Here is a 57190-nt window from a genome sequence, read left to right on the forward strand (position 1 = left end):
GCCATCACCGCCCTCATGGCCGGCTCGCTGGTCCGCCCGCTGCGGCGGCTGCGCGGCGACGCCCTGAAGATCGCCGGGCACACGCTGCCCGACCTGGTGCGCCAGCTCCGCAACACCGACGTCGATCCCGACCAGCTACGGGTCCCGCCCATCGAGATCAACTCCAGGGACGAGATCGGTGAAGTCGCCCGGGCCTTCGACGAGGTCCACCGCGAGGCCGTCCGCCTGGCCGGTGAGGAGTCCAAGCTCCGCAGCAACGTCAACGCGATGTTCGTGAACCTGTCGCGGCGCAGCCAGACGCTGGTGGAGCGGCAGATCACCCTGATCGACGGGCTGGAGCAGGGCGAGCAGGACGAGCAGCGGCTCGGCAACCTGTTCAAGCTGGACCACCTGGCCACCCGCATGCGCCGCAACAGCGAGAACCTGCTGGTCCTGGCCGGCCAGGAGCCGCCGCGCCGCTGGAGCCAGCCGGTCAAGCTGGTGGACGTCGCCCGCGCCTCCCTGTCGGAGGTCGAGAACTACGAGCGGGTCGTGCTGGAGGTGCCGGAAGGCGTCTCCATCGCCGGCCAGGCCGTCAACGACATCATCCACCTGCTCGCCGAGCTGATCGAGAACGCCCTGTCGTTCTCGCCCCGCGAGACCCGCGTCCCCGTCTCCGGCAGCCGCATCGACGGCGGCGGCATCATGCTGTCCATCAGCGACTCCGGCATCGGCATGACCGCGGAGGAGCTGGCTCAGGCCAACGCGCGCCTGACCGACGCGCCCACCGTGGACGTCTCCGTCTCGCGCCGCATGGGCCTGTTCGTGGTCGCCAGGCTGGCGCACCGGCACGGCATCCGCGTGCAGCTGCGCCCGCACGGCTCCGGCGGCCTGACGGCCATGGTCCTCATCCCCGAGTCGCTGCTCGGCGCGCAGACCGCGCCCGCCGGCACCCCGGCCGCGGGCGGCCCGCCCAGGGAGTCCTTCCAGACGCCGCAGCCCGCGGCGGCCAGCCCCTGGCCCGCCTCCTCGTTCCAGCTCGGCCCCGGCCACCCGTCCTACCCTTCGTACCCGTCGGCGGAGCCCGTCCCGCAGGGCGGCGGCTCCTGGGCGTCGGGCCCGGCCTTCCCCGCCGAGGCAGGCGGCTGGATGTCGGCCGACTCCTCCAACGACGTCTGGGTGACCTCGCGCGGCCCCATGACCGGCGACAGCGGGTTGCCGCAGCGGGAGAGCAGCCTGCCCCAGCGTGGCGCGCTGCCCGACGAGACCCGTCCGTGGACGCGCCCCGAGCAGCCGCTGCCGACCAGGGGCGGGTTCAACGGCTTCGCGGAGAGCGACTCGCCCAGAGGCAGCTTCAACAGCTTCCCCGAGACCGAGTCGGCCGCGACCGGCCCGATGCCCGCCGTCAAGCCGGCCTCGGCGGGCGACGAGTACCTGCCGATCTTCGCCTCGGTGGAGTCGGCCTGGTTCGACCACAACGCGGCCGAGGCCAACTCCACGTGGGGCTCGGCCAAGGCCGACGCGGGCTGGAGCGCGGCGGAGGCCGTACGCGAGCCGGTACGCGACGGCGCGACGGCCTCGGGCCTGCCCAAGCGGGTGCCCAAGGCCAACCTGGTGCCCGGCTCGGCCGACACCGTCTCGGCGCCCAAGGGCGTCGCACCGATGCCGGCGGTCTCGCCCGACCGGGTGCGCAGCCGGTTGTCGAGCTTCCAGCAAGGCTTCCGGGCCGCGCGTGACGACATCAGCGAGGGCAGGACGTACGGGTCCGGCCCGAGGAGTGACAGTAGGGATGAGGGCGCGTGAACGAGCGTAACGAGCGGCCAGTCACACACAGCCGACTGTCGTTCATGCGATCGACGAAGGAGAGCGCATGAACGACCTGAGCCACGCGGCACGCGGGGTGGACTGGTTAATCACCGACTTCGTCAGCACCGTTCCGGGCGTCGCGCACGCGGTGGTCGTCTCGTCCGACGGGTTGCCGCTGGCGGCGTCGGCGGGCTTTCCCGCCGACCGCGCCGACCAGTTGGCCGCCATCGCGTCGGGCCTGGTCTCGCTGACCCAGGGCGCTGCCAGGGTGTTCGAGGGTGGCGCGGTCAACCAGACGATCGTGGAGATGCAGCGCGGCCTGATGCTGATCATGTCGATCAGCGACGGCTCGTGCCTGGCCGTACTGGCGGCGCCGGATTGTGACATGGGTCTGGTGGCCTATCAGATGACGCTGATGGTGGACCGCGCCGGCCAGGTGCTGACCCCGGCTGTGCGTGCCGAGCTGCGCGCCAGCCAGACCAGGTGATGTAGGTGACGAATTCGTGGAACAGCGGTGGCTGGGAGCCCCCGCCCCCGCCTCCCAGCCATGACCCCGCCTCCCCGGTGCGGCCGTACGCCGTGACGGGCGGGCGGACCGCGCCCAAGGTCAAGCTGGCGATGGAGGCCCTGGTGTCCTCGGCGACCGCCGAGCACCGGGAGTTCTCCCACATCACGCCCGAGTACAAAGCGATCAGCCAGCTCTGCCTCCAGGTGAGGTCGGTGGCCGAGGTGTCGGCGCTGCTGCGGATCCCGCTCGGCGTGGTGCGTGTTCTGATCGCGGACATGGCGGCGGAGGGTCTGGTTCGGGTGCATCAGCCGCAGCTTGAGGCAGGCAGACCGGACGTCAACCTGCTGGAAAGGGTGCTCAGTGGACTACGCAGGCTCTAGCCCGGGCCTCACCTCGACGAAGATCGTCGTTGCCGGTGGGTTCGGAGTGGGCAAGACGACGTTCGTCGGCGCGGTGTCGGAGATCATGCCGCTGACGACGGAGGCCGTCATGACCGACGCCTCCGCAGGCATCGACGACCTCGGCATGACGCCGCTGAAGTCGACCACGACCGTCGCCATGGACTTCGGCCGCGTGTCGCTGGACCGCGACCTGATCCTGTACCTGTTCGGCACGCCCGGGCAGCACCGGTTCTGGTTCATGTGGGACGACCTCGTGCGGGGCGCGATCGGCGCGGTCGTGCTGGTCGACACCCGGCGGCTGGCCGACAGCTTCCCGGCGATCGACTACTTCGAGGAGGCGCAGCTGCCCTTCGTGGTGGGGATCAACGGCTGGGACGGGTCGTACCCGCACAGCGACACGGAGGTGCGCGACGCGCTCACGCTGTCGCCGCACATCCCGATGGTGCGGCTGGACGCGCGGAAGAAGGATTCGGTGAAAACCGTCCTGATCCAGCTCGTCGAGCACGCGCTGACGGTCCGGATGGCCGTGCCAGGCTGGAGCGGCTAGCGGAGCGGATAGGCTGGAGTCTTAGACGTACATTCGCTTCGAGGACTGGCCAACCACGTGTTCGAGACGCTATCCGACCGGCTGACATCGGTCTTCTCCTCCCTCCGATCCAAGGGGCGGCTGTCCGATGCCGACATCGACGCCACCACCCGTGAGATCCGCATCGCCCTGCTCGAGGCCGATGTCGCGCTGCCGGTGGTCAAGGCGTTCGTCGCCCAGGTCAAGGAGCGCGCCCGCGGTTCCGAGGTCTCCCAGGCGCTGAATCCGGCGCAGCAGGTCGTCAAGATCGTCAATGACGAGCTGATCGGGATCCTCGGCGGCGAGACCCGCAGGCTCCGCTTCGCCAAGACGCCGCCGACCGTCATCATGCTGGCGGGTCTGCAGGGCGCGGGCAAGACGACGCTCGCGGGCAAGCTGGCCCGGTGGCTGCGGGAGCAGGGCCACGCGCCCATGCTCGTCGCCGCCGACCTGCAGCGGCCCAACGCCGTCCAGCAGCTCCAGGTCGTGGGTGAGCGCGCCCAGGTCGCCGTCTTCGCGCCCGAGCCGGGCAGCGGCGTGGGCGACCCGGTCGCGGTCGCCCGCAGGTCGCTCGACGAGGCCAGGCGCCTCAACCACGACATCGTCATCATCGACACCGCCGGCCGCCTGGGCATCGACCAGGAGATGATGCGGCAGGCCGCCGACATCCGCGACGCGGTCTCGCCCGACGAGACCCTGTTCGTGGTCGACGCCATGATCGGCCAGGACGCCGTCACGACGGCGCAGGCGTTCATGGAGGGCGTCGGCTTCGACGGCGTGGTGCTGACCAAGCTCGACGGCGACGCCCGCGGTGGTGCGGCGCTGTCGGTGCGGCACATCACGGGCCGGCCGATCATGTTCGCGTCCACGGGTGAGAAGCTCGAGGACTTCGACGCCTTCCACCCCGACCGGATGGCCTCGCGCATCCTCGACATGGGTGACATCCTCACCCTGATCGAGCAGGCCCAGAAGACGTTCGACGAGGAGCAGGCCGCCAAGATGGCGGGCAAGCTCACCTCGGGCGAGAACTTCACGCTCGAAGACTTCCTCGAGCAGATGATGATGGTCCAGAAGATGGGCCCCATCAAGAACCTGCTCGGCATGATGCCCGGCATGGGGCAGATGCGCGACCAGATCAACTCCATCGACGATCGTGACCTCGACCGCATCGCGGCCATCATCCGCTCGATGACCCCGGCCGAGCGGCAGGACCCCAAGATCATCAATGGTTCGCGCCGCGCGCGCATCGCCGCCGGCTCCGGCGTGTCGGTGAGCGCCGTGAGCAACCTCGTCGTCCGCTTCTTCGACGCCCAGAAGATGATGAAGCGGATGGCCGGCGGCATGGGCATCCCCGGCATGCCCGGCGGCAAGGGCAAGGCCGCCAAGGCGCAGAAGAAGGCCAAGAAGGGGCGGCGCGTCAGCGGCGACCCGCGCAAGGCCGCGCTGGGCAAGGCGTCCTCCGGCGAGCAGGCCCCCGACGCGCCCAAGCAGGGCGGGGTCCTGGGCAACCTCGGCGGGAAGCTGCCGCCGGGGATGGAGCTGCCGCCCGGCTTCGACCCGTCGAAGCTGCGGTTGCCCGGTCAGAAGTAGTCCGGCGGCGGGGTGGGCGAGTCCACCCCTTACCGGACCTTTGCGGTGTGCTGTCGTGACGGGTCGTAGGCAGTGCCGTCGATCTGGCACAATGGCATGTTGGAACACCGTGGCCATGCGGGTGCCCTCTCACCTCCCGCCGGGCACGCCTGTCCCTGGAGCGTCATCCCGTCGTGCCCCACTCGGCGAGGTGCCGTTCACCCACGCTCAAATGCAGGAGAGACCACACCCGTGGCAGTCAAGATCAAGCTCAAGCGGCTCGGCATGATCCGCAACGCTCAGTACCGTATCGTCGTCGCCGACAGCCGCACCAAGCGTGACGGCCGGGCGATCGAGGAGATCGGCCTGTACCACCCGAAGCAGAACCCGTCGCGCATCGAGATCGACGCCGAGCGCGCGGCGTACTGGCTGGGTGTCGGCGCGCAGCCGACCGAGCCGGTGCTCAAGCTGCTCAAGCTCACCGGTGACTGGCAGAAGTTCAAGGGCGAGCCCGCCCCCGCGCCGCTGCAGGTCGCCGAGCCGGCGGCCGACCGCCACGCCCTCTACGAGGCCGCGGCCAAGGAGGCGCTGTCCGGTGGCGACACCGGCACGGCCGCCACCACGCCCAAGAAGAGCAGGAAGAAGGACGAGGCCGAGGCCGCCGCCGAGACCCCGTCCGAGGGCGAGGCCTGACGTGCTCGAGGAGGCTCTCGAGCACCTCGTTAAGGGCATCGTCGAACATCCCGACGATGTCCGGGTCCGCGCACGCCGCATTCGCAGCGGGCGCGTCCTGGAGGTCCGGGTGCACCCCGAGGACCTGGGCAAGGTCATCGGACGCGGCGGGCGCACCGCCAAGGCGCTGCGCACGGTCGTGAACGCCCTGGCCGACGGGAAGTACGTGCGGGTCGATCTGCTCGATCTGCACGAAGCGGTCCGTTAGCGTCAGGTTTGTGCGCCCTCATCGGCTCGTTCCGATGGGGGCGCTCCGCGTTGAGAGAGAAGGCAGGTTCACGTGCAGCTGGTCGTCGGCCGGATAGGCCGCCCGCACGGGGTACGCGGTGACGTGACCGTGGAGGTGCGCACCGACGATCCCGAGCTGCGTTTCGCCGCCGGCACGCCGATCACGACCGACCCCGCCGATCGCGGGCCGCTCGTGGTCGCCGGTCGCCGGTGGCACAAGGGCGTGCTGCTGCTGACGTTCGAGGGGGTCGCCGACCGCGACGCCGCCGAGGAGCTGCGCGGCACCATGCTGGTCATCGACTCCTCCGAGGTGACGCCGTCCGACGACCCCGACGAGTTCCACGACCACCAGCTCATCGGGCTGGCCGTGCAGACCGTCTCAGGCGAGCCGGTCGGCGAGGTGACGGATGTGCTGCACCACGGCCAGGACCTGCTCGTGGTGCGCAGGAAGGGCCAGGAGGAGGCGCTCATCCCGTTCGTCAGGGCGCTGGTGCCCGAGGTGGACGTGGAGGCGGGCCGGCTGGTCGTCGATCCTCCCGAAGGGCTGCTGTGATGCGGCTCGACATCGTCTCGATCTTCCCCGAGTACTTCGCGCCGCTGGACGTCTCGCTGATCGGCAAGGCCCGTGAGCGCGGCACCCTCGACGTACGGCTGCACCAGCTGCGCGACTGGGCCCACGACGTGCACAAGACCGTCGACGACACCCCCTACGGGGGCGGGCCCGGGATGGTCATGAAGCCCGAGGTGTGGGGCGAGGCCATCGACGCCGTCGTCGGCGACGGCTCTGCCCGGCTGATCGTGCCGACCCCGAGCGGGCGGCCGTTCGACCAGGAGCTGGCGCAGGAGCTGGCGCAGGAGCCGTGGCTGCTGTTCGCCTGCGGCCGGTACGAGGGCATCGACTCCAGGGTCATGCAGGAGTATTCCTCGCGGATGCGCGTGGACGAGGTCAGCATCGGCGACTACGTGCTGGCCGGTGGCGAGGTGGCGGTGCTGGTGATGGTGGAGGCCATCGGCAGGCTGCTGCCAGGCGTGCTGGGCAACGCCCAGTCGGCCGTGGACGACTCGTTCGCGCCCGGCTCGATGCGGAACCTGGTGGAGGGGCCCGTCTACACCAAGCCGCCCGTGTGGCGCGGGCACGAGGTGCCGGCGGTGCTGTTGTCCGGGCATCACGGAAATGTCGCCCGGTGGCGGCGCGACGAGGCGATCCGGCGCACCGTACGGAACCGGCCCGAGCTGGCGGCGGCGCTCGACCCCGAGACGCTCGACAAGCACGACAGAAAGCTGCTCGAAGAGCTCTCGTTTCGCCTCCAGCCGGAAGATATGGCAAACTGAATCGCTGCCAACCGTCTATCGGTTGGTCCGTCATGCCCGGGAAACGGTCCCGGGCTCATCAAACCAGCAAGCGTGTCCGCCGCGAGCTCCGGCCGGGTGGACCTCCGCGTGCTCACGAGGACTTGAGGACAGCTCTCATGCACACGAAGATCCAGGAGCTCGAGCAGGCGACCCTGCGCGGCGACGTGCCGGCGTTCCGCCCCGGTGACACGCTCGAGGTCCACGTCCGAGTCGTCGAAGGAAACCGCTCCCGCATCCAGGTCTTCAAGGGCTTCGTGCTGCGCCGCCAGGGCAGCGGTGCCCGCGAGACCTTCACGGTCCGCAAGGTCAGCTACGGTGTCGGCGTCGAGCGCACCTTCCCGGTGCACAGCCCGGTCATCGAGAAGATCGTGCTCGTGACCCGCGGTGACGTGCGTCGCGCCAAGCTCTACTACATGCGCGACCTGCGCGGCAAGGCCGCCCGCATCCGCGAGAAGCGCGAGACCGCGGCCGCCAAGTAAACCCGGTGGTCTTCGTCTTGGGAATGGCCCGCGCGAACGCGCGGGCCATTCGCCTTTACAGGGCCGTTTCCTTTATGTGGAGCGACTCGTGCACGGTGTAACGTCGGTCGAGGCTTGTCGAGCCGAGGCATCATCTAGGCTCGTCAGCGATGACTAACGAAAGCCAGGAGCACGGCGCGGCGCGCCGCCCTGTCGAGGACGAGGTGGACGTGGTCGCCGAAGAGACTCAGAAGCCGGCCAAGGGCGATAAACCAGAGAAGAAGGGGTCGTTCTGGAAAGAGCTTCCCGTTCTCATCGTCGTAGCCCTGGTGCTGGCGCTGATCATCAAGACGTTTGTGGTCCAGGCCTTCTACATCCCGTCGGAGTCGATGGAGAACACCCTCCTGACGAACGACCGGGTCCTGGTCAACAAGCTCGTCTACCACACTCGTGACATCGAGCGCGGCGACGTGGTGGTCTTCTCGGGGGTCGACTCCTGGGACGGTGAGTTCGAGATGGCGGAGCCGTCCAACCCGGTCGAGGGCTTCTTCCGGTGGGTGGGCACGGCGTTCGGCATCATCCCCGGCGAGAAGGACTACATCAAGCGGGTCATCGGCGTCGGCGGCGACCACGTCAAGTGCTGCGACTCCAAGGGGCGCATCACGGTCAACGGCACGCCCATCGACGAGGAGAGCTATCTCTACCCGGGCGACGTGCCCTCCGACGAGTTCTTCGACGTCACGGTGCCGCAGGGGCGGCTGTGGGTCATGGGCGACCACCGCTCGGTCTCGCTCGACTCGCGCTCGCACACCGGCGATCCGGGTGGCGGCTCCATCCCCGAAGGCCAGGTCATCGGGCGGGCCTTCGTGATCGTGTGGCCGTTCAACAGGTTCGACACGATCGACATCCCTGACACGTTCGCACAGCCCGCACTCCAGGCGCTGGGCGGTTCGGCACCGCTGGTCGCCGGGTTCGGCATGGCCGTACCCTTGGTGCTGGTCCGTCGGCGCCTGCGGAGGAGGCGCTGATGGCCGACACCAAGAAGGCGGAGGGCGTGGGGAAAGAGAAGAAGAAGGGCGGCTTTCGCGAGACCGTCCTGCTGCTGGTCATGGGCGTCGGCATCGCGCTGCTGCTTCAGGCGTTCGTGGTCGGGTCGTTCTACATCCCGTCCGTGTCGATGGAGAACACTCTCCTGGTCAACGACCGGGTCTTCGTCAACAAGCTGGCGGGCAAGCCCGAGCGCGGCGACATCGTGGTCTTCAAGGGCTGGAACGGCGAGGACACGATCAAGCGGGTCATCGGCATCGGCGGCGACAAGGTGGTGTGCTGCGACAAGCAGAAGCGCATCACCGTCAACGGTACGCCGCTGGACGAGAAGTCCTACCTCTACCCGGACGATTTCGCTTCTGGCGATGACTTCGACGTCACCGTGCCCGCCGGGAAGCTCTGGCTCATGGGCGACCACCGCAGCGCCTCGGCCGACTCCCGGGCCCATATGGGCGAGCCGGGAGGTGGCTTCATCTCGGAGGACGACGTGATCGGCAAGGCCGTGGTGCGCTACTGGCCGCTGTCGCGGGGCTATCTCTTCTCCCGTCCCGACATTTTCGACAAGGTCAAGTAGAGACGTCTTCCAGTCGCGGTATGCGGCGAATGGGGCGTACGCTGCCTGTGTCATGACAGTTGCGTTCCGCCCTCGTCCGAGCGTCGTCCGGCGCGATTCCGGACTCTACGCCTACGAACGGGCACTGGCCCGCCGCGGCCTGACCCCCATCGCGGGCGTCGACGAGGCCGGCCGCGGCGCGTGCGCCGGGCCCCTGGTGGTCGCGTCCGTCATCCTGCGCAAGCAGCTCGACGGCCTGAGCGACTCGAAACTGCTGAGCCCCGCGGTGCGCGAACGCCTGCACGACCAGATCATGCGGGTCGCGCACGTCGGCATAGTGATCATCCCTCCGGGGGAGATCGACGCCAAAGGTCTGCACAGATGCAACGTCTCGGGAATGCGGCGGGCGGTCGCGCAGTTGCCCTGTGACCCGGAGTACATCCTGACGGACGGTTTCCCGGTCCCGGGGCTCCCGGCGCCGTCCCTGGCCGTGTGGAAGGGGGACCAGGTGGCCGCGTGCGTGGCGGCCGCGTCGATCGTGGCCAAGGTGACCAGGGATCGCTTGATGGTCGCGCTCGACGAGCGCTACCCGCAGTACGGCTTCGCCGAACACAAGGGGTATGTCACACCAGGACACCGGCTCGCGCTGGAAACGCACGGTCCGTGTCCTGATCACCGTTACTCCTTCGTCACGGTGGCGAGGGAGATGGGTGAGAATGAAATGGGGGCCGGGGTTGCCTGACCAGGCGAACCGGGGGACCGGTACGACAGGAGGACCGCGATGAGCGCAGAGGATCTCGAAAAGTACGAAACCGAGATGGAGCTGCAGCTTTACCGCGAATACCGTGATGTCGTCGGTTTGTTCACGTACGTGGTGGAGACTGAGCGGCGCTTCTACCTGACCAACTCGGTCGACCTCGACGTCCGTACCGCCGAGAACGGCGACGTCTTCTTCGATGTGAAGATGCAGGACGCGTGGGTGTGGGACATGTATCGGCCGGCGCGGTTCGTGAAGAACGTGCGGGTGGTGACGTTCAAGGATGTGAACGTGGAGGAGCTGGCCAAGGCGGATCTGGAGATGCCTAAGGAAGGGTTCTCTGCTGGGTAGGCGGGGGGTGTCGGGGGTGGGGCGGTTGTTGGCCTGCTGAGTGCGGGGGCCGCCTGACCGGCGTGAGGATGGTATTCGCCGGTGGGGCGTAGCCTGTCTGGGCTTGCGGTGGGTATGCCTGCCTAGGTTTCAGGCTGTTCTTGGGGGCTGTGCGGGCTTCTGGCTCGGGCTGGGTGTTGGTTTCGGGGTTTGCCGTTCTTGGGGTGTGCCGGTGCGGGCGCGCTCTCATGCCCTGGCCGGGGGGCCGTACTGGTGCCTCGTCCGCGGGATTCACCTCCACCGCCACCCGTTTGCTCCCTCTCCGGGCTACCTGCTTCTCTTTGCCCTTGCGCCCTTGCGCGCCTTGCCTTACGCGCATCCGCGCCCGCCTCACGCGCACCCGCCTCTCACGCGTGCCCATGCCCGCCTCACGTAGCACGCACCACCTCGGACCAGCGCGCGCCCCTCATCCCGCTTCCTTGTCCACCTCGCTCCAGTTCGTCCACTCGACCACTCCTCCACACCGCCAGCTCCAGCGCCCACACCTAATCCAACGCCAAACCCAGCAACTCCCCCACCCAGCCCTCAACCCCGGCCCCCAGCACGCACGAGCGGCCGCCCCAAAGCCAGCCCACTTATCCACAGCTTCACCACCTCCTCGCCGCCCCATCCACAGAACCCCGTTCGGCCCCTCCACCCCCACCCCCCATCCGCCAAGGTCATGCCCAACCCCAACCCCCACGGAGGCGGCACATGGCCAAGGAAACCAAGCTCGAACTAGGCAAACGCGGCGAACAAGCAGCCGTAACCTACCTAGAAGCCAACGGAATGAAGGTCCTGGACCGCAACTGGCGCTGCCGCCACGGCGAAATCGACATCCTCGCGGAAGAAGGCCCCACCCTCGTCGTGGTCGAGGTCAAAACCCGCTCAGGCAGATCCCACGGCACAGCACTGGAATCCGTGAGCCCCACCAAACTGGCCAGACTGCGCATGCTCGCCGCCAAATGGCTCTCCGCACAACCCCGCACGTTCGAAACGGTCCGCGTCGACGTCATAGCCCTGGAACGCTTCGCAGGAGATTTCGCCCTCCACCACGTAAGGGGGGCGATCTAGATGGCGGTGGCCCGCACGCGCAGCGTGGCCCTGGTAGGAGTCGCGGGCCGCACGGTCGAGGTCGAAGCCGACGTGGGCAACGGCCTGGCAGGCATCCATCTCATCGGTCTGCCCGACACCGCGCTGAGCGAGGCCCGCGACCGCGTCAGATCGGCGATGGTCAACAGTAACTACCCCTGGCCCGACGCCCGCATCATCGTCAGCCTCTTCCCGGCCAGCCTGCCGAAGCGGGGCTCCCAGTTCGACCTCGCCATCGCCATGGCCATCCTGGGCGCGGCCGGCGTGGTCCCGGCAGAGCGCATCGCGGAGCCGTTCTTCCTGGGAGAGCTCGGCCTCGACGGCCGCATCAGAGCCGTACGCGGCGTGCTCCCCTCCGTCCTGGGCGCGGCCAAGCACGGTGACGTCACGGTCGTGGTTCCCTCCGCGAACTGCGCCGAGGCCGTCCTCGTCCCCGACGTGAAGGTGATCCCGGTCGCGGACCTGCGCCAGCTCGTGGAGTGGCTGCGCAAGGGCGACGCCCCACCCGAGCCCGAGATCGAGATCGAGGAGTACGCCGACCCGCCCAAGACCACCTGCGCCCCCGGCGTCGACCTGGCGGACGTCGTCGGCCAGCCGGTCGCCCGGCGAGCACTCGAAGTGTGCGCGGCCGGCGGCCACAACCTGTGGATGCTCGGCCCGCCGGGCACCGGCAAGACCATGCTGGCCGAACGCCTCCCCACCCTCCTGCCGGACCTGGAGCTCGATCACGCCCTGGAGGTCACCGCCATCCATTCGGTCGCCGGCGTCCTGCCGCCCAACGCGCCGATGATGAGCCACCCTCCGTTCGTCAGCCCGCACCACACGGCGACCGCCGCCGCGATCATCGGCGGCGGCAGCACGATCGTCCGCCCCGGAGCCGTCTCCCTGGCCCACAGAGGCGTGCTCTTCATGGACGAGGCCCCGGAATTCCCCCGGCATGTCCTGGACGGGCTGAGACAACCCCTGGAGTCCGGCCGGGTGACGGTGTCGAGGTCCGCAGGCTCGGTCACGTTCCCCGCCCGGTTCATGCTCGTCCTGGCGGCCAACCCGTGCCCCTGCTCCCAGGCGGAGGACCAGGGGGAGACCTGCAGATGCTCTCCCACCATCAGACGCCGCTACCTGGGCCGCCTCTCCGGCCCGCTCCTCGACCGCATCGACATGAAGGTCACGGTCGCCCGCTCCTCCCGCCGCGAGCTCCTGGCCGACCGCCAGTTCGTGGAGACGAGCAAGACGGTCGCAGAACGGGTCCTGGTGGCTCGTGAACGAGCCGCCAAGCGCCTGGCGGGCACGCAGTGGCGCTCCAACGCCGAGATCCCCTCCTCCGTCCTCCACGCCGACTACCGCCCTTCGGACGCCGCCATGCAGCCCATGACGGCCTGCCTGGACGCCGGCACCCTCACCGCCCGCGGCCTCGACCGCGTCGTACGAGTGGCCTGGACCCTCGCCGACCTGGCCGGCAAAGACCTCCCAGGACAGGACGAAACCAACGCGGCGCTCAGCTTCTGGCTCGGTGTGCGATGACCCGCCCGCAACCTCAGAGCACCTCCCCAGCCATCACGTCCGAACGGTCCTCCCAAGGCGCCACGTCCTCCTCCTCCTGCTCCTCCCGCCTCGCCCACCGCCCTCCGGGCGAACCGCCATCCCCACACACTTTCGGGAGGACCCGTGACCGCCACACCTTCCACAGCCACAGAGAGCAAGGTCGAGGAGGTGGCCATCGCCACCAGGAGAGCCGAGGACCAAGGGATGGCCAACCCTGTATGGGCGACCCGAGCCGCTTGGCAAGCCGATAAGGAAGGAGGGGTCATGACGGAGAGCGCGACTCAATCCGACAGACAACACGAGACCGCCAGGGGAGTTGAGGCTGTCAGGGGAGTCGAGTCCGAAAGCGAGATCGAGTCCGAGAGCGAGATCGAGTCCGAGAGCGAGATCGAGTCCGAAAGCGAGATCGAGGCGAGAGCCGCTCTCATGCGAGCCGCCGACGTCGGAGACGTCACCATGGGCAGCCTCGTAGCCCAGTACGGCGCCCCACAGGCAGTGGAAGCCATCCGCACCCGCACCCTCCCTCCGGACTTCATCGCCAGACAAGCCCAGCACGAACGCCCACCCAACCTCACGTCCTGCCTGAACGCCTGGTACACCCGCCTGGCAGCCGCCAACCCCGCGGCCGACCTCGAAGCCGGCCGACGATCCGGAGCCAGGCTGATCATCCCCGGCAGCCCGGAATGGCCCACCCAGCTCAACCAACTGGGCCGCAGCCGCCCCCTCGGCCTCTGGGTGCACGGCAACGCCGACCTCCGCTTCTCCTGCCTCAAATCCGTGGCCATCGTCGGAGCCAGGGCCGCCACCTCGTACGGCTCCCACATCGCGGCCGAGTTCGGCGTCGGTCTCAGCGAGTCAGGCTGGACCGTCGTCTCCGGCGGCGCCTTCGGCGTGGACGGTGCGGCCCACAAGGGCGCTCTGGCCGCCGGAGCACCCACAGTCGTGGTCCTGGCCTGCGGCGTCGACGTCTCCTACCCGAGCGCCCACGAGCCCTTGTTCGCCGAGATCAGAGAGAAGGGCGTCCTCATCAGCGAGTGCCCGCCCGGCGTACACCCGACCAGAGCCCGCTTCCTCATCCGCAACCGTCTGATAGCGGCCCTGTCACGAGGAACGGTCGTCGTCGAAGCCGCCATCCGCAGCGGCGCCCTCAACACAGCCACCCACGCCCTGTCCCTCAACAGGCACCTGGGAGCAGTCCCGGGCCCCATCACCTCCGCGATGTCAGCCGGTTGCCACAAACTCCTCCGAGAACGCAAGGCCGTCTGCATCACCTCCCCGGAAGACATGATCGACCTCGTAGGCATGCTCGGCGACGACCTCGCCCCGCAGATCCGCGCCCCCGCCGTTCCCAGAGACAGACTCAACGAGCCGACCAAGAGAGTCCTGGACGCGGTCCCGGCCAGAGGCGGCGCAGGCCCCGCCTCGATCGCGGTGGCAGCCGGCCTGAGCCTCGACACGACCCTGAGCGCCCTCGGCGGCTTGGCAGCCGCCGGCTACATCGAACGCACCCCCAGAGGCTGGCGCCTCCGCAAACAGCCGACCACGTACCGCAAGGCCCCCGACTCCGCAGCCCTCGAACCCCCACCTCTCCCGGAACCAGACCCGACCGACATCCCGCCACCGCACGACCCGCCACCGCACGACCCGCCACCCCATCACCCGCCACCCCACGACGACTTCCGCCCCGCGACGCCGAATCCCCTGACCGAACGGCGGCTGACCCCAGCTCAAGATCGCCCCGAGAGCGACACGCAGCACGACCCCGGTACCTGACGTGTGCGTGACCGCGCATGCCCGGCCGAAGTCCCGGCCAGGCGAGCTGCGACGGTGACGTCATATGGCGGCGACTCGACCCTGTAGGGCCTCCCGCGAGGACCGATCACACCACTCCGCGGTTGCGTCCCGCGAGACATGTCCGCCCATCACGCCGCCCTAGATAAGCAGCACCTTGAACTCGGTAGCGAGAAAGTGGGGGTCACTGGTGCACGATCTGCTTCTCCAGCGCCGCTCACCGGCCAAACTGTTGTCTGCGGCCATCGTTCTGCTCTCCTCGGTTTGAATAGGCCCTCCAAGGATCAAGCGATGGCCGTCACCATACTTACGCCGATTCGGCCCTGACCAAGCCGAACGTCCACCTGCCCTCCAGCGCGACCGCGAGCAGCAAGCCGTCGGCGGCCTCGACCCGAGTTTCACCGGGTCGGTGCCTCTCGTCCTCTAGCTATTTGGTGGCCTTCGGATCCGCTGCTGGCCGGTCGGCGACTTTCGCCCTCGTTTCCGAGGCGGTCGGTGGCCTTCGAAGCGTTCCTGACCGGTCGGCAGCCTCCGCCCTTGTTCCGGGCTTGCGGTGTATTGACTGGCATTAGTGCTGCCAGCACCGCCCCTTGCGCGTGGAGTTCGTGGTGTCGTCCGGTCGGTCAGGCCTGCCCGCCCTTCTTCGCGGCGCACAACCCCGGTCCTTTCCATCCCCAACGCCGGTGGACGTGCGCGGGCTCCCGCGTTGAGGGCGTTTTCGTTGTTGGCTCAACGATCGAGAGCTTCCCCGCTGCCGTCCGGATCAAGGGCTGACGACGGTGACTCGATCGGGAACAGGATCGGGCTGAGCAGGTATTGCGTGCGGTCGGGAGCCGAGGGGTTCGAGAGGCGGGGGGCGATGGCGGCGCGTAGCTCGCTGATCAGTTCGTGCAGTTCGTCGTGGCTGAGCCAGATCGCGTGCTGCCGGTAGCCGACGAGATCGGCGACCGGGTCGGCCTCGTCCCGGTCGAGGTAGGCGTTGAACTCGGCGAGCAGGATGGCCATGGCTGTGGCGAAGCCGCGCCGGTGGTCGTCGGGCGTCAGCGATTCGACCATGGCGGGGTCGATCACCGCGAGGTCCTGGCGTAGGCGGTAGCGGCGCTCGACGGCTCCGCGTACCCGCCGCTCTTCGGCCACCTCCAGGACTCCCTCGAGCGCAAGCAGCTCGATGTGGCGGTAGAGCGTGGCCTTGGAGACGTCGGGGATGCGCGCGCACAGTTGGGACGTCGTGAGCATGCGACCGCCTCGCATCGCGTGGACGATGCGGAGCCGTACCGGGTGGGCCAGAAGTTCCAAGGTGTCCACCGGCATATGGTCTCATATGTGCTACCTTTCTCATAAATGAGAAAGGTTGGGTGGGTGGGCGTGGGAGAAGCCGTCGAGCCGGGTGCGGTTGCCGTCTCTGTTGTGGAGATGGCAGGTGCGGGGCGTTTTGAGGAGATCGAGCAGTTGCTTGCTCCGTCGCTGCGGGCTGTCGTGTCTGCGCGACTGTTGCAGGAGGCGTGGCACGGCGAGGTGGTCGCCAAGCGGGGTGGGGTGGCCGGCGTCGGGCGGCCGGTGAGTGAGGGGGCCGGTGCGGGGTTGGTGCGGGTGAGCGTTCCGATCGACTGCCGGGAGGGTGAGTTCGCCCTCGTTGTGGTGGTCGATGAGGGTGGCAGTCTGCATGGGCTGCAGTTGGCGGCAGCGGGGACGGGGGCGTGGACGATGCCGTCTTATGTTGAGCCTGAGCGCTTCTTCGAGCAGGACGTCACCGTTGCCGCCGGTACTCACGCGGTGCCGGGCACGTTGAGCTTGCCGCATGGTGAGGGGCCGTGGCCTGCTGTCGTGGTGCTCAGTGGAGGGGGGCCGTTCGACCGCGATGAGACGAGCGGGCCCAACAAGCCGCTCAAGGATCTCGCTTGGGGGCTGGCCAGTCGGGGTGTGGCCGTGCTGCGCTTCGACAAGGTGACTTACACGCATCGGGAGATGATGACCGCGTCGGACTTCACGATGACCGGCGAGTACGTCCCGTACGCGGTGGCTGCCGTTCGGTTGCTTCAGGGGCGGCCCGAAGTGGATGCCGGGCGGGTCTTCTTGGTGGGGCACAGCATGGGGGGCAAGGTGGCTCCGCGGGTGGCCGCCGAGGAGAGTTCCGTGGCCGGACTGGTGATCATGGCTGGTGATACGCAGCCCATGCATCGCGCCGCTGTGCGGGTGGTGCGCTACCTCGCCAGAGTGAGTCCGGGCATGGTCCCGGAGGCTGCGGTCGAGGGTCTTGTCGGGCAGGCGGCCGTGGTCGACAGCCCCGACTTCTCGCTCTCCACGCCGGCTACGGAGCTGCCTTTCGGGTTGCCCGCTTCGTATTGGCTGGATCTGCGTGACTATGACCCGGTCGCCACTGCGGCGGGCCTGGACAAGCCGATGTTCATCCTTCAGGGAGGCCGGGATTATCAGGTCACTGTCGCGGACGATCTGTCCGGGTGGCGTGCGGGCCTTGGCCACCGTTCCGATGTGACGATTCGGGTGTACGACGCCGATAACCACCTCTTCTTTCCTGGTGAGGGTGTTTCCACGCCTGAGGAGTACGAGGCTGCGCAACATGTCGATCCGGCTGTGGTCGAGGACGTCGCGGAGTGGGTTGCCGCGGTGCGGGGGGCTGGTGTGCGGTTGTCGTAGCCGCGCACTTGGGGAGGTTGTTTGGGTATGGCGCGTGGGTGGGCGGCTGGCTCGGTGGCTGGGTGGCTGGCTGGGTGGCTGGGTGGCTGGGTGGGTGGCTGGGTGGCTGGGGTCGGGCCTTGGAGAGGGTGAGAGTTGTGGTGTGGTTCGGGCAGTGGTGAGAGGTTGGTGGGGAGGGAGAGACGGGAGGGTTCGGGCGTGGACAGGGACGAGGTTGTGGCGGAGTTCGGGCGGTATCTGCGGCTTGAGCGTGATCTTTCGCCGCATACGGTTCGGGCGTACCTGGCTGATGTGAACTCTCTGCTCGACCACACTGGCGGGGAGGTCGAGGGGCTGGACATCGGGGTGCTCAGGGAGTGGCTGGCGGGGCAGCATGCTGCTGGGAAAGCGCGGGCTACGTTGGCGCGGCGGACTGCGTGCGCTCGTACCTTCACCGCTTACTGCCATCGACGGGGCTGGCTGGTGGCGGATCCCGGGTTGCTGCTGGGCAGCGCGAAGTCGCCTCGGGCGTTGCCTGCCGTGCTTGATCAGCGGCAGGCGGAGGCTGTGCTGGCGGTGCCTTCCGAGGGGGAGCCCAAGGAATTGCGGGATCAGGCGCTGCTGGAGCTGCTGTATGCCACGGGTGTGCGGGTGGGTGAGCTTTGTGCGCTCGATGTGGACGACGTGGATCGTGAGCGGAACGTCATCAGAGTGCTGGGGAAAGGGCGGAAAGAGCGGTCGGTGCCGTTCGGGGCGCCTGCGCTGCGGGCGTTGGATCGGTGGTGCATTCATGGGCGGCCGTTGTTGATGCGGGCCGGATCGGGGGCGGCGCTTTTTCTCGGGGTGCGGGGTGGTCGTATCGATGCGGGGACTGTTCGGCGGGTGGTGCATGCGCGGTTGGCGCAGGTGGAGGGGGCTCCGGATATGGGGCCGCATGGGTTGCGGCATAGTGCGGCGACGCATCTGCTGGAGGGTGGGGCTGATCTTCGGAGTGTTCAGGAGTTGCTCGGGCATGCGTCTTTGAGTACGACGCAGATTTATACGCACGTTTCTATCGAGAGGTTGCGGGCGGCGTATCGGCAGGCGCATCCGAGGGCTTGATGAGCGCTTGATGATGCGTTCGGTGGGTTGGTAGGGGTGGTTATTTGGGGCTGATGCGTTGGTCGGGCGTGAGCTGGTTGACGCAGGCTTGAGGGGGCTTGGGGTGGTGTCCGCGGTTGCTGGGTCTGGGGAGCCGTTGTTTGCGGTGCTGGCCTTTGATGCGACTTTGTGGGTTCGGGGTGGAGCGGGGTGTGCGGCGGCGGCGGCGGAGAAATGCGGCGGTGATGAGGAGGAGGGTTATGGCGGAGGTGGAGAGGCCGATGGCGGTGATGGCGAGGTGAGGGGAGAGGTTGCGGCGTAGCTCTTGGAGCGTTCCAAGCCAGTAAGGGGGCTGAGGGATGGGGACGGTGACGCATGAAGGTCGTGGCAGGGGCGTTAGGCCGCTGTTGGGGCTCGGCTGAGGAGGACTGGGGTGGAGGCTTTTGTCGTCCCTGGGGCTTGGAGCGCCGGTTGTGCTTGGGCTGCGGTGGAAATGCGAAATGAGCGCGGCAATCGGTGGTGAGGTGCTGGGGGAGTTGGCGTTGGGATTGGTGCTGACGATGGTGGCGGACATGGGGGCGGTCGTGGTTGGTGTCTGGTTCAGCGTGATGGCGCTGAGTGGGTGCGCGGTGGCTGCGATGGCTGCGGTCTTGATTACGGCTGCGGAGGATGCGGCGGTGAAGGCGGCGGGGATGACCGGCCTAAAGGTGAAAGTGCCGGGGGTGGCGGGCGTGAAGGTGGAAGTGCCGGGGGTGGCGGGCGTGAAGGTGGAAGTGCCGGGGGTGGCGGGCGTGAAGGTGGAAGTGCCGGGGGTGGCGGGCGTGGAGATGGGCGGTGTGGCGTTGGAGGGCGCGGCGGGGGAGGGCATGGCGGAGAAGATCGCTGGGGCGGAGGGCGCGAAGGTGTGAGGGATGTCGGGCGTGAAGGGCGCGGGGGTGGAAGGGGTGGGGGTGGAGGGCGTGGAGGTGCGGAGGGGTGGGCCAGAAGGGGAGGAGGCGGGTGGGGGCTTGGCCCAGGAGTTGGAGTGGGTTCAGGTAGGTGGTGCCGCGGCGGAGGCCCCAGTGGAGGCAGGACTCTTCACAGTGGGGCTTGCTCGAAGGCTCGACGGTGCCGAGCTTGGTGCCAGGGGTGACGGGTTGGCCTCGGCGTACTGAGGGCGTGACGGGGAGGTAGGTCGTGCGTAGGCCGCCTTCGTGCTCGATGGTGACCACGCCCTTGCCGGCTACGGGGCCGGCGAAGCGGATCGTGCCTGGACCGGCTGCCAGGACTGGGGTGTCGGCTGGGGCGGCGAGGTCGAGGCCGCGGTGGCCTGCGAGCCATGGCTCTGGCGGTGGGGTGAAGCGGCGCAGGATTCTGGGATTTCCATCGAGGGGCCAGCGCCATGTCGGGGGAGAGGCTCTCGCTGGGTGGGCGGGGGTGGTGGACAGGAGCAGGGTTGTCGAGATGAGCAATATCGAGGCGGCAGAGGTGAGTCTCGTCAGGGGACTGGGCGATGGGAGCAAGGGGAGCGGGGTTGCTCGGGGGATGGAGGGTTGGGTGTTCATGGTGGGAGGTTGGCTGAAGCGGGCGGGGGCGCGGGAGGGCGAACGTCGTTCTGTGGATAAGGCGTGGATGTGGGCGGAGGGATGGGGCGAAGTACGGGCGTGTGAGGTGCGCCAGATGATCAGGTGTTGACGGTGCGGCGGTGATGGGGGCGGAGGGGGGACGTCCAGATCCAGATGGTGCTGAGGGCTATGCCGGCTGCGCAGATGAGGATGACGGGGCGTAGGCCCACGAGTTCGGCGAGGAAGCCGCCGGCGAGCCCGCCCAGGGCCAGGACGCCTTGGACGGCGAAGGTCGTGGTGGCGTTCACGCGGCCGCGTAGCTCTGGAGGGGTTTCCCTGAGGGTGATGGCGCCCATGCAGGTGGCGAAGGCGACGACGATGCCGCCCGTGATCGTGCTGGTCAGGGCCAGCAGGGAGAGCTTCCACCACAACGGGCCGGTCAGCAGGCCCACTGCGAGGATCTCGATGGGGAAGAAGATCACCGAGATGAGCAGGACGCGGTTCTCGCCGTAGCGCTTGGACAGGCGGGCCGTCAGCCAGGCGCCGAGGAGGCCGCCGGCGCCGCTCAGGGCGATGAGGGCGCCGATGAGAGCTTTGGGGATGTCGAGGGTGTTCAGCATGTAGAGCATGTAGACGGCCGTGTAGGCCATGGCGAAGAAGTTGATGGTGACGCCGGCTCCCAGGAGTGCGCGCAGGACCGGGTGGGTGACGCTGGTCTTCAGGCCTTCCACGACGTCGCGCCACATGCTCCTGGACGCCGAGGGGGTGTTGTGCTCGGGGGTTCTGATGGTGCGCAGCAGGAGGGCCGAGGTCAGGAACGCGAACGCCTCAGCCAGTACGGCCAGAGGAGCCGTGAGGAGTTGCACCAGGAGGCCCGCCAGGCCGGGGCCGCTGACTGACGCCACCGAATAGGAGGCGTGGAAGCCGGCCATGGCCTCCGTTCGCTGGGAGGGGTCGACCACCGCTGCCAGGTGCGGGAAGTTCGCGGCCTTGAAGAGTACGCCTGCTGTGCCGATGACCAGGGCAACGGCTACCAGCCAGACGACGTTCAGTATGCCGAGCAGCCAGGCGATGGGGATCGTGACCGCGGCGGCGCAGGAGACGAGCTCGCAAGCGATCATCAGCGGGCGGTGGCGGGTGAGCCGGTCGGCGATGGCTCCCGACTGGAGGCCGAACAGGAGGACCGGGACCGAGGCGGCGGCGGTGAGGATGCCCATCTGGGAGGGGGAGGCGGTCAGCAGGGTGACCGCGGTCAACGGGATGGCCAGCTTGGAGACCTCCGAACCGGTGACGGAGATGGTGCGGGCCGTCCAGAGGAGGCGGTAGTCGCGTTGCTTGCGCAGGGGAGGTGGGGGCGGATTTGTTCGGTCTGGCTGAGGGAGGGGGGCGGTGGGTTGGGGAGCGGGCGGTTGTGCCGTTGCGGGGGGAGGTGGCGTGGCGGTTCTGGTGCTGCGACTGGTGGTTGGTGTGGGGGAGGTGCTGCTGGGCGAGTTGTGAAGGGAACGCTTCATAACTATGAAGGTAACCCTTCATAGTTATGAAAGCAACGTTTCAGGTCTCGGGATGGGTACGTTTGGCGCATGACGCAGGAGAGAGAAGGGCTCAGCGACCCCAAGGCGATGCGGGCGCTGGCTCATCCGGCGAGGTTGATGATCCTCAACAGGCTTCGGGTGCAGGGGAGCGCGACCGCGACCGAGGTGGCGGAGATCGCGGGGATCACGCCCAGTGCCGCCAGTTATCACCTGCGGATGTTGGCCAAGTACGGGTTCGTGGAGGACGCGCCGCCGCGGGGGGATGGCAGGGAGCGGGTGTGGCAGGGCGTGGACCGGCCGCTGAGTGTGGGGACGCGGCCTGATGATCAGCCGGAGGTGCGGGCGGCGAAGGTGTTGTTGATCGCGGCGTTCCGGCGGGATGCGAACGAGGAGGCGGAGCGGGCGCTGGCGAACTCCGATCTGGAGCCGGACGAGTGGCGGGAGGTGACGTTGTTCAGCCGGCATCGTCTCCGGGTCGATCCTGAGGAGCTTGCGCGGCTGAATCGGCAGATCGAGGAGTTGATCGAGCCGTATTTCGCTCGGGACCGGGGTGCGGAGGTCGCGCCTGCGGGGGCCCGGCTCGTGGAGGCGCAGATCAATCTGTTTCCGGTGGCGGCGAGGGTGGTTCCGGGGCTGCCCACCGAGGACCACGATGCTGGGCGGGGAGACGAGTGAGAGGGAGCGCGGCGGCGTTGCGCGTCTGAGAGGGCGGCGTGCCGACGCGAGGGGCGGGGCGTCGTCACCAGGGAAAGGCGTGTCGGCGCGAAGGTGCGGACGTGGGGGACGGCGTGTCGGCATGGGGGTGAGGTTGGGGCGTTGAAGTGCTGGTGACAGGTGTTGTGGGTGGTGTTGGAGTGGGGTATGTCCGTTCGGGGGTGGCCGCGGTTTTTGGGGGTTCGGTCTCGGAGCGCGGCTTGATGGAGAGGAGCGGGGGTTTGTGTGGTGATCGGGGGATGAGTGCGTGGTGGGGACGAGGTAGGGGCGGATGTCCGTTTGACCGCAGACGGTCAGCCTGGGGTGGTGTGGGAGGTAGACTTTTCGATGGCCTGTGACCACAGGCCGACTTCGCATGCCCCATTGCGGACCGCGCCATCGGTCCGGGCCATGTGCCCGGCGGGAGCGGGTTCGGGGCATCAGGGCGGCAGACAACGCGCTGTCGCGGCACAACCGAGAACCGCGCCCATCCGCAGGGCGCCAAGACCTGGAGGACCAGCACATGGCCCCCGTCGTCACCATGCGACAGCTGCTCGAGAGCGGCGTTCACTTCGGCCACCAGACTCGGCGCTGGAACCCGAAGATGAAGCGCTTCATCTTCACCGAGCGCAACGGCATCTACATCATCGACCTGCAGAAGTCTCTGTCGTACATCGACCGTGCCTATGACTTCGTGAAGGAGACCGTGGCGCACGGCGGCACGATCCTGTTCATCGGCACGAAGAAGCAGGCTCAGGAGGCCATCTCCGAGCAGGCCGCGCGGGTCGGCATGCCGTACGTCAACCAGCGCTGGCTGGGTGGCATGCTCACCAACTTCTCCACCGTGCACAAGAGGCTGCAGCGTCTGAAGGAGCTCGAGGAGCTCGACTTCGACAACGTCGCGGGCTCGGGGCTCACCAAGAAGGAGCTCCTCATGCGCCGCCGTGAGAAGGACAAGCTCGAGCGCACGCTCGGCGGTATCCGCGACATGGGCCGCGTGCCCAGCGCCGTGTGGGTCGTCGACACCAAGAAGGAGCACATCGCGATCAGCGAGGCCAAGAAGCTTGGCATCCCGGTCGTCGCGATCCTCGACACCAACTGCGACCCCGACGAGGTCGACTACCCGATCCCCGGCAACGACGACGCCATCCGCGCCGTCGGCCTGCTGACCAGGGTCGTCGCCGATGGTGTCGCCGCCGGTCTGATGGCGCGCTCCGGCGCCGCCCGCGGTGACGAGAAGCCGGCCGCCGCCGAGCCGCTGGCCGAGTGGGAGCGCGAGCTCATCGAGCAGGGCACCGGCGAGCGTGCGGCCGACGAGGCACCTGCCGCTCCCGAGGCCGCCGCCGAGGAGGGCGCCGCTGCCGAGGCCGCTGCTCCGGCCGAGGCTGAGGCCGCCGAGGCTGCTCCCGCCGAGGCTGAGGCCGCCGGCGAGGCCGAGGTCGCTGCTCAGGGCGAGACCGAGACCGAGCAGCAGGCCTGACGTACTGCGCGTACGGGGTGCCGCTGGGCTGCTGCGAGGTCCTTGGTTTCGGCTGAGGGCGGATGTGGTGGAGATGCGGCGCCCCGGAGCGACGGCGTGGCTTGCTGGGCCGGCGAGTTGTCGCCGCGGGGTCCGGCTTGGTCGGGCTTGTTGCGGCGCTGGGCCGGGCCGGGTTACGGCGGGCTGGGCTGGGGTGGCTGTGCTGGCTTGTCGGCCGGTGTTCTGCTGGTCGGCGGGCGAGTGAGCAAGCAAGGCAACGTGACAGCTGAATAAGGCAAACCACCGGGTGGCCGCGAGTCTCGGGTGGGCGGTCAGGCAAGGTTGGCGTTCTGGATCGGCAAATGGCTGAGCCTGGACGGCATGCCGGGCGGGTCGCTCCGAGACCTCGGACGGTAAGCCAGGCCAGGGCGAGGTGGCGGTGAGGCCAGGGTGTCCTGGCTCCTCGCGCCGAGTCGGGATCGGGCTCTTCGCCTGCACGCTTGGAGGCAGGAGCGCGACATCGAGGCGGATGCTGAGGCGCGGCGCTGCAGCGGATGCTGGTGTCTGGTGCTGAGGCGGAGGCTGAGGCTCAGGCTCAGGCTCAGGCCGATGCTGAGATCAAGGCTGACGCTGAGGCCAAGGTCGATGGCGAGGTGTGGCGCTGCGGCTAGTGCCGGGGCGCAGCGCTGAGGCACGGCTGAGGTATGGCTGAGGTGCGGCGCCCAAGCAGGTGCTGAGGTGCCACGCGGAGGCGCGGTGCTGAGGCACGGCTGAGGTGCGGTGCTGGGGCGCGGTGCTGAGGTGCGGTGCTCAAGCAGGTGCTGAGGCGTGGTGCTGAGGCAAGGGCTGAGGTGTCGCGCTGGGTGGTGCCGAGCTCAGGTGGTACGCCGAGGCGAGGCTGGGCAGTATGCCGGGCGAAGCAGCAGCGAAGCCGGGCCGGCCCGAGCCCCGAGCAAGACAAGGCTCCTGTACGAACCCAGGGTGGGCGGCCGGATCCCCGGCTCTCGCCCGAACCACGATGACGACGACGAAATCCCACAAGGAAAAAGAGCAATGGCTTCCGTGAACATGGCCGACGTCAAGCGGCTTCGTGAGATCACCGCTGCCGGCATGATGGACTGCAAGAAGGCGCTGGAGGAGTCCGAGGGCGACTTCGACCGCGCGATCGAGCTGCTGCGCCTCAAGGGCGCCAAGGACGTGGGCAAGCGCGAGGCCCGCACCGCCTCCAACGGCCTGGTGGCACTCAAGCAGGACGGTGACTCCGCCGCCGCGCTGGTCGAGATCAACTGCGAGACCGACTTCGTGGCCAAGGGCGAGCGCTTCCAGGAGCTGGCCGCCCAGGTCGTCGCGCACGTGCTGGCGACCAAGCCCGCCGACGTGGCGACGCTGGTCGAGTCCTCCTTCGACGGCAAGACCGTCAAGGAGCACCTCGACATCGCCAACGCCGCGCTCGGTGAGAAGATCGAGATCCGGCGCTTCGCGGTGCTGGAGGGTGGCTACATCGGTGCGTACATGCACAAGACGGACCCGGCGCTGCCGCCGGCCGTCGGTGTGCTGGTGCAGCTCGACAAGCCGAACGCCGAGGTCGCCAAGGACATCGCGCAGCACGCCGCCGCGATGGCGCCGCAGTACCTCAAGGCCGAGTCCGTTCCCGCCGAGGTCGTCGAGAAGGAGCGCAAGCTCTTCGAGGAGATGACCCGCGAGGAGGGCAAGCCCGAGGCTGCCATCGGCAAGATCGTCGAGGGTCGCGTGAACGGCTGGTACAAGGACTTCACGCTGCTGCAGCAGGCCTTCGTCAAGGACAACAAGAAGAGCGTGGGCAAGTACGCCGAGGAGAACGGCGTCGAGGTCCTCGGCTTTGTCCGCTTCAAGGTCGGTCAGGCTTAGGCTTAGGCAAGCTGCCAGCTCAACGATCCACCGAATGAAGGAGGCCGCCGCCGTGCAGGACCACCGGGAGTCAGCCCACGAATCCACACGGACGGCGGCTTCCTCATCTCAAAACCCGCAGAACCACCTGAGGTGGAAGCGGGTGATGCTGAAGCTTTCAGGGGAGGCGTTCGCCGGGAGCGAGCCGCTGGGCATCGACCCGATGATCGTCGATCACCTGGCCGACTCGATCACCGAGGCGGTCAAGGAGGGTGTGCAGGTCGCGGTCGTGGTCGGCGGCGGCAACATGTTCCGCGGTGCGACCCTCTCGCAGGGCGGCATCGACCGGGCCAGGGCCGACTACATGGGCATGCTCGGCACGGTCATCAACTGCCTGGCGCTGCAGGACTTCCTGGAGCGGCGGGGGGTCGAGACCCGCGTGCAGACCGCCATCACCATGCAGCAGGTGGCGGAGCCGTTCCTGCCGCGCCGGGCGATCAGGCACCTCGAGAAGGGCCGCGTGGTCATCTTCGGAGCGGGCCTCGGCTCGCCGTACTTCTCCACCGATACCGCGGCGTCCCAGCGGGCCCTGGAGATCGGCGCGGAGGCGCTGCTCAAGGGCACCCAGGTGGACGGGATCTACGACTCCGACCCACGCAAGAACCCGGACGCGGTCCGCTTCGACCACCTCGACTACGGCGAGGTGCTGCTGCGCGACCTCGCGGTCATGGACGCCACCGCGATCAGCCTGTGCAAGGACAACGATCTGCCGATTGTGGTCTTCGACCTGATGGGCGAGGGCAACATCCTGCGAGCGGTACGCGGTGAGAAAATCGGCACGCTGGTGAGTCCCGCAGGCAAATGACGGAGCGAGCCCGACACCGCCAGCTAGAAGACAGGGAGCCGCTGTGATCGACGAAACCCTCCTCGAAGCCGAGGAAAAGATGGACAAGGCCGTATCGGTCGCGAAGGAGGACTTCGCGACCATCCGTACGGGCCGCGTCACCCCCTCGATGTTCAACAAGATCAACGCCGAGTACTACGGCACGCCGACGCCGATCCAGCAGTTGGCGTCCTTCCACGTGCCCGAGGCGCGCATGGTGACCATTCAGCCCTACGACAAGGGCTCGACGAATGCGATCATCAAGGCCATCCGCGACTCCGACCTCGGCGTGAACCCCACCGACGACGGTCAGGTGATCCGTGTGACGTTCCCGGAGCTGTCCGAGGAGCGCCGCAAGGAGTACATCAAGGTCGCCAGGAACAAGGGCGAGCACGCCAAGGTGTCGGTGCGCAACATCCGCCGCTCCGCCAAGGAGACCCTGGACAAGATGATCAAGGACGGCGAGGCGGGCGAGGACGAGGTCAGGCGGGCCGAGAAGGAGCTCGACGACCTCACTCAGAAGCACGTCGCGAAGATCGACGAGCTGCTCAAGCACAAGGAAGCCGAGCTGCTCGAAGTCTGAGCGGCGCGCCGCACGGCGGGTCGCCCGGAGCGGTCCGTCGCAGGTAGCGGGTCACCTACGGCCCTCGCCCCGATGGCGGGGGCCGTGGCTCTTGGAGACGTCTGTGGAAGAACGTACGGCTGGCACCAGCTCGAGCGGCGGCAGCCGTACCGGAAGGAACCTGCCCGCCGCGATCGCCGTCGGCCTGGTCCTGGCCGGGCTGGTCATCGGCACCGTCTACACGATCAAGGAGCTGTTCCTCCTGGTGGTCGTGGGCGCTGTCGGCGTCGGCGTGCTGGAGCTGGTCAAGGCCTTCGCCACCCGTGAGATCAAGGTGCCCGCCGTGCCCGTGCTGGCGGGCCTGGTGGCGATGCAGGTGGGGGCCTACTGGGGCGGGGCCGAGTGGTTGCTGGCCACGTTCGCGGTGTTCGCGTTCGTGCTGCTGATCTGGCGGATGTTCAGCGACGGGACGGCCGGTTACGTCCGTGACGCGTCGGCGTCGGTGTTCACGCTGTTCTATCCGGCGATGCTGAGCGCGTTCGTGGCGCTGATGCTGCACCCGGACGACGGCAACCACCGGGTGCTGATCTTCATCGCGGTGACCGTGGCGAGCGACATCGGCGGGTACGCCGCCGGTGTGCTGTTCGGCCGGCACCAGCTCACGGTGATCAGCCCGAAGAAGACCTGGGAGGGCCTGGCCGGGTCGGTCGTCGCCTGCACGGCGGTCGGGGCCTGGCTGGTGATGTGGCTGCTGGGCGGGCAGCTCTGGCAGGGCGCGCTGATCGGGGCGCTGGCGGCGCTGCTGGCGACCGTGGGCGACCTGATCGAGTCGATGATCAAGCGGGATCTCGGCATCAAGGACATGGGGACGATCCTGCCGGGGCACGGCGGACTGATGGACCGGCTGGACTCGCTGGTGACCACGCTGGTGCCCGTCTGGCTGCTGATGACGCTGTTCTTCTGACCTGGGTGTGGTTGCAGGGTCTGCGTGGTTTCATGGCCTGGTGTGATTGCAGGGTCTGCGTGGTTTCATGGCTTGGTGTGATTGCAGGGTCTGCGTGGTTTCATGACCTAGTGCGACTGCAGGGCCTGCGTGGTGACGGGCGAGAGCCAGAGCCACCGGACGATCTCACCGCCGAACGCGAATCCCGACATGTCGGGCATGTGGGCCGGGTTGGCCTGCATCAGCACCCCCGAGTACTGCGGCCCCAGCGGGAACGTCGAAGGCTCGTGATACCACTTGGCCGTGTGCCCGTGGCCCAGCCAGGTCACCGAGTGCCACGGGTACTGCGACAGCCACACCAGCAGCAGCGCCGCGTCCTTCGGGTCGTCGCGGGTGGCCACGGCCAGCTCGATCCTGGCGTACGCGCCCGGCTTGTCGATCCACTGCTCCACCGTCGGCATGCGCTGGCAGCTCATCCCCACCGTGGACAGCACGGTGAAGCCCCGATCCCCGTGCGGCGGCCGCTCGGTGATGCCGACGGTCGGCAGCCGCTCGCCGCTTGCGTCCCAGTAGCGGCCCGCCGGCCCCAGCACCCGGTCCAGATGGCCCATCACGAACTGCTGGAAAGACGGCCACGAGCCCTCGCCGTGCCGCCAGCGCCAGTAGGACCTGGCGTTCGTGATCCGGGGACGCAGCCCTTCGAGCGCCTCCGACAGCGCCCAGGCGAACGGTGACTCGCCCACGGCGTCGCGGGCGTACCCGGGCATGCCCCTGCTCATGTCGGCCCAGCCGGGGATGACCGCGAGCAGCTCGTCGTCCTCGTACAGCGCCACGCCGTCGCCCTCCTCGAACCACAGCGGGCTGAGCTGCCCGAGCGGCCGGCGGCCGTCGGGGTGCAGCGTGTTCGCCCTGGGCATGAGCGGCGGCAGGCCGGCGTTGATGCGCGCCAGGTCCACGACGGCGGGGGCGGGGCGATGGTTGGCGAGCCAGACGGCTCCGTGGACCGTGCCGTCGGGCGAGCACAGGTAAGCTACCGAGGAGTCCTCGTCCCGCTCGACGACGAGCGTCCGGCTCCCGTAAGGGTTGCCGGCGGCGAGCACGACCTCGGTGCCACCCTCGCCAGATGCCGACCGAAAAATCGCCATACGAGATGACTGTAGATCGGTCGGAGACCAAGACGCGAGCCGTAGTGAGACCAGGAATGCCACCTCCGATCCGAACGTTGATTACCCTGGTCGCAAACCCCTCAAGCTAAGCAAAGGCAGCACAGTGTCCCAGCCTCCAGGTCAGCTCACCTTCATCGCGCCGCGGCGGGCCAAGCCCGCACGGCACCTGGCCGACCTGTCGATGGCCGACCGGCGGGCCGCCGTGACGGAGCTGGGAGAGAAGGCGTTCCGCGCCGACCAGCTCTCGCGCCACTACTTCGAGCGCCTCACCACCGACGTGCAGGCGATGACCGACCTGCCCGCTGCGGCCAGGGAGAAGCTCTCCGCCCTGCTGCCCACGCTGCTCACGCCCGTCAGGGAGCTGACCACCGACCGCGGCACCACGCGCAAGACGTTGTGGAAGCTGTTCGACGGGGCGCTGGTGGAGTCGGTGCTCATGCGCTACCCCGACCGCGTCACGATGTGCGTGTCGTCGCAGGCCGGCTGCGGCATGAACTGCCCGTTCTGCGCCACCGGGCAGGCCGGGCTGACCAGGAACATGTCCACCGCCGAGATCGTCGAGCAGGTCGTGGCCGGCGCCCGCGCGCTGGCCGCCGGCGAGGTGCCCGGCGGGCCAGGGCGGGTCAGCAACGTCGTGTTCATGGGCATGGGCGAGCCGCTGGCCAACTACAAGCAGGTGATCGGGGCGGTGCGCCGCATGGTCGAGCCGGCGCCGCACGGGCTCGGCATCTCCGCGCGCGGCGTCACGGTCTCCACCGTGGGGCTGGTGCCCGCCATCAACAAGCTCGCCGACGAGGGGCTGCCGGTGACGCTCGCGCTGTCGCTGCACGCGCCGGACGACGAGCTGCGCGACACGCTGGTGCCGATCAACACGCGCTGGAAGGTCGGCGAGGTGCTCGACGCCGCCTGGGCGTACGCGGCGAAGACCAAGCGGCGGGTCTCGATCGAGTACGCGCTGATCAAGGACATCAACGACCAGGAGTGGCGGGCCGACCTGCTCGGCAAGCTGGTCAGGAACAAGCTCGTGCACGTCAACCTGATCCCGCTCAACCCGACGCCCGGCTCCAAGTGGACGGCCTCGCGGCCGGAGGACGAGCGGGCGTTCGTGCGGCGGCTGGAGTTCCACGGCGTGCCGGTGACGGTGCGCGACACGCGCGGGCGCGAGATCGACGGCGCCTGCGGGCAGCTCGCCGCCGCCGAATAGCCGGTACGTACGGGGCACGGCCCGCGGACGTACGGCCACGTCACGAGCGGCGGCGGAGCCAGGCGTAGGCCGCCAGGCCGATCAGGCACCACGCCAGCGAGATCGCGGTCAGCTCCGGGAAGTGGCCGAGCAGCTCGCCGGAGTTGGCGGCCTTCATCCATGAGATGAGCGGCACCGTCAGCCAGTACAGCGAGGTCGAGCTCAGCAGCAGCATCCCCAGGAAGCCGAGCAGCAGGCTCATGATCGAGATGGCCGGCGACGGCAGGATGGCGCGGCTGGTGAGGGCGCCGAGGGCGGTGCCCGCCAGCGCGGAGACCACGTACAGGAGGAGTGCCGCCAGGAGCAGGCCGGACGGCGGGGAGCCGGAGACGCCGGCGAACAGGGCCCAGAGCAGGCCGAGCGCCGCGAACACCACGCAGGCCGCGAACGCCGCCAGCAGCCCCGCCGCCACCTCCTTGCCGCGGCCGCCCACCTGGATCGCCGACATCTCGCGCTGGCGGTCCGGCTCGGTATCGAGCAGGCTTCTGGCCGCCCAGGCCAGGATGGGGACGAGGAGCACGGCGCCGTCCACGAGCACGGTGGCCTCGGCGCCCTTCGGCGCTCGGCTGCCGTGGACGATGGCCAGCAGGGCGAGGGTGAGCAGGAGCGCCTGGTACACGCGGTGGGAGCGGACGTAGGCGGTCAGGCGGTAGGCGGCGAGGGGGATCAACCGGTCTCCTCGGTCTGCGCGGTCCGGGGGGTGGGCTCGTGGGCGGGGGCCTCGATCTCGCGGGCCTGGAAGCCTTCCTCCCGCATCCTGGCCAGGAAGCGCGCCAGCTCATCGGCGGGCACCGTGACGGCCACAGTGGCGTGCGCGGTGGTGTGCGCGGTGGTGTGCGCGGTGGTGTGCGCGGTGGCGGGCGCGGTGGTATGCGCGGTGGCGGGCGCCGCGGCATGCGCGGTGGCGTGCGGGGTGGTCGGCGCGGTGGTGTGAGCGGAGGCCGACGCTGTCACGTGCGGGGTGGTGTGCGCGGTGGTGCTTTCCTTGAGGTGGCCGTCCACCATGGACCAGTGACGCAGGCCGGGCAGCCCGCGCAGGCCGCCCTGATGATCGCTGACGATGACGATCCCGCCCCGCCCCGCCACCTCGGTGGCGATCGACGGCAACACCTCACGCGTGTCGGCGTCGAGACCGGCGAACGGCTCGTCCAGGATCAGCAGCCCGGGCTCGGCCATCAGCGCCTGCGCCAGGCCGACCTTGTGGGCGCTGCCCTTGGACAGGTCGCCGAGCGGGGTGGCGAGCAGGTGCCCCATGTCGAGCCGCTCGATCCACGGCTCCCAGCGGGCGCCGCCGCGGACGCGGGACATGTGCCGCAGGTACGCCGTGACCGTGAACGGCTGGCTCGCAGGGAACCGGTCGGGCGCGAAGCCGACCACCGGGGGACGGTCGGCGATGGCACCCGTGGTGGGCCGGGCGAGGCCGGCCAGGAGGCGGAGCAGGGTGGACTTGCCTGCTCCGTTCACGCCGGTCAGCTCGATCACTTCGCCGGGGGCGAGGTGGGCGTCGGCGTCTTCGATGACGAGTGGATCACGTCTTCGGTAACGGAAGGAGACCTTGGACAGCCGCATGATCCCGTAACGGTATATGTCGGGTCGCAGGTTCGGCGTAAAGGTCCGACAATAGAGGAACCCCCGGCACGTAAGACCCAAGAGGAGTGAGGCTTGAACCGCTTTCCGCGCGTCATGGGTATGCGTTCAGGCTATGACCCCGTCGAGGTGGACGCCCTGATCGGGCGGATCGAGTCCACGCTCGGGCGAGGCTCGCACCTGGTGGAGCCCGTCACCGCCGACGAGGTCCGCACGGCCACGTTCCGCGCGAAACGCGGCGGTTACCAGGAGACCGCGGTGGACTTCGCGCTGGAGGCGTTCGTGGTGGCGCTGGAGACCCAGGCCAAGCGGCCCATCCGCCTGGCCATGGCCGAGCCCACCGGTGAGATGCTGCGCGAGCAGTGGTTCGAGACGCAGGCGGCGCGGGTGGAGCGGGTGGCGTTCAGGCCCGGCCGCATGGGCACCGGCTACAACGAGGACGAGATCGACGCCTTCCTCGACCGCATCGTGGCCACGTTACGCGGCACGACCGACTATCCGGTGACGGCGAAGGAGGTGCGGGGGGCGAAGTTCTCGACCGTGATGTTCAAGGCCGGTTATCTCATCGCGGACGTGGACGCGTTCCTCGCGGGCATCGCCGACGTCCTGGAGCAGCGGGCACTCTAGGCCGCTGTCTCAGCCGTCTCCGCCGTCGCGAGCAGGCCGCGCAGGTCGGGCTGCACGTGCGGGACGATCGCGGCGTCGTCCGGCCGCGCGCCGTGGCGGTTGATCCACACGCGGGGCAGCCCGAGCCGGTGCGCGGGCTCCATGTCGTGGAAGTAGCTCTGGGCCGCGTGCACCCACACCTCCGGCTCGTACGAGCGCCTGAACATCTCGAAGTGCGCGGGCGACGGCTTGTACGCGCCCGCGTCCTCCGCCGTCACCACCGCGTCGAACGGCACGGGCAGCCGCCGCCGCGTCCCGGCGATGAGATCGCGGTCGCAGTTGGTCAGCAGCGCCAGCCGCCACCCGGCCTCGCGCAGCGCTGACAGCTCGGCGCCCACCTCGGGGAAGACCGGCCAGTACGGCAGCGTCGCCGCCAGCACCGTGGCGTCGTCCGCGCCGAGCTCCACCTTCTCCTCCTCGCACGCCCTGCGCAGGGTCTCGGCCAGCACGTCGCGGTAGCGCATGGCGGGCGACTCGGCCTGGACGACGTGCTCGTGCCGGTTGTACGCCTCCAGCAGCCGCGCCCCCTGCCCCGGCGCGATCAGCTCGGCGCTGGTGCGGATGCCGTGCCGCCAGTCGACGAGGGTTCCGAAACAGTCGAACGTGATCCATCGCATGGCTCCCATAATGACGGTCATGAGCATTTCCGTCCGTGACACCCGTCCCGACGACCTGCCGGCGGTCACCCGCGTGCTCACCGAGAGCTGGGGCGGCACCACGCTGATGGTGCTGGGGAGCGGCGAGCTGGTGGATGTGGCCAAGCTGCCGGGGTTCGTCGCCGAGGTGGACGGCGAGCTAGCCGGTCTGGTCACCTACCTGGAGCAAGACGGCGCCGTGGAGATCGCCTCGCTGAACGCCGTGCTGCCCGGCAGGGGAGTGGGCAGGGCGCTGCTCGACGCGGTGCGTGCGGCCGCCGCCGAGCGGGGCGCGACCCGGCTGTGGCTGATCACCACCAACGACAACACCCACGCCCTGCGCTTCTACCAGCGCTACGGATTCGACCTCGTCGCCCTGCACAGGAACGCCATGGACCGCGTGCGGGCGCTCAAGCCCAGTATCCCGGCGGAGTCCGACGGGATCCCGATCAGGCACGAGCTGGAGCTTGAGCTACGCCCCTAGCAGGGCGCTGCGCAGCACGTCCGGGAGCGAGGCGGGCTTGCTCGACGTCGGCCAGCTCCGGGGCGACGGGGCGGCGCTTCGCCTCGTAAGTGTCGAACGCGCTGATGCTCGCCCAGGAGGAGCCGGCCGAGGCGCTGGAGCGGCGCGAGCACGCCGTGGCTGCGACGCTGGCCGCCCTGGAGGAGGGGGGCCGCGACGCTGGCCGCTCTGGAGGAGGGGCTGGTCGCCGTGGGCGTGCCACGTGCGGCGGTGCTGAAGGGTAGAGTGCCTGCGTACGGTGACGGCGGCGCTCGGATGAGCAGGCTCAGGCGGAGCGGGGGTGGCGGATCAGGGCGACGATCACCGAGGTCACCGGGGCGGCCAGGAACGCCCCCGTGATCCCCGCGATCACGCTGCCCACCGTGATCGCCACCAGGATCACCGCGCCCGGCAGGTCCAGGGCCTTGCCGTAGATCTGCGGCGCCAGCACGTGCCCCTCGATCTGCTGCACCGCCAGGGTCACCGCGACCACGATCAGCGCCACCAGCCACCCCTTGGCCACCAGCGCGACCACGGCCGCCAGCAGCCCCGCGAAGAAGGCGCCCACCACCGGCAGGAACGCCCCCACGAACGTCAGCACCGCCAGCGGCAGCGCGACCGGCACGCCCAGGATCCACAGCGCGATCCCGATGAAGAACGCGTCCACCAGCCCCACGAGGGCGACCCCGTGGATGTACCGGCCGATCACCGAGAAGATCAGCTCACCGGTCCCGGTCACGCGGGCCCGCGCGCCGGCCGGCACCAGCTCCACCAGCCAGCGGAAGAGCCGGTCGCCGGCGTGCACGAAGTACACCGACAGGATGACCGCCAGGACCGCCCCGACCACGATCTCGCCCACGGTCCTGACCCCGGCCAGCGCCCCGGTGGTGATCTGGCGGCCCTGCGTGGACAGGTACTCCCTGGCCTGGTCGATGAGCTGCTGGTCGTCGAGCCCCAGCCGGGACGTCAGGACGTGCAGGTCGTCGAGCACCTTGCCGACGCTGGCCCGCAGCTCCGACACGCTGGCCACGGTCGGCGGGACCACCAGCGCGATCAGCGCGCCTGCCAGCAGCAGGCCGCCGACGAAGACGATCGTGGTGGCCGCCGCCCGGCCCAGCCCGCGCGAGCGCAGCCAGCGGGCCGGGGGCAGCAGCAACGCCGTCAGGAAGACGCCGATGACGATCGAGATGGCCACCGTGCGCACGTGATAGAGGCAGAAGAAGGCCACCGCGATGACCGCGAACCACCCCAGCAGCCGCCACGGCCCCATCCCGACCCCCCGATCGTGCCTGGTCAGAGGAGTTCCCCGGGGTGATCGCGGGCAACCCTGATCAGCCGGGCGGCGTCAGGTGGGGGCGCTGGGAGCGCTTGTTCGTCTCGTAGGTCTCCCGCGCCGCGTACGTGGCGCTCGTCGTCGCCACCTCCGCCACCGGCACGTCCCACCACGCCTCGGAGGACGGCACGTCGTCGGCCAGCCGGTCCGTGCGCACGTAGATCACCGTGGTGCCGGCGGACGCGCGCGCCGTGTCGAGCGCCTTGCGCAAATCCGCGACGGTCTCGGGGCGCAGCACGGCGGCGCCCAGGCTGGCGGCGTTGGCGGCCAGGTCCACCGGCAGCGGCCCGCCGTCGCGGCGCTGGTAGGCGGTGCCGAGCCGCTCGGCGCCGACGCTCTCCGACAGACGGCCGATCGAGGCGAACCCGGAGTTGTCGACCAGCACCACGACCAGCTTGACACCCTCGGCGACGGCCGTGACCAGCTCCTGGGCCATCATGAGGTACGAGCCGTCGCCCACCAGCACGAACACTTCGCGCTCCGGAGCCGCCAGCTTCACCCCCAGGCCACCGGCGATCTCGTAGCCCATGCAGGAGTAGCCGTACTCGACGTGGTAGCTGCCGGGGCCGCTGGGCCGCCAGAGCTTGTGCAGGTCGCCCGGCATCGATCCGGCCGCGCACACCACCACACCGTCGTCGCCGGCCGCCTCGTTGACCGCCCCGATGACGGCGGCCTGCGGGATCGGCGAGCCCTCCAGCGCGTACGCCTCGTCCACCGCCGCGTCCCAGGCCCGCGTCAGCTCGGCGGCGCGCTCCCGGTAGGCGGCGGGCGTGCTGTGGCCCGCGCACGCCTGCGCCAGCTCCTCCAGCCCCTCACGGGCGTCGGCGACCAGTTGCAGGCCGGAGAGCTTGGCGGCGTCGAACCCGGTGATGTTGAGGTTCAGGAACGCGGCGTCGGGGGCGAAGATCGTGCGGGAGGCGGTGGTGAAGTCGCTGTAGCGGGTGCCGACGCCGATGACCAGGTCGGCCTCGCGGGCCAGCGTGTTGGCCGCCGTGGTGCCCGTGGCGCCGATCGCGCCGAGGGCGAGCGGGTGACCGTACGGAAGGGCGCCCTTGCCCGCCTGCGTCTCCGCCACCGGGATGCCGCACGCCTCGGCGAAGGCCCGCAACCGCGCGGTGGCCTCGCTGTAGATCGCGCCGCCGCCGGCCACGATGATCGGGCGGGCGGCCGACCTGACCAGCTCGGCGGCGCGGGCGAGGGCCGCGCGCTCCGGCCGGGGCCGCGGGATGTGCCAGACGCGCCGGGCGAACAGCTCATCCGGCCAGTCGAACGCCTCCGCCTGCACGTCCTGCGGCAGGGCCAGCGTCACCGCGCCGGTCTCGGCCGGGTCGGTGAGCACCCGCATGGCGGCCAGCAGCGCGCTGGGGAGCTGTTCGGGCCGGTTGATCCGGTCCCAGTAGCGGGAGACCGGCTTGAAGCAGTCGTTGACGGAGATGTCGTACGAGCGCTGGTCCTCCAGCTCCTGGAGCACGGGGCTCGCGGCGCGGGTGGAGAAGATGTCGCCGGGCAGCAGCAGCACCGGCAGGCGGTTGATGGTGGCGCCGGCCGCGCCGGTGATCATGTTCGTCGCGCCGGGGCCGATCGAGGTGGTGCAGGCCAGCGTGGTCAGCCGGTTGCCCGCGCGGGCGTAGGCGGCGGCGGTGTGCACCATGGCCTGCTCGTTGCGGCTCAGGCGGTAGGGCAGGTCCTCGGTGGAGGTGGCCAGCGCCTGGCCCAGGCCCGCCACGTTGCCGTGGCCGAAGATGCCGAGGCAGCCGCCGAAGAAGCGGCGCTCCACCCCGTCGCGCTCGCTCCACTGGCGGGCCAGGAAGTGCACCACCGCCTGCGCGACGGTCAACCGGATCACGAAGTCCTCCCGAACGGCAGTCTGGTGTCGATGGGCTGGGCGTCCCAGGAGGAGCGGATCCACGCGTGGCGCGGGTCGTCGCAGAACGCCATCGAACGATGCTCCGCCGGGCCTGCCAGGACGTTCAAGTAATACAGGTCGTAGCCGGGTGCGGCCATGGAGGGGCCGTGGTAGCCGTACGGGACGAGCACCACGTCTCCGGAGGAGACCTCGGCGAGGGTGTCGATGTGGCCGCGCTCGGAGGAGTAGACGCGCTGGTAGCCGAGGCCCTGGTCGGCCACCTCGAAGTAGTAGATCTCCTCCAGCACGGCCTCGCCCTCGCCCGGGATGTCGTGTTTGTGCGGGGGATAGGAGGACCAGTTGCCGCCCGGGGTGAGCACCTCGACGGCCATGAGCTTGTGGCAGCCGGCGAAGGCGTCGGGGGAGCAGAAGTTGTTGACCTGGCGGGTGGCCTGGCCGGCGCCCCTGATCTCGACGGACACCTCGGCGGCGGCCACGTAACGCGGGGGGAGCGCGCGGGTGGCGCGGGCCGAGGGGAACGCGATGCGCCCCGCCCCCTCGATGGTCACCTGCGTAGAAATCGGGATATAGGCGAAATCGGAGGGGCCGTCGAAGACCGAGGCGCGGCCCGTCAGCACGAACGTGTCGCCGGGGATGGTGACCGTGCAGGAGCCCGCCAGGGGCAGGACGAGCAGCTCCTCCTCGCCCGTGTCGAAGGACAGCGGGGCGTCCGTCAGGTCCGCGATGCGCAGGCCCGAGTAGGTCCAGCCGGCCGTGGAGGGGGTGATCTCGACCGACCAGGGGCCGCTGGCGGTCTTGCCGTACGGAAGGTGAGTCATGTGCGGGCCTCTCGTACCAGTGCTGCGGCGCCGTCCACCGCGGTCGCCACGTCGTCGTCGGGAGGGTAGAGCAGGGCGCGCCCGACGACGAGCCCGCGCACGCCGGGCAGGCGCAGCGCGCGGTGCCAGTCGGCGTAGGCGGCGTCGATGTCGGGCGGGTCGCCACCCAGGAGCAGGGCGGGCAGCGTGGTGGCGGCCATCACCCGCTCCATCTCGGCCACGGCCGGGATCTTCAGCCAGGTGTAGGCCGAGGTGACGCCGAGCGCCTGGGCGACGCTGATCGCGCGGATCACGGCGTCGGGCGACAGGTCGTTGCGCAGCGCCCCCGACTCCGAGCGCAGCGACCAGAACGGCTCGACCATGGCCACCAGCCGCCTGCGGGCCAGCTCGGTGACCGCGCGGGCGCAGGACTCCAGCGTGGTCACGGTGGCGTGGTCGGACGGGTCGATGCGGCAGAGCATCTTGCCGCCGTCGAGCCGCATGGCGTCGATGGAGGCGGCGTCGAAGCCGGTGAAGCGGTCGTCCACCTCGAAGACCGTGCCCTGCAGCCCGCCGCGGTTCATGGAGCCGAAGGCCAGCTTGCCCTCCAGGGCGCCGAGCAGCAGCAGGTCCTCCAGGACGTCGGGGGAGGCCAGGATGCCGTCGACGCCGGGCCGGGACAGCGCCAGCCGCAGCCGGTCGAGCAGGTCGGCCCGGCTGGCCATGGCCAGGGGCCGGTCGCGGACGCCGAGGGCGCCGCGGGCCGCGTGGTCGGCGGCGATGATCAGCAGCCTCTCGCCCTCGGCGGGCAGGCCGCGGCGCTGCCGGCGGGCCGCGCAGGCGGCGATCTCCTCCGGCTGGGTGGCGCGGATGCGGGTGAGCCGCTCGTAGTCGGCCGACTGGGACAGCGTGAGGTCGCTCACGGGCGCGCCCCGTTCAGCAGGTCGTCCACCTCTGCGGTGGACGGCATCGCGTCGGCGCAGGCCAGGCGGGCGGCCACGAAGGCGCCCGCCGCGTTGGCGAAGCGCAGCGTGCGCTCCAGCGGCCAGCCGCGCAGCAGGCCCAGGCACAGGGCGCCGCCGAACGCGTCTCCCGCGCCGATCCCGTTGACCACCTTCACCTCCATGGGCTCCACCAGTGCGCTCTCCTCGGAGGTACGCGCGAAAACCCCTTCCGGGCCCATTTTCACGATCGCGAGCCGTACGCCGGCGTCGAGCAGGGCCTGCGCGGCGGCCTCAGGGTCGCGTACGCCGACCGCGACCTCGACCTCCTCCAGGTTGCCCACGGCCACGTTCGCCAGCGGCAGCATCCGCTGGGCCGCCTCGTGGGCGGCCTCCCGGGACTCCCACAGCACGGCCCGGTAGTCGAGGTCGAACACCGTCCACCCGGACGTGCGCGCCGCGAGCGCGGCGGCGTGGGTGGCGGCGCTCGGCTCCTGGCTCAGCCCGGTCAGCGAGAACCAGAACAGCCCGGCTCCCGCGATCGCGCCGAGGTCGAGCACCGACGGGGAGAGCTGCAGGTCGGGCGGGTGCTCGCCGCGGTAGAAGTAGATCGGGAAGTGGTCGGGCGGGAAGATCTCGCAGAACGTCACGGGCGTGGGCCGGCCCTCGATGGTGGTCACGAAGGCGTCGTCCACGCCGAAGCCGCGGATCGCCCGGCGCACGTAGTCACCGAACGGGTCGGCGCCCACACCGGTGATCACGGCTGAGCGCAGCCCGTGCCGGGCCGCGGCGACGGCGACGTTGGTGGGGCTGCCGCCGAGGAACTTGCCGAAGGTCTCGACGTCGGCCAGGCCGACCCCGGTCTGCAGCGGATAGACGTCGACGCCGGAGCGGCCGATCGTGATCAGGTCGTACAACAGCACCTCCAGAGACGGAGCTCACCTCGTCACTATGGCATATTGTCATGACATTCGGATGTCCGCTATGTTGCGGATCACGCCCCTTCAGAGTTCTCGGTCGTTCACTACCCGGCATCGTGGGTAGTGAAGATCGCCCCCGCACGGGCATAGGCGCAGCATGTGGGCACGTCCTCGAATAACGGCCAGGTCTTTACGTCATATGAATGTCATGACATATTGGCCCATGGCCTCCTCCCTTTAGGACACGTCGGAGGGTTTGCATGGCATTGCGGAAACGGTCGATGGGTGTGGTCGCGGTCATCACCGCCGCCGGTCTGGGGCTCGCCGCGTGCGGCCAGTCCTCCGGCGGGGGCGGCGACACCATCGAGCTGACGATCGCCCAGAACGCCATCGCCGGCGGCAAGAACGCCGCCGCGGCGAAGTTCGTCGCCGACTGGGTGATCCCCAAGTTCGAGGCGGCGCAGAAGGCGAAGGGGAAGGACGTCACGGTCAAGTTCGTTCCCAGCGGCGTCGACGACGAGCAGTACAAGACCAAGCTCTCCCTCGACCTCAAGTCAGGCAAGGGCGCGGACGTGATCGACATCGACGGCATCTGGGCCGGCGAGTTCGCCGAGGCCGGCTACATCAAGCCGCTGGCGGAGCTGGTCGGGGCGGAGGCCGACAGCTGGGACGGCTGGGCCCAGATCCCCGAGGCCGTGCAGGCCATGGCCGAGTTCAACGGCAAGAAGTACGCCCTGCCCGTCGGCACCGACGGCCGCGTGCTCTACTTCAACAAGAGCCTGTTCGCCAAGGCCGGGCTGCCGGCCGACTGGCAGCCCAAGAGCTGGCAGGAGATCCTCGACGCGGGCGCCAAGCTCAAGTCCTCCGGCGTCCCCGTGCCCATCCAGATCAACGCCGGCACCGCCATGGGCGAGGCCACCTCCATGCAGGGCGTGCTGCCGCTGCTCGCGGGCGCGGGCGGCGAGGTGCAGCAGGACGGCAAGTGGAGCGGCGCCTCCCAGCCGCTGAAGGACGCGCTCGGCCTCTACCAGAAGATCTACGGCGGCGGCCTCGGCGATCCCAGGCTCCAGCAGGAGGCCAAGGGCCGCGACAAGTCGTTCCAGCAGTTCGCCGAGGGCAAGGTCGGCATCCTGATGGAGGGCGACTACTTCTGGCGCGGCGTGGTCAACCCCAAGACCGGCGTGGCCAAGATGGCCGACCGCGACCAGACCGTCGGGTACGCCATGATCCCGGCCATCGAGCCCGGCAAGGGCATCAAGGGCCAGGACTTCGTCAGCATGTCCGGCGGCGCCCTCCGCACGGTCAACCCCAACAGCAAGCACCCGAAGGAGGCGTTCGAGCTGCTGGCCTTCACGCTCTCCCCGGAGGCGCTGAAGGAGGAGACCAAGGACGGCAACGTCCGCATCACCCCGCGCACGGACGTCAACAAGGAGATCCTGGCGGGCGAGCCGCTGCTGACCTTCATCTCGGAGAAGGTGCTGCCCGTGACGGCCTACCGGCCGCCGGTCGCGCTCTACCCGCAGGTGTCGGTGGCGCTGCAGGAGGCCACCGCCGCGGTCGCCGGCGGCACGGCTCCGGACCAGGCCGCGGCCGACTACCAGAAGAAGCTTGAGGGAATCGTCGGTGGCGCAGGCAATATCGCCTCCTGAGGCTCCTGGGGCTCCTGAGTCGGCCCCCGGCACGAAGGAGCCCGCCCGCTACAGCTCGGACGCGGCGGGTCTCGGCAAGGCGCGGGCAGGGGTCTTCATGGCCCCCGCCCTGCTGCTGATCGCCGCCTTCCTCGTCTTCCCCGCGCTCTGGGTGCTCTACCTGGGCCTGACGAACTACCGCCTGACCGGGATCGCCGCCGCCGAGCCGCAGTTCGTCGGCCTCGACAACCTCCTCGACGCGGTCGCGAACCCGACGTTCTGGAGCTCCACCTGGCTGACCACGCAGTTCGTGCTGGGCTCGGCCGTCATCGGGCAGGTCGGGCTCGGCTTCACCATCGCGTGGCTGCTGCGTGACCGGCGCGGCCCGCTCAAGCGGGTGGTCGAGGGCCTGGTCATCCTGGCCTGGATCCTGCCCAGCGCCATCGTGTCGTTCCTGTGGGTGGCGCTGCTCGACCGCGACGGCGGCACCCTGAACGCGCTGCTCGGCATCCCCGGCACCGCCTGGCTGCTGGACCACCCGATGTTGTCGATCATCGTGTTCAACACCTGGCGCGGTACCGCGTTCTCGATGATGTTGTACGGCGCCGCGCTCGGCAACGTGCCGCCCTCGCACCTGGAGAGCGCCCGCCTGGCCGGCGCCTCCGGCTGGCAGCAGCTCAGGGACGTGGTGTTCCCGCACATCAGAGGGCACATCCTGACGAACCTGCTGCTGATCAGCCTGTGGACGTTCAACGACTTCACCCCCTTCCTGCTCACCGCCGGCGGCCCCGACGGCAAGTCGGAGGTGCTGGCCGTGCACGTGTACAAGGTGGCCCTGCAGGGTGGCGAGCTGGGCTACGGCGCCGCCGTCTCCACGATCATCCTGCTGATCAACCTGGTCGTCGCGGTGTTCTACCTGCGGCTGTTGCGGAGCAAGAAATGACGCGGTTCGTCCTGGGCCGGATCGGGTTCTACACGCTGATCGCCGTGCTGCTGGCCTTCTTCACCATCCCGCTGCTGTGGCTGGTGACCGCGCCCTTCACCACCGACCCCACCTACGAGGTGGCGGTGCCCGACTTCACCTGGGACAACTTCGCGGCGGTCGCGGAGCACCCGTACGCGCTGCCGTCGTTGTGGAACTCGGTCGTGCTGTCGGTCGGCACCGCCCTGCTGGTCGTCCTGTTCTCCGCGCTGGCCGCCTACGCGCTCAGCCGGGTGCGGCTGCCCGGCCGCGACGCCCTGCTGTACGCGCTGCTGCTGCTGTCGTCGATCATCACCGGCACGGCGGCCATGGTGCCGCTGTTCCAGCTCGCGGTGGAGCTGAACCTCATCGACTCGCAGCTCGGGCTGATCCTCATCCTGACCGGCGGCCTGCTGCCCGCGGCGATCTTCATGCTGAAGGACTTCATGGACTCCACGCCCAAGTCGTACGAGGAGTCGGCCCGCGTCTTCGGCGCCACGCCGCTGCAGATCGTGCGGCACGTGGTGGTCCCCCTGGTACGGCCGGGGCTGGCGACCATCGCGGTGTGGGCCGTGGCCAACGTGTGGGGCAACTTCCTGATGCCGTACCTGCTGCTGAGCGACGTGGAGAAGCAACCGGCGGCGGTGATCACGTACACGCTGTACACCGAGGGCGGGCAGGCCAACCTCAGCATGTTGTCCACCTTCGGGCTGCTTTACTCCATCCCGGTGGTGCTCATGTACCTGTTCGTCAGCAAGAAGTACGGCTTCCGCTTCCACGGAGGGATCAAGCGTTAATGGCCGCCATCGAACTACGCGGGCTGACCAAGGTCTACCCCGGCGGGGTGAAAGCGCTCGACGCGCTCGACCTGGCCATCCCCGACGGCGAGTTCTTCGCCCTGCTCGGGCCCTCCGGCTGCGGCAAGACCACGCTGCTGCGCACGATCGCCGGCCTGGAGACCGCCAGCGGCGGCGCCGTGGTCATCGGGGAGCGCGACGTGACGGGCGTGCAGCCGGGCGGCCGGGACGTGGCCATGGTGTTCCAGGACTACGCGTTGTTCCCGCACATGGACGTCACGGACAACATCGCCTACCCGCTGCGCATCAAGAAGGTCCCCAAGGGCACGCGCCGCGACAAGGCCGCCGAGGTGGGGGCGCGGCTCGGGCTGGACCATCTCATGGACCGGCGGCCGGGGCAGCTCTCCGGCGGGCAGCAGCAGCGGGTCGCGCTGGCCAGGGTGATGGCCACGCAGGCGCAGGCGTACCTGTTCGACGAGCCGCTGTCCAACCTGGATGCCCGGTTGCGCCTGGAGGCCCGTACGTTCCTCAAGAAGCTGCAGCGCGAGCTGGGGGTGACCACCGTCTTCGTCACCCACGACCAGGCCGAGGCGCTGGCCATGGCCGACCGGATGGCGGTCATGGAGGCCGGGCACATCCGGCAGATCGGCACCCCGGCCGAGGTCTTCCAGCGGCCCGCCAACACCTTCGTGGCCGGGTTCATCGGCTCCACGCCGATGAATCTGCTGGACGGCACCGTGCGAGGTGACACGCTGGAGGTGGCAGGGTGCAAGATCGCGGTCCCCGCCTCCGCCGGCGGGCCGCTGTCCGACGGGGAGGAGATCGTGTACGGCGTACGGCCCGAATACCTGGCCTACTCTGCCGAGCCCGCGGAGGGCGCGTTCGGCGGGCAGGTGGCCATCGTGGAGAACCTGGGCGCCTCCCATCTGGTGACCCTCGACGTCAACGACGTGAGCGTGCAGGTCGTGGTGCCGGAGGGCAGCGAGCCCGCGGTGGGCGACGACGGCTACGCGCTGCCCCGGCGTGACCGGGCGCTGGTCTACCGGAACGGAGAGCTGGTGTGAGGGGCCACTGGTCGCTGGACGACCGGCTGGAGCGCATCCTGCGCGAGGTGCCGTTCGAGGTGCCGCCGGGGACGGCCGCCGTGCACGTGAAGCTCTCCTACGACAGGTCGCAGGGCGTGATCGACCTCGGCTGCGGATCCCCCGGCGGCTTCCGCGGCTGGTCGGGCGGCGCGCGCGACGAGTACACGATCACCCGCGACTGGGCCACCCCCGGCTACCTGCCGGGCGAGCCCGAGCCCGGCACCTGGAACGTGTGGCTGCGGCTGCACCGCATCCCGCCGCAGGGCCTGGACTACACGCTGGACATCTCCTTCGAGCGGGCCGCGCCGCCCGAGCCGGTGGCCGAGGAGCCGCCGCACGGCGAACGGCCGCCGCGCCGCGACATCCCGGACGTGGGCGGCCTGCGCTGGTACGCCGGCGACTTCCACGCCCACACCGTCCACAGTGACGGCAGCCTCACCATCGCCGAGCTGGCCGAGCTGGCCCGCGGGCGCGGCCTGGACTTCCTGGCCGTCACCGACCACAACACGGTCAGCCACCACCCCTGGCTCGCCGGGACCGGCCGCGGCCTCACGCTCATCCCCGGCCAGGAGGTCACCACCGACCGGGGGCACGCGAACGTGTTCGGCGACGTCGGCTGGGTGGACTTCCGCGAGCCCGCCGACTCCTGGGTCGAACACGCCGAGCGGGCGGGCGGGCTGATCTCGATCAACCATCCGCTCGGCGGCGACTGCGCCTGGCTGCTGCCGATCAGCCGCCGGCCGCGCGTGGCCGAGGTGTGGAGCTCCGGCTGGTGGGACCGCCGCTGGGGCGCGCCGCTGGCCTGGGCCGACGCCTGGCGCGACGACGTGATCGCGATCGGCGGCAGCGACTTCCACCGGCACGGCTCCGACGGGCTGCCCGGCACGCCCACGACCTGGGTGCTGGCCGAGGATCCCGCCGCCGTCCTCGACGGCGTGCGCGCGGGCCGCACCGCCGTGTCCACCGGCCCTGACGGGCCGCTGCTGCTCAGGCTGGGCGACGAGCTGATCGTCCTGGACGCCGACGGCCTGGTCCTGGTCCGCCCCGACGGCACGCGGCAGGTGGTGCGCGGCGAGCGGGTGCTGCTGCCGGCCATCGACGGCCCCCACCGGCTGGAGACCTACGAGAACGAGGTGATCGCCCTATGCGCGTGAGGAGAGTCGCCAACGCGCCCGTGAGCTTCGGCGTGTTCGAGCTGAGCGACGGCCCGCCACCGCTGACCCCGGACGAGATGGTCCACGCGCTGGCCGAGGCCGGTTACGAGGGCATCGACTCCGGGCCGATCGGCTACCTGGGCACCGGCTCCGAGCTGACCGACCGGCTGAGCGGGGCCGGGCTGCTGCTCTGCGGCGGCTGGGTGGACCTGCCCTTCCATGACCCGGACGGGTACGAGCGGGCGTTGCCCACACTGGATGCGGCGCTGGACGTGTTCGCAGCCGCGCCTCCGGGTGACCTCCCGCCGCGGCCCACGATCGCCTGCCCTGGCACGCCCGAACGCTTCGCGCGGCCCGGCGGGACCGCTCCAGGGCTGCCGGCCGACGAGTGGCCCGCGTTCGCCGCCCGGATCCAGGACACGACCGAGCGCTGCCGCGCGCGCGGCTTCGAGCCGGTCTTCCACCACCACCTCGGCACCCACGTCGAGACGCCCGAGGACGTCGAGCGGCTGCTGGAGCTGACCGACGTGCAGCTCTGCCTGGACACCGGGCACCTGCTGCTGGGCGGCGGCGACCCGGTGGCGGCGCTGCGCGCGTGGGCCGAGCGGGTCGGGCACGTGCACATCAAGGACGGCGACACCGCGATCCTCGCCCAGGCCCTGGCCGACGGCGTGGACCTGCGCGAGCTCATGGGCCGCGGCGGGTTCGCCCCGCTCGGCGAGGGCGAGCTGGACCTGCCGGCCGTGGTGCGCACGCTGGACGAGATCGGCTACGCGGGCTGGATCGTGATCGAGCAGGACACCTTGCCGGGGCGGCGCACGGTCGCCCAGAACATCGCCGACCAGGCGGCCAACCGCCGGAAACTGAAGGATTTGGGGCTTTGAGAATCGCGCTGGTGGGTTGCGGGGCCGTGACGCAGGCGGTCTACGTGCCGCTGCTGTCGCGGCGCCGCGACCTGTTCGAGGTGAGCGCCGTCTGCGACCTGTCGCGCACGCTCGCCGACGCCGTGGGCGATCGGCTGGGCGCGGCGCGGCGGTACACCGCGGTGGCCGAGATGCTGGCCGAGGGCGGGTTCGAGGCCGTCGTCGTGCTGGCGTCCGGCTCGCACGGCGAGACCGTGCGGCAGGCGCTGGCCGCCGGGTACGCGGTGCTCTGCGAGAAGCCGCTCGCGCTGACCAGGGCCGAGGTGGCGGCGCTGCCCGAGGGGCGGCTGATGGTCGCCTACATGAAGCAGTACGACCCGGCCGTGCGCCGGGCCGAGGAGATCCTGGCCGAGCTGGGCGGGCCCGAGGTGATCAGGTCAGTCGAGGTGACCGTGCTGCACCCGAGCGGGGAGTCGCAGCTCGCGTTCGCGAACCTGACGCAGGCGAACGATGTGGACGCCGGGCTGCTGGCCTCGCTGCGTGCGGCCGAGGGCGAGCTGGTGTCGCGGGCGCTGGGCGAGCAGGCCCCGGAGCAGGTGCGCAACCTGTACGGGGTCGCGCTGGGCTCCATCTGCCACGATCTGTCGCTCCTGAGGCGCTTCACCGGCTCTCCTGAGGAGATCTCGTACGTCGAGATGTGGGGGGCGGCGCCCGGCTCGATCGAGATCTCCGGGCCGCTGCCGGTCCGGGGCCGCTTCTCCGTCAGGTGGCACTACCTGGAGGACTATCCGGCCTACCGCGAGACCGTGGCCATCCACCACGACCGGGGCTCGCTGGAGCTGGTCTTCCCCTCGCCCTACCTGATGAACGCGCCGACCACGCTCACCGTGGTGTCCGGGGGCGAGAGCCGTACGCACTGGCGTGACGTGACCGAGGCGTTCGAGGTACAGCTGGTCGCTTTCCATGCTTACGTGAACGATGGCAAGCCGCCGCTCACCGACGCCGGCGGCGGGCTGGAGGACATCGTCACGGCGCAGCGCATCGCGGCGCGCTACGCCGTACAACATGGTCTGCCCATCGGAGGGGAGTCAGCGTGAGCACGGAGATCGTCGTCGTACCGCACACTCACTGGGACAGGGAGTGGTACGAGCCCTTCCAGCGCTTCAGGCTGCGCCTGGTGGCCCTGCTCGACGAGGTGCTCGACACGATGGAGCGCGAGCCGGCCTACCACTTCACCCTCGACGGCCAGCTCGCCTGCGTGGACGACTACCTGGAGGTGCGCCCGGAGAACCGCGACCGCGTGGCGGCGCTGGTGGAGTCGGGGCGGCTGGCGGTGGGGCCGTGGCAGATCCTGCTGGACGAGTTCCTCTGCTCGGGCGAGAACATCATCCGCAACCTGGAGCTGGGCATGGCCAGGTCGGACAAGCTCGGCGGCGCCATGCCGGTCGGCTACCTGCCTGACATGTTCGGGCACACCGCGCAGATGCCGCAGATCCTGCGCAAGGCCGGGCTGCTGCACGCGTGCGTCTACCGCGGCGTGCCCTCCTCCGTCACCACCGACGCCTTCGCCTGGGTGGCGCCCGACGGCACGGCGCTGCGGACGCAGTACCTGCCGGTGGGCGGCTACGGCAACGGGGCCTACCTGTTCTCCGACGCGGAGGGGCTCGAGCAGCGGGCGGCCGGGTTCGTACGGACCATGCGGGAGTGGCACGGGCCCGAGGGGCCGCTGCTGGCGATGTACGGCACCGACCACTCGGCGCCCGTGCGCGGGCTGCCGGAGATGGTGGCGGCGATCGGCGCCCGCATGGACACCCTGTCCGGATACATCGGCGCATACTCCGGCGACGTGGCGGGGCTGCCGCAGGTGCACGGCGAGCTGCGCTCCCACGCCCGCGCCAACATCCTGCCCGGCGTCATCTCCATCCGCCCGCACGTCAAGCAGGCCATGAGCCGCGCCGAGCGGATGGTCGAGCGCTACGCAGAGCCGCTGGCCGCGCTCTGGGGCCAGGAATGGCCCGGCCGCTTCCTCGACATGGCCTGGTGGCGGCTGGTGGACGCCAGCGGCCACGACTCGGTGACCGGCTGCGGCGTGGACGACACCGCCCAGCAGGTCGCCGCCCGCATCGCCGAGGCCGAGCAGCTCGGGCAGGCCGTGCGCGACATGGTGACCGCCCGCCTGGCCCAGGACGTGCCGTCCGACGGCATGCTGATCGTCAACCCCACCCCCGCCGCCCGGCGCGGCGTCGTGGTCGTGGACGTGGCGGGCACCGACCCGCTGGTGGACCCGTCGGGCGCGCCGGTGCCGGTGCAGCCGCTGGAGTACGCGGCCACGCTGCTGCTCGACGAGGAGATGGACCCGGCCACCGCGCTGACCTTCGTCCACGGCACCGAGCTGTACGGGCAGCACATCACGGACTGGACGGTCGAGGACGGCACCCTCACCTTCACCGTGGCCAGGCACACCTCCGTGGTCGTCGACCTGGACGACCTGCGTGCCGCCATCGGCGGCGTGACCCGCGTCCGCATCGTCGCCGAGCCGCGCCGCACGGTGGCCGCCCTGGTGGAGGCCCCGCCGCTCGGCCACACGAGCCTGCGCCCCGCGCCGCGCGAGCGCGTGTACGGCGGCGACGAGGCGGAGCGCCTGCCCGGCACGCACCACCCGTCCTGCTGGCTCAGCTCCGACTCGGCGCCCCTGCCGGTCCGCGGCGACGAGGAGGTGCTGGACAACGGGCTGCTCAGAGTCACGATCGCGCCCGACGGCAGCCTCACGCTGGTGGGCCAGGACGGCACCACGGTCACCGGCGCCGGGCGCATCGTCGACGGCGGCGACGTGGGCGACACCTACAACTACGCGCCGCCGCTGCACGACACGACGGTGTCGGAGCCGGTGGAGGTGGAGTCCGAGCTGATCTGCGCGGGGCCGCTGGTGTCGATCGTGGACGTCCGGCGCACGTACCTGTGGCCGGCCTCGGGCGAGGACCTCGACGGCGCTCCCGAGGTGCCCGCCATGACGCGTGCCGCCAGGATGGAGGAGATCGCCGTCACCACCCGGGTCGAGCTGCGCGCCGGGGAGCCGTTCGTCCGGTTGCGGGTCGACTTCGACAACCGCTGCGCCGACCACCGGGTGCGCCTGCACGTGCCACTGCCGGCGGCGGCCACGCAGTCGTACGCCGAGGGGCAGTTCGCGGTCGTCAGCCGCGGCCTCACCGCGGAGGCCGGCTGCGGCGAGACGCCGCTGCCCACCTTCCCCGCCTCCTCGTGGGTGGCCGCCGGCGGGGTGGCGGCGCTGCTGGAGCACGTGACCGAGTACGAGCTGGCGGACGGCGAGCTGGCGCTCACGCTGCTGCGCTCGGTCGGCTACCTGTCCCGCAACCGCAACGCCCTGCGGCCGGAGCCCGCCGGCCCGCAACTGCCCACCCCCGCGGCGCAGTCGCGCGGCCCTCGGTCGGTGAGCCTGGCGCTGATGCCGTACCAGGAGGGCTGGGGCGAGGTGCTCCCGCACGCGGAGGCCTTCCGCCACGACCTGCTCGTGGTCCCCGGGCTCGGCGAGTCGTCCCTGCCGCTGCCCGAGCCCGCGCCGGGCCTGTCGGTGGCAGGCGACGGGGTCGTGATGACCTCGCTGCGCGAGCGCGACGGGTGGCGCGAGCTGCGGGTCGTCGCGCTCACCCCGGACGCCACGCAGGCGGTCGTCACCGGCTCCTTCACCCAGGCCCGCCGGGCCGACCTGCGCGGACGCCCGGGCGAGCCGCTCGACGTGACGGACGGGACGCTCCGGCTGCCGCTGGGCGCCTGGGAGATCGCGACGGTGCAGCTCTCTGGGCAGCTCTCTGGGCAGCTCTCTGGGCAGCTCTCGGGCTGAGTCAGGTGCTGAGCCCGAGCTGGCCGGCCGCGCGGATGGCCAGCCAGACCTCGGCGAAGGCCGCGCTGGACTCGAGGTCCCTGCCGCTGAGCTCGCTGAACCTGCGCAGCCGGTAGGCCAGGGTGTTGGGATGGACGTGCAGGGCGGCGGCGGCGTCGCGCACGTGGCGGTTGTGCTCCAGCCAGGTGCGCACGGAGACCAGCAGCTGCGACCGGTGCGCCTCGTCGTAGGCCAGCACCCTGCCCAGCACGTAGTCCACCAGCGCGGCCAGCGTGGCCGGATCCTCGGGCAGCCACCGCCCGGTCGTGTCGTCGCCGTACACGACCAGCGTGCTGCCCGACTCGGCGGCGTGGGTGGCCGCCCAGGCCGCCTCCCGCTGGGCCACCCGCAGCGGCTCCCCGGGCGGGAACGGCCGGCTCATCCCGGCGGCCACCCCCGGCACCCCGGCGACGGCGGGGCCGAGCGCCGGGGGGCCCAGCAGGTAGTGGTCGTCACCGCGGCGCAGCATGAGGTGCGGCAGGTCGTCCAGGGCGCGGCGCAGGGCGTCGTCGGGCACGCCGCGCACCACGAGCAGCACCGCGTCGGCGTCCATGGACAGGCCGAGGCGGGCCAGGCGGCGGCGGGCCGCCGGCGGGTCGAGGAGATCCTGCAGCAGCTCGGCCAGCGTCTCGGCGCCCTCCCTGCGCAGGGTCTCGCGCTCGTGCCTGGCCATCGCGACCTGGAGCGCGGCCACCGTGGCGATGTGCTGGACCACGGCCAGGCCGGCGGGGCGGGCGCCCTCGCGCTCGAAGGCCACCAGGTAGCCCGCCGGGCCGCCGGGCGCCGAGACCGGCAGCACGAAGCCGCCGGGGATCGTGGGCGGCGCGTCGGGCGTGGCGGGCAGGACGTCCAGCGCGGGGACGGGCACGCCCGGCAGGAGGGGGCGGCCCGAGCGGGTGGACAGGTAGACGTCGTAGCCGGACAGGCGCTCCAGGCGCTTGAAGAGCGTGGCCGTGTCGAGGTCTTCGGCGGCCAGCCAGCGCAGCGCCCCGAACACCTGGAGCTGGGCGCCGAGGCGGTGGCTGGCGTCCTCCTGGAGCGCGGCGGCCACCTCCTGCGCGATCGCGATGAACGGGACCGCCAGCGGCACCTCCAGCACCGGCATGCCGCGCTCCTCGGCTGCCTCGAAGAAGGCCGGGTGCAGCGGCGGCACGTGCAGCTGGGCCGACAGGGCGAGCGCCGAGACGCCGGCGTCGTCGAGCCGCTCCAGGTAGGCCCGCTGCCTGGCGGCCGTGCGGGGCACGCCGAGACCGGTGGTCATGATGACCTCGGCGCCGAGCAGCCACGGCGTCGGGTCGTCCAGCTCGCTCACGTGCGCCCACGACACCGAGCGGGACAGCCCGGCCTCGCCCGCGAGCACGCGGAGCTGGAGTGCGGGGGAGCGGAGGAGATCCTCCACGGTCAGTTTGTGGTCGGCCACAACACACACCGTAATACTTCGTGATGACCACAATTGCCGCAGGTCAGAAGCGTGACGAACACTGAGGCGCATGAACCTCGGCCCCGTCGACTCCAGCAAGGTCCCGCGCTTCGCGGGCCCCGCCACCTTCGCCCGCCTGCCCCGCCTCGACCAGGTGGAGCGGGCCGACGTGGCGGTGGTGGGCGTGCCCTTCGACACCGGCGTCTCCTACCGGCCCGGCGCCCGGTTCGGCCCCGCCGCCGTACGGGAGGCGTCCCGGCTGCTGCGGCCCTACCACCCGGGGCTGGACGTGTCCCCGTTCGAGCGGGCGCAGGTCGCCGACGCCGGCGACATCGCGGTCAACCCGTTCGACATCGGCGCCGCCATCGAGACCATCGAGGGCGCGGCCGACGACCTGGATGCCAGGCTGGTCACCATCGGCGGCGACCACACGATCGCGCTGCCGCTGCTGCGCTCGGCGGCCAGGAAGCACGGCCCCGTGGCGCTGGTGCACTTCGACGCGCACCTCGACACGTGGGACACCTACTTCGGGGCCGAGTACACGCACGGCACCCCGTTCCGGCGGGCCGTGGAGGAGGGCCTCCTCGACACCGAGGCGCTCAGCCACGTCGGGATCAGGGGCTCCCTGTACGGTAAGAAGGACCTGGAGGAGGACCGGCGGCTCGGGTTCGGCATCGTGACCGCGGCCGACGTGCTGCGGCGCGGGCTGGACGAGGTGATCGACCTGCTGCGGCAGCGGGTCGGCGAGCGCCCCCTGTACCTGTCCATCGACATCGACGTGCTCGACCCCGCCCACGCCCCCGGCACGGGCACCCCCGAGGCGGGCGGGCTCACCAGCCGCGAGCTGCTGGAGATCCTGCGCGGCCTGGCCGGGCTCAACCTGATCGGGGCCGACGTGGTCGAGGTGGCCCCCGCCTACGACCACGCGGAGATCACCTCGATCGCCGCCTCCCACGTGGCCTACGACCTCGTCAGCCTGCTGGCGCTCCAGGAGAAGACATGAGCAGCGGCTCCCTCACGGAGATCGAGACCTACGGCGTCGAGCGCATCCCCGACGCCGACCGCACCGCCCGCCCCGTCGACCTGTTCAGGGTCGCCTTCGGTGGCGCCAACACGTTCGCGACCTGCGTGCTCGGCGCCTTTCCCATCCTGTTCGGCCTGTCGTTCTGGCACGGCCTGGCCGCCACCGTGCTCGGGCTGGTGGCGGGGGCGCTGATCCTGGCGCCGCTGTCGCTGTTCGGGCCGCTCAACGGCACCAACAACGCCGTCTCCTCCTCGGCGCACCTGGGCGTGCACGGCCGGGTCGTGGGCTCGTTCCTGTCGCTGCTGACCGCGATCGCGTTCTTCTCGATCTCGGTGTGGTCGTCGGGCGACGCGCTCGTGGGCGGCGCGCACCGGCTGGCGGGGCTGCCGGACACCGACCTGACGTACGGGGTCGCCTACGGCCTCTTCGCCGTCCTCGTGCTCGTGGTCTGCGTGTACGGCTTCCGCTTCATGCTGTTCGTGAACAAGATCGCGGTCGCGGCGGCGTCACTGCTGTTCGTGCTGGGCGTCTTCGCCTTCGCCGGCGACTTCGACCCGTCCTACGCCGGGGCGGTCAAGCCGGGTGACGCGCTGTTCTGGCCCTCGTTCATCGGCGCGGCCCTGATCGTGCTGTCGAACCCGGTCTCGTTCGGCGCCTTCCTGGGCGACTGGTCCCGCTACATCCCGGCGAACACGCCGCGCGGGCGGGTGATGGCGGCGGCGTTCCTGTCGCAGCTCGCCACCATCCTGCCGTTCTTCTTCGGCCTGGCCACCGCCTCGATCATCGCCACGAAGGCCGCCGAGTACGTGGACCCGGCCGCCCCCAACTACGTCGGCGGCCTGCTGGCCGTCTCCCCTGGCTGGTACTTCGTGCCCGTCTGCCTGATCGCCCTGATCGGCGGCATGTCCACCGGCACGACCTCGCTGTACGGCACCGGCCTGGACTTCTCCAGCGTCTTCCCGCGCTTCTCCCGGGTGCAGGCCACGGTCTTCATCGGCGTGTTGTCGATCGTGTTCATCTTCGTCGGGCGTTTCGCGGCCAACCTCACCCAGAGCATCTCCACGTTCGCCACACTGATCATCACGTGTACGGCCCCCTGGATGGTGATCATGATGCTCGGGTACGTGACGCGCCGCGGCTGGTACGACCCGGAGGCGCTGCAGGTGTTCAACCGGCGCCAGCGCGGCGGCCGCTACTGGTTCACGCACGGCTGGAACTGGCGCGGGCTGAGCGCCTGGCTGGTCTCCGCCGGGCTGGCGCTGATGTTCGTCAACCTGCCCGGGCAGTTCGTCGGGCCGCTGGGGAACCTCGCGGGCGGCGTGGACATCTCGCTGCCGGTCGGCCTGGCCGTGGCGGGGCTGCTCTACCTCGTGCTGCTGGCGCTCTTCCCCGAGCCGCGCGAGGTCTACGGCCCCGACGGGCCGCGCCTGGTCCGCTCGGCCGACACGCCGGTGCTGCCCATCGTGGAGCCGGCGACGTGACGCGCCTGATCGACCTGTCGGTGCCGATCGAGACCGGGATGCCCGTCTACCCGGGCGACCCGGAGGTCTCGGTCGGCCCGGCGCTCACCGTGGCCCGCGACGGCGTGAACGTGCTGGGCCTGCACCTCGGCTCCCACTCCGGCACCCACGTGGACGCGCCCTACCACCTCGACGACTCCCTGCCGACGCTGGACGAGCTGCCGCTGGAGCGCTTCCACGGGCCCGCCACGGTGGTGGACGCCAGGGGGCGGGGGCCGGTGATCGGTCCCGAGTTGTTCGAGGAGGTGCGCGCGGGCGTGATCGTGCTGGTGGCCACAGGCTGGCCGTTCGGCGGCCACGGCCATCCGTACCTCACCGCGGAGGCCGCCGCGCTGCTGGTCGAGCGGGGCGTGCGCACAGTGGGCACCGACGCGCTGAGCGTGGACCCGACGCCCGCGGACGCCTTCCCCGCGCACGAGGCGCTGCTGCGCGCGCACGCCGTCATCGCCGAGAACCTGTCCGGTCTCGACCGGCTGATCGGGCAGCGGGAGATCGAGGTGTCGATGTTCCCGCTGCGGATCGCCGGAGGTGACGGCTCGCCCGTGCGGGCGGTCGCCCGGGTCGGCTAGCGGGTGCCCCAGGAGTAGGTCTGCTTGCGCAGCTTGAGGTAGACGAACGACTCGGTGGCCCGGACGGCGGGGATGGCGCGGATCTTGCTGAGGATCTCCAGCAGGTGCCCGTCACCCTCGCAGACCACCTCGACGATCACGTCGAAGGAGCCCGCCGTGAGCACGACGTAGTCGATCTCCTCGATGCCGGCCAGCTCGTCGGCCACCTTCTCCAGGTCGCCCTCGCAGTTGACGCCGATCATGGCCTGCCGGGGGAAGCCGAGCGTGAGCGGGTCGGTGACCGCGACGATCTGCATGACGCCGGCGTCCTGGAGCCGCTGGACGCGCTGGCGTACGGCGGCCTCGGACAGGCCGACCGCCTTGCCGATCGCCGCGTACGGCTTGCGCCCATCGGCCTGGAGCTGCTCGATGATCTGCTTGGACAGGTCGTCGAGCACCACCGGGCCGCCGGAGCCGGCGCTGTTGCGGCGTACGCGGGGCGGCGTCGTCATCGGTCGGATCCTCCTAGCGGTCCGGCGTTACGGGGGCGTTCCCGCCGGGTTGCCGTCCTGGTGCGACATGTTGTCAGTTCTTCGCGGTCTGTCAAGCGAATTCGTAGCAATTTGATATCTTCACCACGAAATCCCTTGTCGTGATGCATCTGCTCTGTCAGAGTCGCGGCAACTCAGCCACCTCACGAGGAGGTCGTTAACCTTGACCACCCGTCTGCAGAACTTCATCAACGGTGAGTTCGTGGACGCCAAGAGCGGCCGATTCTCCGACATCATCGATCCGTGCACGGGCGAGGCCTACGTCCAGGCTCCCGTCTCGGGTCAGGAGGACATCGACGCCGCCTTCGCCGCCGCGGCCGCCGCTTTCGAGTCGTGGGGCAGGACCACCCCGGGCGAGCGGGCGAACCTGCTGCTCAAGGTCGCCGACGCGATCGACGCCAGGGCCGACGAGATCAACGAGGCCGAGTGCCGCAACACCGGCAAGCCCCGCGCCCGCATGGCCGAGGACGAGACGCCGGTCGCCGCCGACCACTTCCGCTTCTTCGCGGGCGCGGCCCGCACGTTGGAGGGCCCGACGGCCGGCGAGTTCCTGGCCGAGCACACCAGCGTCATCAGGCACGAGCCGATCGGCGTGGTCGGCCAGGTGACGCCGTGGAACTACCCGATGATGATGGCGGTCTGGAAGATCGCCCCGGCGCTGGCGGCCGGCAACACGATCGTGCTCAAGCCGTCCGACACGACCCCGGTATCCACGCTCAAGCTGGCCGAGATCCTCGGCGAGGTGCTGCCGCCCGGCGTCTTCAACGTCGTCACCGGCGACCGCGAGAGCGGCGCCATGGTCGTCAGCCACCCCACCGCCGCCATGGTGGCCATCACCGGCTCGGTCGGCGCGGGCATGTCGGTGGCCAAGAGCGCCGCCGACGACCTCAAGCGGGTGCACCTGGAGCTCGGCGGCAAGGCGCCCGTCGTGGTCTTCGAGGACGTCAAGGACCTGCGCAAGGCCGCCGCCGACATCGCCACCGCCGGCCTCTACAACGCCGGCCAGGACTGCACCGCCGCCTGCCGGGTGCTGGTGCACGAGAGCGTGCACGACGAGTTCGTGGCCGCGCTCACCGAGGCCGCCGCCGGCACCGTCACCGGCGACCTGGGCAACGAGGAGGCCCTCTACGGCCCGCTCAACAACGAGAACCAGCTCGCCAGGGTCCAGGGCTTCATCGACCGGGTCCCCGCGCACGCCAAGGTCCTCACGGGCGGCCACCGCGTCGGCGACAAGGGTTACTTCTTCGCCCCGACGATCGTGGACGGGCTGCGCCAGGACGACGAGATGGTGCAGAACGAGGTCTTCGGCCCCGTCATCACCGTCCAGACGTTCACCGACGAGGCCGACGCCCTGGCCAAGGCCAACGACGTCAAGTACGGCCTGAGCGGCTCGGTCTGGACCTCCGACCACGGCCGGGCCATGCGCATGTCGAACCGGCTCGACTTCGGTGTCGTCTGGGTCAACACGCACATCCCCTTCGTCTCGGAGATGCCGCACGGCGGCTTCAAGCACTCCGGGTACGGCAAGGACCTGTCGGTGTTCGGTCTGCACGACTACACCCGGGTCAAGCACGTCATGCACTACATCGGCGAATAGCGGCAAGGAACGAACCTGGATATGACCGGGCTGAGTGCGATCGAGCTTGCGGACGTCGTCAAGGAGTATCACTCGCATGGCGAGGTCGTCCAGGCGGTCAAAGGCGTGACGCTGGGCATCGAGGAGGGGGAGTTCTTCTCCCTCCTCGGCCCCTCCGGCTGCGGCAAGACCACCACGATGAGGATGATCGCCGGCTTCGAGGCGCCCTCGAAGGGCGTGGTGAGACTCTACGGCCAGGACGTCACGAACGTCCCGCCGAACAAGCGCGACGTCAACATGGTCTTCCAGTCCTACGCGCTCTTCCCGCACATGAGCGTCTGGGACAACGTGGCCTTCGGGCTCAAGCAGCGCAAGGTCGCGCAGGCGGAGATCAGGCAGCGGGTCGGTGAGATGCTGGAGATCATCGGCCTGACCGGCAGGGAGAAGCGCCTGCCGCGCGCCCTGTCCGGCGGCCAGCAGCAGCGGGTGGCGCTCGCCAGGGCGCTGGTCAACCAGCCGCGCGCGCTGCTGCTCGACGAGCCGCTCGGCGCGCTCGACCTCA

General features: G+C 70.2%; 55 protein-coding genes and 1 pseudogene (2 of these 56 cut by a window edge). 42 read left to right on the forward strand and 14 right to left on the reverse strand.

Going from position 1 to position 57190, the window contains the following annotated elements; translation table 11 throughout:
- The 17 genes from LCN96_RS09855 to dprA form a co-directional block, all read left to right on the forward strand.
- Nucleotides 1-1782, forward strand: the 3' portion of a protein-coding gene (locus tag LCN96_RS09855) for a sensor histidine kinase (RefSeq protein ID WP_225272286.1). Its footprint begins 972 nt before the window's first position; only the last 1782 of its 2754 coding nucleotides appear in the window; its start codon lies off the left edge, out of view; it ends in the stop codon at nt 1780-1782.
- Nucleotides 1783-1849: 67 nt separating this feature from the next.
- On the forward strand, nt 1850-2272 hold the full coding sequence (locus LCN96_RS09860; RefSeq protein ID WP_080042345.1) for a roadblock/LC7 domain-containing protein: 423 nt from the start codon (nt 1850-1852) through the stop codon (nt 2270-2272).
- A 5-nt stretch (nt 2273-2277) separates the two neighbouring features.
- Entirely contained in the window at nt 2278-2673 is a 396-nt protein-coding gene (locus LCN96_RS09865; RefSeq protein ID WP_148435124.1) for a DUF742 domain-containing protein, read from the forward strand.
- Complete coding sequence (locus LCN96_RS09870) at nt 2654-3241, forward strand: GTP-binding protein (protein ID WP_148435125.1); 588 nt, start codon at nt 2654-2656, stop codon at nt 3239-3241. Before LCN96_RS09865 ends, LCN96_RS09870 begins: the two co-directional genes overlap by 20 nt.
- 57 nt (nt 3242-3298) lie before the next feature.
- A complete protein-coding gene (ffh, locus tag LCN96_RS09875) occupies nt 3299-4849 on the forward strand; it encodes a signal recognition particle protein (RefSeq protein ID WP_225272287.1) in 1551 nt (516 codons plus the stop codon).
- Between the two features lie 231 nt (nt 4850-5080).
- Nucleotides 5081-5521 (forward strand): 30S ribosomal protein S16, encoded by a 441-nt coding sequence (gene rpsP / locus LCN96_RS09880; RefSeq protein WP_225272288.1) that lies wholly within the window; start codon nt 5081-5083, stop codon nt 5519-5521.
- Between the two features lies 1 nt (nt 5522).
- Nucleotides 5523-5768: an RNA-binding protein gene (locus LCN96_RS09885; RefSeq protein WP_043634919.1), complete on the forward strand. Its 246-nt coding sequence runs from the start codon at nt 5523-5525 to the stop codon at nt 5766-5768.
- Nucleotides 5769-5840: 72 nt separating this feature from the next.
- Nucleotides 5841-6341: a ribosome maturation factor RimM gene (rimM, locus tag LCN96_RS09890; RefSeq protein WP_225272289.1), complete on the forward strand. Its 501-nt coding sequence runs from the start codon at nt 5841-5843 to the stop codon at nt 6339-6341.
- The gene (gene trmD / locus LCN96_RS09895) at nt 6341-7120 is read left to right on the forward strand and encodes a tRNA (guanosine(37)-N1)-methyltransferase TrmD (protein ID WP_225272290.1); all 780 of its coding nucleotides are present in this window, start codon (nt 6341-6343) and stop codon (nt 7118-7120) included. Before rimM ends, trmD begins: the two co-directional genes overlap by 1 nt.
- Before the next feature lie 137 nt (nt 7121-7257).
- Entirely contained in the window at nt 7258-7620 is a 363-nt protein-coding gene (gene rplS, locus LCN96_RS09900; protein WP_225272291.1) for a 50S ribosomal protein L19, read from the forward strand.
- A 149-nt stretch (nt 7621-7769) separates the two neighbouring features.
- Nucleotides 7770-8627: a signal peptidase I gene (gene lepB / locus LCN96_RS09905; RefSeq protein WP_225272292.1), complete on the forward strand. Its 858-nt coding sequence runs from the start codon at nt 7770-7772 to the stop codon at nt 8625-8627.
- Complete coding sequence (gene lepB / locus LCN96_RS09910; RefSeq protein WP_225272293.1) at nt 8627-9220, forward strand: signal peptidase I; 594 nt, start codon at nt 8627-8629, stop codon at nt 9218-9220. Before lepB (LCN96_RS09905) ends, lepB (LCN96_RS09910) begins: the two co-directional genes overlap by 1 nt.
- Nucleotides 9221-9272: 52 nt before the next feature.
- On the forward strand, nt 9273-9941 hold the full coding sequence (locus tag LCN96_RS09915) for a ribonuclease HII (RefSeq protein WP_225272294.1): 669 nt from the start codon (nt 9273-9275) through the stop codon (nt 9939-9941).
- 39 nt (nt 9942-9980) lie between these two features.
- A complete protein-coding gene (locus tag LCN96_RS09920; protein ID WP_225272295.1) occupies nt 9981-10307 on the forward strand; it encodes a DUF2469 domain-containing protein in 327 nt (108 codons plus the stop codon).
- A gap of 732 nt (nt 10308-11039) precedes the next feature.
- Nucleotides 11040-11399 carry a YraN family protein gene (locus tag LCN96_RS09925; protein ID WP_225272296.1) on the forward strand — a complete coding sequence of 120 codons (360 nt, stop codon included), beginning with the start codon at nt 11040-11042 and terminating at the stop codon, nt 11397-11399.
- Nucleotides 11400-12938 carry a YifB family Mg chelatase-like AAA ATPase gene (locus LCN96_RS09930; protein WP_225272297.1) on the forward strand — a complete coding sequence of 513 codons (1539 nt, stop codon included), beginning with the start codon at nt 11400-11402 and terminating at the stop codon, nt 12936-12938. It begins immediately after the preceding gene.
- A gap of 285 nt (nt 12939-13223) precedes the next feature.
- A complete protein-coding gene (gene dprA / locus LCN96_RS09935; RefSeq protein ID WP_225272298.1) occupies nt 13224-14732 on the forward strand; it encodes a DNA-processing protein DprA in 1509 nt (502 codons plus the stop codon).
- Nucleotides 14733-15479: 747 nt separating this feature from the next.
- Here the strand turns inward: dprA and LCN96_RS09940 are convergent.
- Nucleotides 15480-16055, reverse strand: coding sequence for a helix-turn-helix domain-containing protein (locus LCN96_RS09940; protein ID WP_225272299.1), 576 nt, complete (start codon nt 16053-16055; stop codon nt 15480-15482).
- A gap of 54 nt (nt 16056-16109) precedes the next feature.
- Here LCN96_RS09940 and LCN96_RS09945 point away from each other — a divergent pair, with 54 nt between their 5' ends.
- The 3 genes from LCN96_RS09945 (at nt 16110) to LCN96_RS09955 (ending at nt 19372) form a co-directional block, all read left to right on the forward strand.
- Nucleotides 16110-17405 (forward strand): alpha/beta hydrolase, encoded by a 1296-nt coding sequence (locus LCN96_RS09945; protein ID WP_225272300.1) that lies wholly within the window; start codon nt 16110-16112, stop codon nt 17403-17405.
- Nucleotides 17406-17603: 198 nt separating this feature from the next.
- Nucleotides 17604-18485 carry a tyrosine recombinase XerC gene (locus tag LCN96_RS09950; RefSeq protein ID WP_225272301.1) on the forward strand — a complete coding sequence of 294 codons (882 nt, stop codon included), beginning with the start codon at nt 17604-17606 and terminating at the stop codon, nt 18483-18485.
- Between the two features lie 479 nt (nt 18486-18964).
- Nucleotides 18965-19372 (forward strand): hypothetical protein, encoded by a 408-nt coding sequence (locus LCN96_RS09955; RefSeq protein WP_225276303.1) that lies wholly within the window; start codon nt 18965-18967, stop codon nt 19370-19372.
- A 129-nt stretch (nt 19373-19501) separates the two neighbouring features.
- On the opposite strand, the pseudogene LCN96_RS09960 reads toward LCN96_RS09955, so the two are convergent.
- Nucleotides 19502-20008: pseudogene (locus tag LCN96_RS09960) on the reverse strand (M23 family metallopeptidase); the annotation flags it as partial.
- A gap of 119 nt (nt 20009-20127) precedes the next feature.
- Nucleotides 20128-21351, reverse strand: a complete 1224-nt coding sequence (locus tag LCN96_RS09965; RefSeq protein ID WP_263657536.1) for an MFS transporter — start codon at nt 21349-21351, stop codon at nt 20128-20130.
- Nucleotides 21352-21588: 237 nt separating this feature from the next.
- Between LCN96_RS09965 and LCN96_RS09970 the strand changes: the two genes are divergently transcribed.
- The 6 genes from LCN96_RS09970 to LCN96_RS09995 all read left to right on the forward strand — a co-directional run bounded on the left by LCN96_RS09970 (nt 21589) and on the right by LCN96_RS09995 (nt 27967).
- Complete coding sequence (locus LCN96_RS09970; RefSeq protein WP_225272303.1) at nt 21589-22215, forward strand: ArsR/SmtB family transcription factor; 627 nt, start codon at nt 21589-21591, stop codon at nt 22213-22215.
- A gap of 541 nt (nt 22216-22756) precedes the next feature.
- Nucleotides 22757-23713: a 30S ribosomal protein S2 gene (rpsB, locus tag LCN96_RS09975; protein ID WP_225272304.1), complete on the forward strand. Its 957-nt coding sequence runs from the start codon at nt 22757-22759 to the stop codon at nt 23711-23713.
- A gap of 1032 nt (nt 23714-24745) precedes the next feature.
- Nucleotides 24746-25579, forward strand: a complete 834-nt coding sequence (gene tsf / locus LCN96_RS09980; protein WP_225272305.1) for a translation elongation factor Ts — start codon at nt 24746-24748, stop codon at nt 25577-25579.
- A gap of 145 nt (nt 25580-25724) precedes the next feature.
- Nucleotides 25725-26423 carry a UMP kinase gene (pyrH, locus tag LCN96_RS09985; RefSeq protein ID WP_225272306.1) on the forward strand — a complete coding sequence of 233 codons (699 nt, stop codon included), beginning with the start codon at nt 25725-25727 and terminating at the stop codon, nt 26421-26423.
- 43 nt (nt 26424-26466) lie between these two features.
- Nucleotides 26467-27024 (forward strand): ribosome recycling factor, encoded by a 558-nt coding sequence (gene frr, locus LCN96_RS09990; protein WP_080042323.1) that lies wholly within the window; start codon nt 26467-26469, stop codon nt 27022-27024.
- Nucleotides 27025-27127: 103 nt separating this feature from the next.
- Nucleotides 27128-27967, forward strand: a complete 840-nt coding sequence (locus LCN96_RS09995; protein ID WP_225272307.1) for a phosphatidate cytidylyltransferase — start codon at nt 27128-27130, stop codon at nt 27965-27967.
- A 107-nt stretch (nt 27968-28074) separates the two neighbouring features.
- Here LCN96_RS09995 and LCN96_RS10000 read toward each other — a convergent pair whose 3' ends face one another.
- Nucleotides 28075-29091 (reverse strand): suppressor of fused domain protein, encoded by a 1017-nt coding sequence (locus LCN96_RS10000; protein ID WP_225272308.1) that lies wholly within the window; start codon nt 29089-29091, stop codon nt 28075-28077.
- Between the two features lie 124 nt (nt 29092-29215).
- On the opposite strand from LCN96_RS10000, the gene rlmN reads away from it, so the two are divergent.
- The gene (gene rlmN, locus LCN96_RS10005) at nt 29216-30316 is read left to right on the forward strand and encodes a 23S rRNA (adenine(2503)-C(2))-methyltransferase RlmN (RefSeq protein WP_225272309.1); all 1101 of its coding nucleotides are present in this window, start codon (nt 29216-29218) and stop codon (nt 30314-30316) included.
- Nucleotides 30317-30356: 40 nt separating this feature from the next.
- Here the strand turns inward: rlmN and LCN96_RS10010 are convergent, their stop codons facing one another.
- A complete protein-coding gene (locus LCN96_RS10010) occupies nt 30357-31025 on the reverse strand; it encodes a hypothetical protein (RefSeq protein ID WP_225272310.1) in 669 nt (222 codons plus the stop codon).
- Complete coding sequence (locus tag LCN96_RS10015; protein ID WP_225272311.1) at nt 31022-31924, reverse strand: ABC transporter ATP-binding protein; 903 nt, start codon at nt 31922-31924, stop codon at nt 31022-31024. The genes LCN96_RS10010 and LCN96_RS10015 overlap by 4 nt, the downstream gene beginning before the upstream one ends.
- 120 nt (nt 31925-32044) lie before the next feature.
- Here LCN96_RS10015 and LCN96_RS10020 point away from each other — a divergent pair, with 120 nt between their 5' ends.
- Nucleotides 32045-32569 carry a DivIVA domain-containing protein gene (locus tag LCN96_RS10020; protein ID WP_225272312.1) on the forward strand — a complete coding sequence of 175 codons (525 nt, stop codon included), beginning with the start codon at nt 32045-32047 and terminating at the stop codon, nt 32567-32569.
- Here the strand turns inward: LCN96_RS10020 and LCN96_RS10025 are convergent.
- The gene (locus LCN96_RS10025) at nt 32566-33225 is read right to left on the reverse strand and encodes an HAD family hydrolase (protein ID WP_225272313.1); all 660 of its coding nucleotides are present in this window, start codon (nt 33223-33225) and stop codon (nt 32566-32568) included. The two genes, LCN96_RS10020 and LCN96_RS10025, sit on opposite strands and share 4 nt — an antisense overlap.
- Before the next feature lie 19 nt (nt 33226-33244).
- On the opposite strand from LCN96_RS10025, the gene LCN96_RS10030 reads away from it, so the two are divergent.
- Nucleotides 33245-33727, forward strand: coding sequence for a GNAT family N-acetyltransferase (locus LCN96_RS10030; protein WP_225272314.1), 483 nt, complete (start codon nt 33245-33247; stop codon nt 33725-33727).
- A gap of 304 nt (nt 33728-34031) precedes the next feature.
- Here LCN96_RS10030 and LCN96_RS10035 read toward each other — a convergent pair whose 3' ends face one another.
- The 5 genes from LCN96_RS10035 to iolC all read right to left on the reverse strand — a co-directional run bounded on the left by LCN96_RS10035 (nt 34032) and on the right by iolC (nt 39600).
- Nucleotides 34032-35015 carry an AI-2E family transporter gene (locus LCN96_RS10035; RefSeq protein WP_225272315.1) on the reverse strand — a complete coding sequence of 328 codons (984 nt, stop codon included), beginning with the start codon at nt 35013-35015 and terminating at the stop codon, nt 34032-34034.
- Between the two features lie 61 nt (nt 35016-35076).
- On the reverse strand, nt 35077-36921 hold the full coding sequence (gene iolD / locus LCN96_RS10040) for a 3D-(3,5/4)-trihydroxycyclohexane-1,2-dione acylhydrolase (decyclizing) (RefSeq protein WP_225275949.1): 1845 nt from the start codon (nt 36919-36921) through the stop codon (nt 35077-35079).
- Nucleotides 36921-37763: a 5-deoxy-glucuronate isomerase gene (iolB, locus tag LCN96_RS10045; protein WP_225272316.1), complete on the reverse strand. Its 843-nt coding sequence runs from the start codon at nt 37761-37763 to the stop codon at nt 36921-36923. The genes iolD and iolB overlap by 1 nt, the downstream gene beginning before the upstream one ends.
- Entirely contained in the window at nt 37760-38665 is a 906-nt protein-coding gene (locus tag LCN96_RS10050; RefSeq protein WP_225272317.1) for a Cgl0159 family (beta/alpha)8-fold protein, read from the reverse strand. The genes iolB and LCN96_RS10050 overlap by 4 nt, the downstream gene beginning before the upstream one ends.
- Nucleotides 38662-39600, reverse strand: a complete 939-nt coding sequence (gene iolC, locus LCN96_RS10055; protein ID WP_225272318.1) for a 5-dehydro-2-deoxygluconokinase — start codon at nt 39598-39600, stop codon at nt 38662-38664. The genes LCN96_RS10050 and iolC overlap by 4 nt, the downstream gene beginning before the upstream one ends.
- A 263-nt stretch (nt 39601-39863) precedes the next feature.
- Here iolC and LCN96_RS10060 point away from each other — a divergent pair, with 263 nt between their 5' ends.
- The 8 genes from LCN96_RS10060 to LCN96_RS10095 are packed head-to-tail and all read left to right on the forward strand — an operon-like array spanning nt 39864 to nt 49950.
- Nucleotides 39864-41252: an extracellular solute-binding protein gene (locus LCN96_RS10060; protein WP_225272319.1), complete on the forward strand. Its 1389-nt coding sequence runs from the start codon at nt 39864-39866 to the stop codon at nt 41250-41252.
- Nucleotides 41227-42174 (forward strand): carbohydrate ABC transporter permease, encoded by a 948-nt coding sequence (locus LCN96_RS10065; RefSeq protein ID WP_225272320.1) that lies wholly within the window; start codon nt 41227-41229, stop codon nt 42172-42174. The genes LCN96_RS10060 and LCN96_RS10065 overlap by 26 nt, the downstream gene beginning before the upstream one ends.
- The gene (locus LCN96_RS10070; RefSeq protein WP_225272321.1) at nt 42171-42989 is read left to right on the forward strand and encodes a carbohydrate ABC transporter permease; all 819 of its coding nucleotides are present in this window, start codon (nt 42171-42173) and stop codon (nt 42987-42989) included. Before LCN96_RS10065 ends, LCN96_RS10070 begins: the two co-directional genes overlap by 4 nt.
- Nucleotides 42989-44053, forward strand: a complete 1065-nt coding sequence (locus LCN96_RS10075; protein ID WP_225272322.1) for an ABC transporter ATP-binding protein — start codon at nt 42989-42991, stop codon at nt 44051-44053. The genes LCN96_RS10070 and LCN96_RS10075 overlap by 1 nt, the downstream gene beginning before the upstream one ends.
- The gene (locus LCN96_RS10080; RefSeq protein ID WP_225272323.1) at nt 44050-45228 is read left to right on the forward strand and encodes a CehA/McbA family metallohydrolase; all 1179 of its coding nucleotides are present in this window, start codon (nt 44050-44052) and stop codon (nt 45226-45228) included. Before LCN96_RS10075 ends, LCN96_RS10080 begins: the two co-directional genes overlap by 4 nt.
- Nucleotides 45219-46112 carry a TIM barrel protein gene (locus LCN96_RS10085; RefSeq protein WP_225272324.1) on the forward strand — a complete coding sequence of 298 codons (894 nt, stop codon included), beginning with the start codon at nt 45219-45221 and terminating at the stop codon, nt 46110-46112. Before LCN96_RS10080 ends, LCN96_RS10085 begins: the two co-directional genes overlap by 10 nt.
- Entirely contained in the window at nt 46109-47188 is a 1080-nt protein-coding gene (locus LCN96_RS10090; protein WP_225272325.1) for a Gfo/Idh/MocA family protein, read from the forward strand. The genes LCN96_RS10085 and LCN96_RS10090 overlap by 4 nt, the downstream gene beginning before the upstream one ends.
- The gene (locus LCN96_RS10095) at nt 47185-49950 is read left to right on the forward strand and encodes a glycoside hydrolase family 38 N-terminal domain-containing protein (RefSeq protein ID WP_225272326.1); all 2766 of its coding nucleotides are present in this window, start codon (nt 47185-47187) and stop codon (nt 49948-49950) included. Before LCN96_RS10090 ends, LCN96_RS10095 begins: the two co-directional genes overlap by 4 nt.
- A 1-nt stretch (nt 49951) precedes the next feature.
- On the opposite strand, the gene LCN96_RS10100 is transcribed toward LCN96_RS10095, so the two are convergent.
- Nucleotides 49952-51409 (reverse strand): PucR family transcriptional regulator, encoded by a 1458-nt coding sequence (locus LCN96_RS10100; protein ID WP_225272327.1) that lies wholly within the window; start codon nt 51407-51409, stop codon nt 49952-49954.
- 70 nt (nt 51410-51479) lie between these two features.
- Between LCN96_RS10100 and speB the strand changes: the two genes are divergently transcribed.
- Genes speB through LCN96_RS10115 form a run of 3 tightly spaced genes read left to right on the forward strand, consistent with a single transcriptional unit; the run spans nt 51480 to nt 54522 of the window.
- A complete protein-coding gene (gene speB, locus LCN96_RS10105; RefSeq protein ID WP_225272328.1) occupies nt 51480-52412 on the forward strand; it encodes an agmatinase in 933 nt (310 codons plus the stop codon).
- On the forward strand, nt 52409-53914 hold the full coding sequence (locus LCN96_RS10110; protein ID WP_225272329.1) for a purine-cytosine permease family protein: 1506 nt from the start codon (nt 52409-52411) through the stop codon (nt 53912-53914). The genes speB and LCN96_RS10110 overlap by 4 nt, the downstream gene beginning before the upstream one ends.
- The gene (locus tag LCN96_RS10115) at nt 53911-54522 is read left to right on the forward strand and encodes a cyclase family protein (RefSeq protein ID WP_225272330.1); all 612 of its coding nucleotides are present in this window, start codon (nt 53911-53913) and stop codon (nt 54520-54522) included. Before LCN96_RS10110 ends, LCN96_RS10115 begins: the two co-directional genes overlap by 4 nt.
- On the opposite strand, the gene LCN96_RS10120 is transcribed toward LCN96_RS10115, so the two are convergent.
- The gene (locus LCN96_RS10120; protein ID WP_225272331.1) at nt 54519-55013 is read right to left on the reverse strand and encodes an Lrp/AsnC family transcriptional regulator; all 495 of its coding nucleotides are present in this window, start codon (nt 55011-55013) and stop codon (nt 54519-54521) included. The two genes, LCN96_RS10115 and LCN96_RS10120, sit on opposite strands and share 4 nt — an antisense overlap.
- Nucleotides 55014-55215: 202 nt before the next feature.
- Between LCN96_RS10120 and LCN96_RS10125 the strand changes: the two genes are divergently transcribed.
- Nucleotides 55216-56649, forward strand: coding sequence for a gamma-aminobutyraldehyde dehydrogenase (locus tag LCN96_RS10125; RefSeq protein ID WP_225272332.1), 1434 nt, complete (start codon nt 55216-55218; stop codon nt 56647-56649).
- Between the two features lie 21 nt (nt 56650-56670).
- Nucleotides 56671-57190 carry the start of an ABC transporter ATP-binding protein gene (locus LCN96_RS10130; RefSeq protein WP_225272333.1) on the forward strand. It continues 548 nt past the right edge of the window, so the window shows 520 of its 1068 coding nt (coding positions 1-520); it begins with the start codon at nt 56671-56673; the stop codon falls past the right edge of the window.

Origin of the sequence: Nonomuraea gerenzanensis, from assembly GCF_020215645.1 — a bacterium.
In the GTDB taxonomy this organism is placed as follows: domain Bacteria; phylum Actinomycetota; class Actinomycetes; order Streptosporangiales; family Streptosporangiaceae; genus Nonomuraea; species Nonomuraea gerenzanensis.

Coding starts and splice junctions, on each gene's coding strand:
- LCN96_RS10015 (WP_225272311.1), bottom strand. CDS start 31,924: ATGCGGCTGTCCAAGGTCTCCTTCCGTTACCGAAGACGTGATCCACTC.
- rplS (WP_225272291.1), top strand. CDS start 7,258: ATGCACACGAAGATCCAGGAGCTCGAGCAGGCGACCCTGCGCGGCGAC.
- LCN96_RS10025 (WP_225272313.1), bottom strand. CDS start 33,225: ATGCGATGGATCACGTTCGACTGTTTCGGAACCCTCGTCGACTGGCGG.
- LCN96_RS10035 (WP_225272315.1), bottom strand. CDS start 35,015: ATGGGGCCGTGGCGGCTGCTGGGGTGGTTCGCGGTCATCGCGGTGGCC.
- dprA (WP_225272298.1), top strand. CDS start 13,224: ATGACGGAGAGCGCGACTCAATCCGACAGACAACACGAGACCGCCAGG.
- tsf (WP_225272305.1), top strand. CDS start 24,746: ATGGCTTCCGTGAACATGGCCGACGTCAAGCGGCTTCGTGAGATCACC.
- LCN96_RS10030 (WP_225272314.1), top strand. CDS start 33,245: ATGAGCATTTCCGTCCGTGACACCCGTCCCGACGACCTGCCGGCGGTC.
- lepB (WP_225272292.1), top strand. CDS start 7,770: ATGACTAACGAAAGCCAGGAGCACGGCGCGGCGCGCCGCCCTGTCGAG.
- LCN96_RS09920 (WP_225272295.1), top strand. CDS start 9,981: ATGAGCGCAGAGGATCTCGAAAAGTACGAAACCGAGATGGAGCTGCAG.
- lepB (WP_225272293.1), top strand. CDS start 8,627: ATGGCCGACACCAAGAAGGCGGAGGGCGTGGGGAAAGAGAAGAAGAAG.
- LCN96_RS10120 (WP_225272331.1), bottom strand. CDS start 55,013: ATGACGACGCCGCCCCGCGTACGCCGCAACAGCGCCGGCTCCGGCGGC.
- LCN96_RS10020 (WP_225272312.1), top strand. CDS start 32,045: ATGCGTTCAGGCTATGACCCCGTCGAGGTGGACGCCCTGATCGGGCGG.
- LCN96_RS09860 (WP_080042345.1), top strand. CDS start 1,850: ATGAACGACCTGAGCCACGCGGCACGCGGGGTGGACTGGTTAATCACC.
- LCN96_RS09955 (WP_225276303.1), top strand. CDS start 18,965: ATGAGCGCGGCAATCGGTGGTGAGGTGCTGGGGGAGTTGGCGTTGGGA.
- rpsB (WP_225272304.1), top strand. CDS start 22,757: ATGGCCCCCGTCGTCACCATGCGACAGCTGCTCGAGAGCGGCGTTCAC.
- LCN96_RS09970 (WP_225272303.1), top strand. CDS start 21,589: ATGACGCAGGAGAGAGAAGGGCTCAGCGACCCCAAGGCGATGCGGGCG.
- LCN96_RS10060 (WP_225272319.1), top strand. CDS start 39,864: ATGGCATTGCGGAAACGGTCGATGGGTGTGGTCGCGGTCATCACCGCC.
- LCN96_RS10110 (WP_225272329.1), top strand. CDS start 52,409: ATGAGCAGCGGCTCCCTCACGGAGATCGAGACCTACGGCGTCGAGCGC.
- LCN96_RS10000 (WP_225272308.1), bottom strand. CDS start 29,091: ATGGCGATTTTTCGGTCGGCATCTGGCGAGGGTGGCACCGAGGTCGTG.
- LCN96_RS10070 (WP_225272321.1), top strand. CDS start 42,171: ATGACGCGGTTCGTCCTGGGCCGGATCGGGTTCTACACGCTGATCGCC.
- pyrH (WP_225272306.1), top strand. CDS start 25,725: ATGCTGAAGCTTTCAGGGGAGGCGTTCGCCGGGAGCGAGCCGCTGGGC.
- LCN96_RS09930 (WP_225272297.1), top strand. CDS start 11,400: ATGGCGGTGGCCCGCACGCGCAGCGTGGCCCTGGTAGGAGTCGCGGGC.
- speB (WP_225272328.1), top strand. CDS start 51,480: ATGAACCTCGGCCCCGTCGACTCCAGCAAGGTCCCGCGCTTCGCGGGC.
- iolB (WP_225272316.1), bottom strand. CDS start 37,763: ATGACTCACCTTCCGTACGGCAAGACCGCCAGCGGCCCCTGGTCGGTC.
- LCN96_RS09925 (WP_225272296.1), top strand. CDS start 11,040: ATGGCCAAGGAAACCAAGCTCGAACTAGGCAAACGCGGCGAACAAGCA.
- LCN96_RS10075 (WP_225272322.1), top strand. CDS start 42,989: ATGGCCGCCATCGAACTACGCGGGCTGACCAAGGTCTACCCCGGCGGG.
- trmD (WP_225272290.1), top strand. CDS start 6,341: ATGCGGCTCGACATCGTCTCGATCTTCCCCGAGTACTTCGCGCCGCTG.
- LCN96_RS10085 (WP_225272324.1), top strand. CDS start 45,219: ATGCGCGTGAGGAGAGTCGCCAACGCGCCCGTGAGCTTCGGCGTGTTC.
- LCN96_RS09915 (WP_225272294.1), top strand. CDS start 9,273: ATGACAGTTGCGTTCCGCCCTCGTCCGAGCGTCGTCCGGCGCGATTCC.